Source organism: Pseudomonas sp. NPDC079367, from assembly GCF_044542195.1.
Classification (GTDB): domain Bacteria; phylum Pseudomonadota; class Gammaproteobacteria; order Pseudomonadales; family Pseudomonadaceae; genus Aquipseudomonas.
This window is the reverse complement of the sequence record NZ_JBITTW010000002.1, coordinates 83,115-133,560: the sequence shown is the minus strand read 5'-3', so window position 1 is coordinate 133,560 and position 50,446 is coordinate 83,115. Positions and strand designations below refer to the sequence as shown.

Genomic DNA, 50,446 nt, shown 5'->3' with positions numbered 1-50,446 from the left:
AGCGCGATGGCGTTGAGCTTCTCGAAGGAGACGATAGTACCAGCGTCGCGCAAACGAAGCGCTTCGTCAGGCCCGAGATCGCGCGCCAGCGCAGTGTTGGCGCCAAGGCCGAGGATCGAGGCAGTGGTCAGGGCAGTCAGGGTTTTCATGGGTGTCTCCGAATTCTTGTATGTTGCTTACGGTGGGCACCATAGCGGGGTCAACTTAACTGAAACTGAATGGCCATCATTGTGCCCCTCAGTCCGATCGTTCCCACGCGCAGCAAAGGAATGCCTCAAGGGACGCTCCGCGTTCCAATGGGACGCAGAGCGTCCCCGGCTGCATTCCCACGCAGAGCGTGGGAACGATCTGTACGCCGTCGTCGCGGGCCCTCCCACAGGATTCGGCGGTGTGCTTATAATTCGCAGCTTGCTAACGATCGAGACCGGTATGACCGCCATCCACATCAAGTTCCCTGCCCTTACGCTCAAGGCCGGCCCGCGGGCCATGGCGCGGATTCGTGCGCAGGGGCTGCACGCCGCTGACGTCGGCACCCTGCCCGGCGCGGCCGGTGGGCCGAAGGCGCTGGGGATTCAGGGGCTCGATCTGGCGTTGTTCGGCGAGTGGTTGCCGAGTGCGCCGCGCGAGCGTTCGCTGATCGGTGCATCGGTGGGTTCCTGGCGCTTCGCCAGTGCCTGCCTGCCGGACGCCGCCGAGGGCATTCGCCGCCTCGGTCAGCTGTACGCCGAGCAGAATTTCAACAAAGGCGTGACCATGGCCGAGATCAGTCAGAGCTCGCAGCGCATGCTCAACGACCTGCTCGACGGCCGCGATGCGAGCATCCTGGAAAACCCCGATTACCGTCTGAACATCATGGTGGTGAAAAGCCAGGGACGCCTCGCCGAAGACCATCGCGGGCGCCTTGGTCTGGCGCTGGGTTCAGTGATCGCCGACAACCTGCGCGGTCGTGCACGGTTGTCGCGGCACTTCGAACGGCTGATCATCCACGATCCGCGCCTGGCCCCGCCGCTCGATGCCTTGACCGATTTCCCCTCGCGCTTCGTTGCACTCAATACCGGCAATCTGCGTCAGGCCCTGCTCGCTTCCGGGTCGATTCCGATGGTCATGGAAGGCGTGCGCGACTTGCCCGGCGCCGGCGCGGGGACGTTCCGCGACGGGGGCCTGCTCGACTATCACCTTGACCTGCCCTACAGCGGCGACGGCATCGTGCTCTATCCGCACTTCACCGATCGGGTGATTCCCGGCTGGTTCGACAAGACCCTGCCATGGCGCCGCGCTTCGGTGCAGCGTTTGCAGGACGTGGTGCTGGTCGCGCCGTCGAAGGAATATCTGGCGCGTCTGCCCTACGGCAAACTGCCCGATCGGAACGACTTCAAACGCTTCATGGGCGATGCGCCGAACCGGCAGAAATACTGGCATGCGGCGATGGACGAAAGCCGCCGACTGGGCGACGAATTTCTCGAACTGACGGCCAACGGTCGCCTCGCCGACCGGTTGCTGACCCTTTAGTCAGCACGGTCAAAGACAAGCTGATAAACTCGCCGCCTGCCCGAATCGCTGCGGCGAACGCCATCTGAACAGAGCCGAAATTACCGTGGAAATCTTCAAAGATTCCACGGTAGCCTCCCGCCTAAAACCCCTCCGTTTCATAAACCCCCGCGTAACCGCTGATACATAAGCCGATCGAGTACCAAGCTGTACCGTGCGATACCTTCCCAGTGACAAAGACTTAGTACATCATCCAGTACATTGAGATCAGAAAGCAGAGGATGTACTAGTGGCAATCTCGGACACTGCGGCCAGGCAGGCCAAGCCGAAGGACAAGGCATACACGATCGCCGACTCCCTTGGGCTTTCCCTCTATATAGCCACCAGCGGCATAAAAAGCTGGCACTTTCGATTCACTTGGCTTGGTAAACAGGCGCGGATTTCATTCGGGACTTACCCGGATACAGGCCTAAAGGAAGCGCGCGCGCGTCGAGACGCCGCACGGGAAGACATTGCCAGCGGGATTGACCCGCGCAATTCGAGAAGGGAGAAAAAGGCCGAGATGATCGAGGCCGGGGGCCGTACCTTTCGTCGTGTTTACGACGAGTGGCTGGCATTCAGGAAGGGGAGCATTTCGCCTGGGACATACCGAATCATCAGCAACTTGATGGAACTGGATGTACTGCCAGCTTTTGGCACGCGGCAAATCGACTCTATCAAGCGAGCCGATGTCATCAGCTTGATTCGGAAGATTGAGAAACGCGGCTCGGTAGCCACCGCCGTCAAGGTGCGTCAGCGAACAGGCCAGGTTTTCAGCTATGCCATTGCAATTGGCTTGATCGACGTAAACCCTACCGCAGAGATGCACGCAGTCACTGAGCGCATGGGCCAGCACAAGCCTCACCCCTTCCTGCCTTTCAGCGAAATGCCGAAAACGATAGCGGCTGTTCAAGAATCATCTTCAGGCCAGCAGCTTCGAGCGGCATTCATGTTGATGATCTACACCGCGTCCCGCCCGGGAGAGGTACGTCGCGCTGAATGGTCGGAGATCGATCTCGATACTGCCGTATGGACAACCCCCGCCGCCAAGATGAAAATGCGCAGAGACCACTCGGTGCCTCTGCCTACTCAAGCGGTTGATCTTTTAAAAGCAATGCTGCCGATCACGGGCCACCTTCGTTACGTTTTCGTCAATCGCAGTGACTCGACGATGCCGATCGGCACCAACTATGCAAACAACGTTCTGGACGCCTGCGGCCTGACCGGAAAGCAGTCTCCACACGGTTTCCGCCATCTCTTTTCAACCGAGATGAACGGGAGGGGCTATAACCGAGACTGGATCGAGCGTCAGCTTGCGCACGCAGACAGCAGCTTCATCCGCGACGTTTACAACCACGCTTCCTATCTCGAGCAGCGACGGGCAATGATGCAGGAGTGGGCTGATCTGGTGACGACCGAGCGAGCTTAAGCGGATTGCCCGTGGTCGCGAATACTGTGAGTGACCACGCCCCACACTTCAAACGTGTCGCCTTCGAGAATGTGTCGATCCGGGTAGCCACTGCTGGCCGACCTCAGGACAGGCCGGCCATGCACGTAGATGAGGAACTTCACTGCTGGTTCCTGGTTGATTACGCCTATGACCATGTTACCGGCAACCGCCTCTCGTCCTTTGTCCACCACCAGCAAATCGCCGCTGAAAACGCCGGCGCCTTTCATGCTGTCGCCCTCGCACATCACCAGGTAAGTACCGGGGGCTCGAATGTTCAGTAATTGATCGAGGGAAATTTCGAGATGGTCGGGGGCGTTCATGGTCGGCTCAGGGCTGTATGGGCAGACAGCATTCTATGCTGATACGCCTTCTATGTAAGAGCTGCTCGTCCGCATTTGATCAAGGAACATCCTTGAAGAAGATGTGGTGACCGAGCCGGAGTGTCTGCTTGGCCTTTGCCGCCCATGCCGGCGCCTTGATGCTGGTAGCGTAGTAGTGGGTGGCGCCGCCGGTGGGATCCGGCACCTTGCCGTCGATCACTTGGTCAGCCGCTACCCGGCACTGCGCCAGCTCGCGGAAAGGGATCTGCTTCACGCCGATCAGGAACTGATAATTCGGGTCGGTCTTGTTCCAGCAGCTGAACTGGTACGGTTTCTGGCAGACGCCGGCGTAGCCTTCACCCCACCACGACTTTTCCTTTCCATCGAACACGCGGTTGCGGATTGTCCAAGCCACTGCGATCTGCCCCGCCGTTCCTTCGCCGCGAGCCTCGCCCCAGATTGTGCGGGCGAGGATGTCGCGGTCTTTTTCGGTTACAGGCATCACTTTTCTCCAGGCAAAAAAATCCCGCTCGACGGCGGGTTTCGGTGTTCGATGCGGCTCAGGCTGCGTCGGGGCCGCTAAGCAAAGGCGCGGCGATGATTTCCGGGATCGGTGGTTCGGCTGGCCATACCGGCGCTTGATACCAGGTAGGCTGAACGGTCACCTTGCCCAGCGCGAACTTATAGGTTTTCCACGCTTTGAGCGTGACCAGCAACGCGGCCTGCTCTGCCTCATCCTCAGCCGTCGCCTCTCCCACTTCGATACCGAATCCGATCGTGTCGATTCGATCCTGAATGCGGGCAATTTGCGACACCGCTGCACTGTTGCGAGCGGCGAGCTCAGCTTTTGCCCGCGCCAGCGCTTCGGCAGCCTGAACAGCATCCTTCATCGCCTTGGTGATCAATTTGCTCCAATCGATATTCACTTGGCTGCCTCCGTGGGTTGCTCTGGATCCGCCAGTGGTTGCGGCAAACTCACCACACCCTCAGGAACATTCAGTAAAGGTTCCGGGTACGCCTGCTCTGGACTGAAATTGATGGGTAGCGGAAGGAAGATAGTGATCTCAAGCTCCCCGCTCTTTCGATCAACCTGTCCCGCGAACCAGGATGAGCTGATCGCCGTGGCAGGCAAGGTATCGCCCTCTTGAATGGGGGAAAAATCGAAGGTCTCGCCGTTTACCACAAGCGCGTCACCGATGCGGACAACGCTCAGTTCGGCGTCACTACGGATGGGTTGCAGATCAATCCTCATCAGAACCATCTCCCAATCGAAAAAATATTGAATGCCACGCCCGAAGTAACAGTCGACGATGCCGGGGAGGCGAGAAACAGACTGAACGTGTTGCCGTTGGTGGCTTCTGCCAGGGGGCACCATGCTGCACGTCCCGCTGCAGAAGGGTCTCGCACTTGAACAAAAAGCAGCGGTGCGGCGGAAAACAATGCGGGCATATTGCCAACGATCGGTCCGGCAAAGCGGTTCGCTGTCACGGCAGTCCAGCCGGGGGTTAGGCTGAGAGTTTGCGCAGTGATCATCAGACCTGACGCAAACTTCACCCATGATCCGGCGCTGCTCGAGCCGGATTCAAAAATTGCACCAGTAGGAACGCCGGCGTTTTGTGAGACCGTGCCAAGCACTGCCGCTACAGCAGCAGTTCCCAGGCCGAGCCCGGTGCGAGCGTCAGGAACATTCTTACCGCCGGTTCCGCCTTGGGCCACAGAAAGCGCTGTGGTCAGAGCCGACAGGGAGTTGATGTCGCTGTTGGCGCCCGATTTGGCCGCGCCAAGGGTTGATCGCGCAGCGCTCGCATCGGCAGCACTCAACAATCCCTCAATGAAAATTGAAAGATCGTCGATTCCGGTACCACCCTTGCTGGCCGGCAAAATGTCGTAGTTGCCAGTGGTGCCGAGCGCCGCCAGCTTTTCCCCGTAGCTGTTGAGAATGGCGCGCACCTGGTCAGACAGATCTTTCTGATAACCCTGCACCGGCATGATCGAGTAAAAACCGCCAGCCACTGTCGGGCCTTCGTAGTTCGGAGAGATCGACAATGCGGTGTTGCTGGCGATGTTGGTCACCTCATACCAGCGACCGTCCGGCCCGCGAAAACCATCACCGACCCGGCTGTTGGCAATGAAAGCAGTGCCTGTGCCGATCACGGCATTAGAATTTTGGGTGACAGAGACCGTTCCCGTCTTGTACCAGGGCATTGTGTATCTCCAAAAATGAAAGGGTCAGGCCAGCAATTTGGCGCAGAGGAATGGGCGATGGCCCTGATTGGTCCAGGCGGTGAATGCGAGGCTGTACATCATGATTCGCCCGTTGGCGTAGTCGACGCCGAGCGCGCAACTGCCTCCCGAACCTTCGCTATGACAGCTCATGGTGAAAGGGTTGAGAGAAACATACTCGCCAGCTCCAAGCGCTTTATTGATCGCCCAGATATAGCGACGGCCCACGCTCAGCTGCTCTGTCCCGATGTATGTCCAGTCCCCTGCTGCAAAGGTCACGATGACCGCCGGGGCTCCGCTGTCGTAGCAAAGCGCGCCGCTTGGGTCCCATAGGCGAAGCCCATATGCAGCAGTGCCCATAGAAGTCCAAGCTGCTACGAAGTACTGCCCGCTCAACGATTCGTTGACCTTGGAGGCGTTCATTGAAAACCCCGTCCAATTGCCCGGGCCTCCGGTGAACCAGACTGTATATGGAACCTGAATTACTCCCGTCTGATCAGGCCGTATGAAAACAAGCGGCGGATCTTGGCTCGTTATTGCTCGGGAGAACGTTGCCGTGGCATTGGCCGTCCCTGAGTATGATCCTCGCGTCAGCATGCAAAGCCGTGGAGCCTCCGAGTCGATTTGCACGAAAGCATTGTCATTAATGCTCTGGAATCCATAGCTCATGTCGAATACCTGATCGCGTACGCCTTTGCGACGACCCGCGATTGAATCGTACCGGCACTGGAAGACGGGTTTTTGGGCAGAACAACAACCTGCCCAGCTGACGTCGTAACGAATGGGTATGATTTCTGGTTCGCAGCGCCGTCTCCTTCGGCAGGCTGCACGTCCTGTGCTCTCGTCGGGATGATCATGAATACGCAAGTAGCAGGATTGAAGCCAGGGATGTTCAGTGTGTAACTGGGCACAGTCCCGCTGAAGTCAATCACGCCCTGCCAGATCACCTGATAGGTGAAGCTGTTGGTGTCCATAGCGAGCTGACCGCTCTCGTTAAAGACACGCAGTCCAAATAGCGCCATTGATTACCCCAGATAGCCGAGACGAACACGCAGCACGTTGTTGGCGTCGTAGACCGAGACGTTCAGTGAGTTGATCACCAGACGACCTTGCCCTGGAACGATGCCGTTTATTTCAAGCGTGCCGTCTTTGTTCAGGATCCAGCCTTGCTGGCCGGGGATGTAGTTGGTGGAGCTGATGTAGCTGCCGATCTTGGCGTTGGTGATCGTTCCGTCTTGAATGAACGCCGAATTCATGAACACCTGACCACCCTGCACTGCAAACGGAACCGCGATGGCACCGCCGGCAATGGTGTTGACGATGGCGAAGCGGTCTGCGCTCACCAGGAACTGGCTCTGCAACCCGGCTGGTCCGTTTTCAATTCCAAGACCAACACCGGCGGCGATGTACTGCCCTGTCCCAGAGTTGTATTGCATTTTTACCGACCAGCTCGCAGTGACCTTCCCGTTCACGTCATTAATGATCGACGTGTTCTGCTGAATCGCCGTCTGCTGGTTTCCAACGGTGGTGCTGAGCTGAACCAATTGTTGAGCAGTCGCTTGCTGGTTCGTTGCGACGACCTCCTCAAGGAGAGTGACGTTCGCCGAGTTTTCCGATACCTCCGCGGTCAGTTCTGTCTGGCGGCGCGCCATCGCCTCGGTCTCAGAGGCACGAACCTTCGATTCGGAAGCGACCGCCGCGGTGCTGGTGTAGCTCTTGATCGCGTCCGCGAGATCACCAGCACCATCATCGTCTCGGTAGGAGGCGCGGAGGGCTTCGAACGCTGTGGCTTGAGCGGTGACCACGCCGTCGAGTTCGGAGATCTCCGTGGTGTTGGTCGCTACCTGCTGCGCGAGACCATTCGCCGTCTCCACTGTCTGCCCAACGTCGAGCCAGTACAGCGGGTTCGGTGGTGGGGTATCGACGGGTACCGGGCCGGTTGCCTGGTATATCCGCTTGCCCTGCACCACCAGGTCGTACTCGTCATAGGTGGCATCGGGGTTGTACCCTTTCAGGCCGTCGAGCGCGTCGATCTGCGCCTGCAAGCCAGGAATCTTCTCGATTTCTGCCAGCAGATCCTCGCCGAGTTCCGTCTCGGTGATTTGTCCGGCGATCATTTCCAGAATGGCAGCGGCATCCGAACTGGATTGCCCCTGCACACCAAGCCCGACCGGATACCACGGACCGATGTTGCCGATCTTGTCGACGATGCGCCCCCAGAAATAGAAGGTCACGCCGGCGCGCAGGCCTAGCATGGAGAAATCACTCTGCGGATAGGCCAGGTCTGTCAGCTTGGTTGCGGCATCCAGTTCGGTCGTCGGCCCGTACCAGATCTCCGTGCGCTGGCTGTCCTCGGCGCCAGCAGGGAAACCCCACTTGAGGTAAATGCCGAACAGCAACGGTGTTGCGGTAAGGAACGCCAGCGCCGGCGGCAGCCCCTGCTTACCGGTGAGGTTGGTCAGGATCGAGTTGCGCCACGGCGACGTGATATCGAACGCGCTCACCGCACGCACCCGGGCCACGTAGGCGCCGGCGTAGATGCCAACCACATCAACGTTGGTCATGCCGGTGCGCTGCAGCTTGATCCAGTTGCCGCTGTCCTTGCGCCATTCAACGTCGTAGCCGACAGCGCCATCCACGGCCGGCCAAGTGATCGTCATGGTGGCCACGGCCAGACCCTGCACCACCGATGAGGTCGACGAAAGCGTAACGCTCGCCGGCGCCGGAACGACGGTGATCGGGATCACGCTGATCGGACGTTCTTCCAGGCGTGCACCGGTGTCGATGAAAGCGAACTTGCTCGGCTCGAACTGGAGCGCGCTGATTTCGTAGTCGCCCTCGGTGGTGCGTTTGGTGCGCAGCACGCGATAGAGCGGGATCGCCAGATCATCGGCATCGAGCGCCCATTGCAACTGCACCACCGGCGGCTCGCTGTACGCGACCGTGACGGTTACGGCGTGGCCGTTGACGCTTTGCACGGTGCGACCTTCGGCACGGCCACCCGGCAGGTTGATGATCAGCCGGTCGCCGGCCTTGGCCTGGGTGTCGCGATCGAGGGTAATCACCCGCCCCGCCACCGCCGAGATCCGGCCGCCCACTTCCCGGCCAGCCAGCAGCGAATCCGCCACCGGGATGATATGGCCCGGCAACGGGATCACGCCCTCCATGCCGGTCTTGAACGAGACGGTGCGGTCTTGGTTGTTGCTGAGGATCGCCCACTTGCCACGGCGCTGGGCCTCAGACGCGCGGGTGCAGCCAATGGCGCTGAGCTCGGTCGGCCGGTCGCCGTAGCGGCGTTGAAGATCGAGGTCGGCGAACGGAATGACGTCGGTGTCGTAGTTGTTCGCCGGGTTGTCGTAGCTGACCAGCGCCCGGGTGTAACGGGTCTTCGCCGAGGCACTGCCATAGGAGAACTTGCCGTCGATGACATTGGACCGAGTGAACACGTAGTCGAAGTCCTGCGCACGCGGCATGTCCGCCTGCATGACCAGTTGGCCCTGAGCCCAGTACGTCATGCCCCGGTAAATCGCCGAGATGTCGCGCAGCAGCGACCAGGCATCGGCCTTGCCCTGCAGATTCATGTCGCAGAGGAAGCGCGGCTCCTGGCCGCCGAGCCCGTTCGGCACCAGCTGGTCGCAGTATTGAGCGATGCGGTACAGCTCCCACTTATCGACCATGAACGGCTTGATGCGCTTGCCCAGGCCGAACCTGTCTTCGGTGCAGATGCCGTAGGTGATCCACGCCGGGTTATTGGTCCAGGCCGACTTCATCGAGCCGTCCCACGTCCCGGTGTAGGTGCGGGCGATCGGGTCGTAATTGCTCGGCACCATCCAGCGCCGGGCCTTGCACTTCACGGTTACGGCCGGGATGTTGGTGAATTGCTCGGCGTCGAACTCAATGTATAGCAGCGCAGTGTTCGGATAGCGCAGCTTGGCGTCGATCACTTCGGTATAACCGGCCACCAGCATGGTGTCGGCGATCTTGTTGGTGTTCTGGTTTGGCGTCAGCCGGCGCACGCGGATCTGCCAGCCGGTGGTGGCGTCCGGCAAATCGATGCGACGGGAGCGCTCGTAGCGCGTGGTGGTCTTGCCGTCGACTGCGTCCACCAGCACCTGCTGATAGGCGCCGCCGTCGGTGGCCACGTCGATCGCGTATTCGATGCGGTAGCCACCGACGTTGCCTTGGTCATCAGACCGTTGCAGCGCCGGCCAGGCCAAACGCATGCGCACGGCGGAAAGCTGGGTGTTGGTGATCGAGCGCACCCACGGCGAATCGCTGCGCAGCTCAATGTTCAGCGACGTCTCGTTCTCCACGGACGGAATGCCGGGAATGTACGTCTGATCCACCGACCCCGGGCGCCAGTCCCACTTCACATTCGGGAAGTTGTAATTGCCACTGGCATCGCGGATCGGCGTGTTGTCCAGATAGATGTCGTAATCGGTCGGGACGCTGTCGAACTCCCCCTCGCCCACGGCAATCAGCAGCTTGGCCAGGTTGGTCGAGCGCAGACTGTCGCTGGCTTCGGTCGGCGACTTCGGCTTGCTGCTGCCGCCCTTCTCGCCGTGGATATCGATCTGTGCTGCTGCGCCCATGCTTTCCTCCAGGCAAAAAAAACCGCCTCGCGGGCGGTCGGTGTGCTGCTGTCCTGATTACACTTTGTCTTCAGCCAGGATCGAGGCCGAGATGATCATGCCGCCCCAACGACGTTCGCCGATGCAGATCGGTACCGGGTTGCCGCTGGCTGTGGTGTTCTTGGCGCTGCCGAACGCGTAGGACGGGGAGTTCTCGGGGGATGCGCTTTGCTTCAGGCCTGAGGCCTGCGGACTGAGCATTTGGATGACACCGCCGGCAACGAGTGCAATGCCCACCGGGGCCAAAGCCTGAAACCCCGGAATGAACGATGCAGCAATCAGGACTGCGCCGATGATCGTTTGAAGCAGGCCAGCACGCTTGCTGCCGCCAACCACCGGCACGATGCGGATTTCCTGAGCGCCGCCCAGCGCGAAATCCTTCTCAGGTACGTTCTTTCTGTTCCGGAAAATGGCGAAGCGCAGACCGCGCCGCTCCAAGTCTTTGATCGCTGCGTCGAACCCCTCCAGCGTGCACTTCAGCGCCTTGAACGCCTCCCCTACGGAGCGACTGCCCAGTTCGCGGTAGTGAACTCGGCCGAACAGTTTAATCAGCGGACCCGATAGAAGAATGGTCGTCATCATTGGCCGGCAATGTGCAGTTGCTGTCACGGTTTCCTCCAGACATAAAAAAACCGCCTTTCGGCGGCTGTTTTTTTGGGTGTTCAAAGGCAATCTTTTATCGCCTGCTTCATGTCTCCGCGGCCATAGCCCGGCGACCATGCCATGCGCTGATACAGCGTTACGGTACTGCCCTTCGGTGCTTTGCGTATATCCAGCAGCTCGTCGGTCATATTGTTGCTCGCGACCAACAATCTGTATCCGTTTTCTGTCTCGGACATTGAGGCATCGCTTCTGGCGTCCTGCCATTTCGGAAAGACGCAAAGCGCGTAGCGCTTCGGGTCTTTCGCTGTGGCTGCCTTGAAGCTTGGATCATTTTTTTGCAGTTCGCCCGGTGATACGCATCCAGCAAGCAGGGCAAGTGCCAATGCCCCTACGATAATTCTCATGGCTCACTCCTTTGGAAGATTGGCCAAGATATCACCGCGCGCCCTTGTGACGCAGCACCAGTCGCGTGCGGTCGAGCCACGGCCCGCCGAAGACAATGACCTCTGACGGTCTGCCGTACAGGTGGTGCAGCAGGAACGGACCCAGCCCGAACGTCGCCGCATCCTCACCCGGCAGCGCCGGATCACTGCCGAGGAATATCCCGGCGTGGTTCGGGTAAACGGTGCGCCCCACTTCCATCACGATCATGTCGCCGCGCTGCGGCTGGTCGACCCGGTAGAAGCCGGCAGCCTCGTAGTTCGCTTCGTACAGGCTGATGCTGTCCTTGCTCTCCCACCAACCATCGGCGCGCTTGAAGGCTTCGAACTCCAGCCCCCACTCGCGCTTGTACCAGTCGGCGCAGACCTGCCAGCAATCCCAAGCCCCGTGGACGAATGGACGTTTCAGCAGCGGCACTTCGCCGTTCGGCACGATGGTGCGCAGATCACCTTCCGGCCAGCTCAGGATGTGCCAGGGCATCGCCGTTGCTTCGCATATGGCAAGGTCACGCGACGACGGCCTGCTGGTGGCATCCGGATGCGAATGAATTATGCCGATTACTTCGCCTTCGTCTTCGGCCGCGGCGTACTGCTCCGGATCGATCCGGAACTCTTCGTTCGGCTCAGTCGAAACGTTGATGCAAGGAAAGTATTGCTGCTTGCGCCCGATCGCCAGCAGCAGCCCGCAGCTCTCTTTCGGGTATTCGGCCGCCGCGTGCGCCTGGATTGCATTCAAGATGTGCTTTCGCATTTCAGCTCCGTGCGATCAGGGAAACGGCCGGGAAGCCACCGAACGGCAGCGGGTTGCCCTCACCGAAGCGCGGAATGCAGCCCTTGCCCAGCGTGGCGTCGCATTCGTCCAGTTCTGGGTTGTCGGTGATGACGCCGTCCTTCGTGACGTACGGGCCGGTGTAGCCGCAGTTCGGCCCGCGATAGCCGCCGGTGAGACACCAGTGGCAAAGCGTCGTAGCCTGCCGGCCGATTGACTCATAGCCGACGTCACCCGGGCTGGCCAGCTCCCAACTGACCGTCTCGCCGTCCTCGTTCGTCTTCTGGTCGATGTACCAGACCTCGATCGTCTCTTGGGTTGGGTCAGCTGTTGGGTTGCCTGCCGGAAAGTTCGCCGCATCGAGGTAGCTGCCGAGCGTGTGCCGCATCGTCAGCTTGAACTCGAGCAAGTCCTCGAATGCCAGACAGAGGGCCGTGATGCGCCCGTTGATGTTGCCCACTGACAGAGTGGGGCGAACCGCAGTGCCGTCGCCGTTCGCCTCAATACCATCGATCTGCATCGGCCAGGCGCTGTACTCGTTGCCCTGCCAATAGATCGCCTTCGCCGGCAACTGGTCGGCATCAGCACCGGCGGCGATCAGTTCGGCCGCCGTGTGCGGTATCGCGTGCCCATGGAAGCGCAAAACGTCCGCGCCATAGTCAGTGCCGTCCAATTCAAAGAGCAGCACTTCGCTGCCAGGCTCAATCACCTGGATGTCACTGATCAGCGGCATGGTTGCCCCTTATGGATGGAATGCCCGCTCGAACGTGGCGGTGAGTTTGAAAACGCCGCCGCCCACCGGAGTGGGCACGGGGTTCTTGCAGGTGAACAGGCCAAGCTGGCCCAAGGGAGTCGTCCAAAGGAAGGCTTTCGCGCCGGCATGCCGATCGAGGAACGCCATGATCTCCAGTACCTTGGCTTGAGGGCCGCTGTAGGTGATCGGGTACGCGTCTTCCTTGTTGTTCGGACCGTCGCCTACTTCCTGTTTGTAGCCGTCGCCGAACTGCGCGGTGCGCACTCGATACAAGATCTCGGGCGCGTCACCGTGCTGGGTTGGCCAGTTGAATGTCTCGATGGCCATCAGCCCCTCCCGTTCGTGAGTTTCCAGATTGAGCCGCCGGGTTGCAGCGCTCGGGCGATCGCGGTTTCAGCTTCTGCTTTCGCCGCCTGCTGAATGCCTTTGCCAAGCTGCGTCGTGTCTTCTGCGCTTGCCGCGCCGCCAGCGCCTTGGGTTTGCACCGACACCGCGACAGGGAAGTTGTAAACGTTTCCGCCACCACTTCCGCCGCCGCTGATTGCGCGCACGCCCAGTTGGCCGCCGGCCGTGCGGGTCAGTGGCATGATTGCCTCTGGCCCCGCCTCGCCCATGACGCCCGCCTGCCCGCCTGCCATCCCGAACGCTGTTGGCTTGCTCACGATGGAGTTGGTAAACGCTGCACCATTGGCGAACATCTGAACGCCGCCAGACCACGCGCCACCATTTGCTTGGACGCTGCCCGGCGTGAAGCCAGACAGGTCACCGCTGTAGCCGGCCGCAGTAGAGCCCGCTGACGTAGCCGCGCCGCCACCGAAGTAGCTCGCGCCAGCGCCGACCAAACTGCTCAGCAACGCCGAACTGGCCTGACGGGTCGCGATCCGCGCCATGTCCGCCAGAATCGACTTAGTGAAGTCAGCAAACGACAGCTTCCCGGTCATGGCGAAGTTGACGACTGCGTCTTCCATCGAGCTGAAGGCATTGCTGAACAGGTCGCGAGTCTGGCCGGCGATGTTACGCGCGCTCTCCAGATAGTTGCTGAACGCCGAGGTTGCCCCGTTGCGCCAATCGCTTTGCGCGGCCGACATCTGCTCGTAGTTGCTGAGCACTGTTTCGCTCAGGTCCATCTCGCTTCTGTTGATCGCGTCGAGCTTTGCCTGGTACTCCTCGGCGCTCATGTTGCGCGCCTTGTCGGCCCGGTCGCGCGCCAGATCCAGACGCTGCTGGTTGGCTCGATCGGCAACGCCGTTCAGTTCGCCATTGATGGCGTTCTCCCGGTCGCCACGGCCAACGCCATCCGCTGCACGGCCGCCAGCGCGCCGCAGGGCGACGCTCTGCTGGTCGAGGGCATCGGTGTAGACCTTGATCGCCTGCGCCTGCTTGGCGAGCCGGCCCTGCTCGTTCGTCGCGATGACTTCGAGCTCACTGTCGGCTTCCTTCTGGGCCTTGACCATATTGGCCCTGGCATCGGCGATCTTCTGGTCGAGCTGGATACGCTGCGCAGCAGAGGTGCTGGCCTTGCCCTTCGCGGCCTCCAGCGAACTGATTTCAGCCTGATACGCGGCGGTTACCTCGTCTCGCTCGTTGCCGATCAGCGACTGGCGCTTGAGCAGATAGTCCTCCTGCGTGACCAGCCCAGCTTTCTGCGCGGCTTCCAGCTCCTTCTGGGCGTTTTTATATTCACCGAGGATCAGCGAGAGCTGATTTTTCGAGTCGTTGAACTCGGTCAGGTTTACCGCTGAGGTCGCGGCTTTCGGATCCTTGTTCTTGTCGCGGATGTTCTGGATCGTCTTCGAGACAACCGCTTCCTGCACCAGCGGATCGTTCGGGTTCGCCTTGCGCAGCGCTTCGACGTCGCGCTTGTACTCCTTAATCAGCTTGTTGCGCTTTTCCTCGTTGGTGAGGTTCGAGTCACTGATGGATTTCAGCCTGATCGCAGCGTCAATCCCGCCTCGCTCGATGGCTACCCGGTCGCCAATGAACTTCGTACGGGACTTTTCCGCGTCGATCTGTAATTCGAGGAACGCCAGCTCTCCGCGATCCTTTGCGACATCCCGCGTTTCCAGCCCCAGAGCAGCAGCGCGCCCGCCTCGCCCCTGATTCGTCTGGAGTCTTTGGCGGATGACCTCAGCCTGCTGCTCCAAGGTTTGAATCCGGCCAATTTCTTTCGCGGCATCCAGCGCGCCAGAGGCTGCTTGCTTGATTTTGTTCCAGGCGCTCTCGATCAGGCCGAGGTTCTGAGTGACCTGCCCGGTGCGCTCTTCAATGGTATTGGCGTATGTGTCGGTGAGCAGCTTCGCCGCCCCAATTGTGTCGCCCTGCTCTTTCAGCGCCACGATCTGCGAGTAGACCGAGGCAGTGAGGAAGTTGTACTGGTCGTTCAACTCCTTGGCAGCAGAGACGGGGTCCTTGGCAATCTTCGCGAACTCGGCAATCGTCTCGTCGATAGACTTGCCGGTGGCCTTTTCCATCTGCAGAGCGGCTTCGGTGATCTCTTCGAAACTGCCGCTTGCGATCTTGCCGTTGCCCGCGAGCTTGGCCAGCACCTCGGCAGCAGCGCCAGTGGTGCCGACCGTTGCGCTCACCTGCTGCGCCATCGACGCCAGCTGAGTAGCGCTCGTGCCGGCAGAGTTGCCGGTGAAGATGATTGCCTTGTTGTACTCGTCGGCCTCTTGGCTGCCTTTGTAATAGGCCAGTGTCAGCGCACCAACAGCCGCCGCAGCCACAGTAAACGGGTTGATCAGGCCGAGGACGTAACCGCCCAGTGCTTTCGCAGCTGGGCCGATGCCGCCGAACATATCTTTGAGCTGTCCGCCCTGCTGGAGCAGCACAGTCAGCGGAGCCTGGCCACCTTGCAGCGATACCGCGATATCGGTGAACTGTGCAGGCACGCCACGAAGTGCAGCGGCCGTCTGTTTGGCGGTGTTGCCAGTGCGGGTCAGGCTGTCATCAAAACGGGACAGATTCGCTCGAGACTGGTCGATCTTTGACTGGTATTCGCTGAAGGTCGACGCATCAAGCGCGCCGAGTTTCTTCTGCTTGGCCAGCTTGTTCTCAAGTTCGTCCAGCCTGCCGAGCGCCTTAACTGTCGGGTCGATCTCGCCGAGCAGATCGCTCAGCTCGTCCTTCTGCTTCTTGATCGAAGCTGTTGCCTTGTCGGCGCCTTTGGAGACGCCTTCCGCCGCCTTTTCGGCCCGCGCACCCGCCGCAGTCAGCTTGTCGAGGTCGGAGCTCGCCTGCGCAGCATCGGTCGAATCGACCTTGATGCCGAGTTCAGCAATAGAAGTCATGCGGGCTCCGTTATTTCGATTCGCTCATCACGAGCATGGCTTCTGCTTCCATGACACGAATGTCCTGGAAGACTTCAGGGATTTCGCGCCGCTTCATGCCCAGCATCGAGGCCACCGGCGGCAAGGCGTTGTAGTCCAGCCCGGTAGCCCCGCCCATGCCTACGCGCCACTGCGTGGACATCGCCTCGAACAGCAGAAAGGCCCGCCAGTTGTCTGGCCAGACCTCGTACTCGACGGCGGGAATGTCCGCCAAGGTCAAACCGAAAGCCGCAAGGGCAGCTTCTGATGGGCCTGGCTCATAGATGGCACGGGCGGCGCCGGTCAGTTTCCCAGGCGGGCCGGCTGGTAGGCGGTTTGGTACGCTTCCAGAACGGCCTGAGGCGCACCAATGCAGGTGGTAACCAGCGCAGTCAGAGATTCGTCAGACAGCTTCTCGTCGAAAGCCCAGCTCGCAACGATGTCCTTGAGCTGGCCGACCTGCAGCGCGATTTCAGCGGCGGTCGCTTCCTGCCAAGTCATGTCGTCTTCCTGCACCTTTTTGGCGTGCTCGTCGCGTGCCGCGTTCCACTTATCGAAGTGCGCGGCCAAGGCCAGCCGGTCCATGTACTTGAACTCGAACTCAACACTGACCGGGTCAGCGCCGACGCGCGGGATCGCGACCTTCGCCTTGAAGGTCGGGTTCTGGGAGATCTTGATCTTGGCCATGGATTACACCGCCGCTGCGTAACGAGTTGGACGGGAGGCCAGCGACAGGGTGATCGTGCGGGTCATGATGTTGTTGCGGTCGAGTGTTGGGGTAGCAGTGATGGAAACGTATGCGTTGTAATAAATCACCGAGCCGTTCGGCAGCGTCAAACGCAGAACGCGAGGCGCTCGATCATCGTCGGCCGCTTCAACAGCCACCACGTACGGCAAGCCTGGGTCGTCCGCCACGGTGATACTCATGCTCATCGGCGACTTGGTGGTCGGCAGTTGGCGGTCGTCGGATTCTTCAAGGAAGCCGAAGGTTGTGAATTGCTGCTCGCCGCCCGCACTGGTGCTGCCGGTGATCTGGCTGATTTGAGCCCAGCCACTCGCCGCACGAACCGAACCCGCGCCTGCACCAGCCGTGTACACGACGGTATTGGTGGTGTTGATGCCTTCCAGCTCGAAAGTGCCTACGTCGGATTCGGCTACGCGGGCGACCTTATCGTTCAGGCGCGTCCAACCGGAGTTCACGACGATAACGTCGCCGTCGGTAAGGCCGTGCGCGGCGGCCGTAGCAACCGCCGGATTCGCGTTGCTGATGGCACTTACAGGTTTCAGCGCGCTGAAAGTCGCTGCGATTTCGAGAATGGAGCCGTTGGGAAGAATGGCGCTCATTGAGAATGTTCCTCTGTGCAGAAATGACAAAACCCGCTCAATGGCGGGCTCTGGGTTTGCCCAACGGGCGGATTAGTTGGTGTCGGATCGGTATTGGAACGAGGCCGGCACCGTGAAGGTGTTGCCGTCTGGTATCCCGGGACCCGGCGCAACTGGCGTCATGACCAGCGCCACAAGCCCAGCGCGGGGAATACGCAGATTGAGCGGGAACAGCGCCGCCAGTTCATCAACAATACCGCTCGCCTCGGTGCGGTACTTGCCGGAGGCCGTCACGATGTTGACCTGGAACACGCCAGAGTAGACCCGATGGTCGCCGCTCAGCGTGTTGCTGGCCGTGACCGCCGGCATAGTGAAAGCCCGCAGATACGTCTCGCCCGTCGCTGGCGTGTAAGTTTCGTTCTCGACCACAACCTTGATCGGCTTGGCGCGAGCCTTGGCCCAAGTCAGCAGGCGCGACTCGAAGGCCGCAGCAATGATGTTGTGGCTCATACCTGGTTGTTCCTGATGGCTTCGAGCACGATCTGTTGGAAGCGGGCCTGGGTGATGCGCACCATCCCGCCAGGCGCCTGATCGGAGTGCCCGTACTCCAGCGGGATCGCGTATGGCAGATTGTTCACGATGAAGGCTGTGGTGCCTGCCCGAAACAGGATCGACTCGCCCGCGATGCGCGCCGTCGCCTCTGCGCCCGTTGGGTCAAGCGCGCTGAGCGTGCCAGCAGCCGGCGCATCAATCGTCATCTGCCAGTTGCCACGGAATCGCCCGGTGTCTACCGGCGACATGCGGATCAGCGAGTTGCCGATCTCGATGATGATCTCGCGAAGGCTGGCGTCGACCGCATCCTTGGCCTGCTCTGCGAACTCTGCCAGCTGTAACGCGAAGCTGCCCTGCTGTCCTGCGTACTTGTTCATGAGCGCACCTGCAGTTCGTACAGCAGTGGCGTGCCGGCCGGGTTGATCTCCTTGAAGTTGATCACCGTCCACGTTTTGCCCTGCACGTCCGCCTTGATCTGCGGTTTCGGCTTCCAGTCCATGCCCAGCGCCGCGATCTTGAGTTTCTTGTCGCCGCGCACAATCAGGGTGTCGCTCTGGAATTCAAGGCCGGTGAAGTCGAGCAGGATGCCTTGGGCGGTTTGCTCAATCACCACTTCGCCACCATCGGGATTGTCCGGGTCGTACTCCGCCGGTTGGATGTCTCGAAGCGTTACCGGCTGGCCGTATTGAGTAATCAACCGCAGAGCGGTGGCGGCCATGCGGTCGTAGAACTCACTCATTGGTCAGGCCCTTATGGCGTAAAGCCCGCGCTTCTGGAGGTAGTCGGCAAACTGCGTATGGCTCGGACGATCCGGAGCCGCCGGCAACAGTTTGCCGCTGGTATTGGAGATTGCCGCGTATTCGGTATCCACCGCGCCTTCCACGCGCTCGCGGATGATCGCGCCTTTGCGTGTCTCCGGCGGGTCGATATCGTCTGCGTGGATCTCGCCCGCGAGGGCCATCTGCCCGTACTGGATACGTGCAGGAATGTAGTCGGACGGCTTGTTTTCGCCGTCGATGTTCACGCCACGGCGAGGCCAGGCCAGCGCCTGGTCACCGTTGGCCCGGCATCCTTTCCACTTCATGCCATCCATCGCCAAGGCGGCCCGGCGAAGCAGCGTTTCCTGTGCTGCCTCTTCCGCCGGAATGGTCACGCCGTACCGCGCGGCGTAGCTAACCAGTTCCGCTGCGGTTGAGTAGCTGTCCGCGTCAGGCTTGCCGGTACCGTCCTCGATGATGAGCATTTGTTACTCCTGGGTGGCGGGCTGGGCCTTGAGCAGTTCCAGCAGCTCAGCCTTGTTGGCAGTGGACGAATACTTAACTTCCTTGGCGTCCAGTTGCTCCTTGATTTCCGGGATGGTCAGGCTATCACGCGGATCGGCGTTCTTCGCGCGTTCGGCAGCGAGATCTGCCAATGCCTGGGCGAGCTGGTCCTGAGTGTCGGTGAGCTCAAGGCGGATAGCCTGCGTCTCGTCTGCGCCGCCGCCATTGTTGCGAGCGCCGCTCTCGTCCGAGCGAGTGCGAGCAGTATCAACCCCGCCGGTTTCGCCTACGGTTTCGGGACCGACGGTGATATTGCCTTCGGTTCCGCCGAAGCCCCAGCGGGCCTTGATGTTCGGGTCGATGTGATTGTCTTTTTGCACGGTCATGGGTTTCTCCTGGATCAGTTCTGCGCGGCGGGCAACTCACCCGCCGCGCGCTCGGTTACGGCGTTGCCGCAGTAACGAGGGAGGTGATGAACGCCATAGGCACCTGCTTGCGAGCGAACTTGCGCTCCCAGTTGGTGGCCAGCGCCAGGTCCGCCCAGTTCGCCGAGATCGGGCGAGTTGTGGTCGGGGTACCGGTGATGGTGGTGCTGGTGAACGAGAAGCCCAGCGGATGCACAACGAAGTTGCGACGAGTCCACAGGGTTTCCGCACCGCCACCGTTACCGCGATCAGGCGTGCGGTCGTACTCCAGGCCGTCTTCGCCTTCCGGCTGCTGCTCGGCGTAGCCGATAGCGCCCGGGCCGAAAATGATCGACAGGTACTTGGCGGTTGGGCCGGTGCCAATCACAGGCAGACCGTCATCCAGAACGACCGGCATGCCTTGGAAGCGACCGAACTCTGGGGTCTGGTCTGCGATCGGCGTGTAATCGATCTGGTTCTGAATGGCCAGTTCGGTGTGAACTGCCGAGTGCATGGCAATCACGCTCAGGCCGCCCAGTTGGCCGGTGTAGTCGCCCATGGTGCCTCGGGCGCGGATCACAGCAGTCGGGCTGATCAAGCCGCCCGCGTCTACGACCATGTCACCGCCATTACTGGCCACGTTGTCGTTGTAGATACCGACCGCAGTGGCGATGGTGCGGCGCTGGGCCACGCGCTGCCAGTACGAGATCAGGCGGCTCGCCACGAACTCCAGCGGATCTTGCTTGGTGATGTTCTTCACCAAGTTCATGCAGTTCCAGCCTTCGTTGAGGTACGCGGCGCGCGCCTGCATGGAAGCGCTGGTGACCGACAGCGGTACCGCGATGTCGGTGTACACGTCGTTCGAGTAGTTCGACTCGATGGACGCATCCAGGTCAACCCACCACGGAATGGTGAAGGTGTTGGACGGGCTGGCCAGCAACTGGGTCATGTCCGAGTTGGTGGTCAGGATGCCCGACTGGAAGAACGCGGTGCGCTCGACGGTGTTGACGCTGATGTAGTCCCGCAGCTCGTCACGGAAGATGACGTCGGAAAGAATGGTTGGCATTGCGATAGGTCCTTTTACGATGCCTCAGCCGCTGCCTTCAGGCGCGCGTGCTCGGCGGGGTTGGTTCGGCGGAGCTCTACGCGCTCCATCCCGGTAAGTTGGTTCCACGTTTTTGCGGCCCCGCCGCCTTTGCCGCCGGCAGCCCCGCCACCAGAAGCCCTGCTTGAAGCGATCAACGGAGCCAGGGAGGCGTCGTTGTAAAGTTGAGTCTTGAACTCTTCCACCGTCAGAGCGGTAGGCCGGCGCTCAGCGTCCAGCACCACGACGGTGGGCTTGCCCTCGCGCAGCTCCATGGAGAGGCGAGGCTCGATGATTTGTTGCAGCACGGCGGCAGAGCCCTGCACGGCCAGCTCTCCGGCCACGCGTGCAGCAGTTGCGCCTACGGTGAGAGCATGAACCTGAGCCTGTAGCGCGCTCAGCGTGCCGTCCTTCTCGGCCAGTGCTGCGGTGTGCTTTTCCTGCCAGCTGCGGTCGAGCGCTTCAGTGTCGCCGGACTTGCGTGCGGCGTCCTCGGCAGCGATTCGCGCCGCCTCTTCAGCTTCGCGCGCCTTCGTCTTGTTGGCTCGAAGCTCAGCCAGCAATTCGTCATTCTTGGCTTTCAAACCCGTGACGTCCTCAGGTGCCGGCAAGCCTTCTACTGCCAGCACGTAGTCTTCGCCTTGCGCCTTGTAGAACGCTTGCATGGATGGTTCGAGCGCGTCATATGCTGCTTTGTCGATTAGGTATTTCATGCTGTCCCCCTGGGACTGGTTTACAGGCTCAGCCTGCGGATCAGATGCCTGCGCGCTCGAAGGCCAAAGGCTCCAAGGCCTTCATCTCAACGAGTGTCAGTGGTTTGAAGTTGCGATCGAGCTGGAGCTCGGAAAAGCGCTTAACGCTGAGCCCGCCGTTGCGGAACAGAGCACCACGGGCCTTGCCAATGGCTTTGTCCTGAAACGATGCGGGCTGCTGCTTGAGCCAGTGGTAGTAATCGAGATCGGCGCTGACTTGCGCTGCACCATCCGCTCCTTTTGAGGCCCTTGTGGCGTCCTTCTCGAACATTTCGCTGAGGCGCGTCAGCAGCACGAAGGTGGTTCGGCAGTTCGGGTGAAACGGTGGCCTTGGCCCCGAATCGACAGGGAATCGGCGCTTATCCAGCGTCCGGCAAATCTGGCTAGTCTTGCTGTCGAGCGTGGCAACCAGCTGTATCTCGGTGACGATGTCGGTGTTGGCCTTCGCCGTCTCCATTCGCGCCTGGCTGGCAACGTGCTGGATGGCAGTGCGCACCACCGTTGAGGCGTTGCGGTCAGTGATAGCAAGAATGCCGTCTGTGTACCCTGCTGCCTTCGTGCCTCGAATGTTCTGCAGGATCTGGAAGTTCGTCTGCCCCTCGAAGAATCCTTGCCGGATTGCGCCGGTGACACGCTCGCGCTCAGCCGTCGTCCAGTCCTTGATGAATGGCTTGAGCAGTTTGCCGCCGTCTCGGATGCTGAGCGGGTTGTTCATCACTGCCGAGCGGATCGCCGTGACAGATGGAATCGCAGCCTCAAGGCTGATGCCGGCGGGTACCGCTTTCGTCAGGCTCGTTGCCTCGAACTGCGCTTCGTAGTTGGCAAGGTCAATCAGATCCAGCGTCAGCTGATCGGTGAAGCGGGTGAATATGCCAAGCAGCAGGCTATCCACCTCGTCGAGCAGCTTCTCCAATCGATTGCGACTAAATCCGGTCAGATCGGACTTCGTCAATCGCTCACGCAGAGAGCGGTCGATCTCCTTGAGGAAGGGGGTGAACTTCTTCACCTCCCCCGCCTTCAGCCTTTCGAGGAAGACAGCGTGCCGAATGGTGGCATCATGGATCGCTTGGTTTGCCGCCATCTGGTTTGTCCTCATCGTCCAGGCCAAGGCCTACTGGATTCGCTTCGAGCTCGCCGCGAATGTCGTCGTCGGTCTTCTCTGGATCGATCACGCCGCGATCGCGCAGGTATTGCCAGAAGTCAGACTCAGGCACGCGCCCGGCCTGCACTGCATTGAACAGGCTGGCCATGATTGCCGCGTCGAGACTCACTTGAGTGAAGTCCTGATTCAGCTTCAGCAGCGCTTCGCCGGCGACATTCTCGAATGCGCACATCCACATCAGGCACTGGCTGTAGGCCTCGCTGACGTTACTCACGGCCAGCGACAGGATGCTGTGCTCTGCCGCGCTGTCGTTGTCAGCCTGGGTTGCGGTCTTAACCGCGCTACCACGCTCAATCAGGCGGGCGCCGAGCGAAACCATGTCCTCTTTCTTGCCGTCCATGGCCTCTTTGACGAGGGTATTCGGCTCAGGCTGGGCGAATCCGCACGATCCATTGACTGGCAGCGTCAGCGGCGCACGCGATCCGACATAGATGCCGTTCTCTTCCAGGTGATCTCGCCACGCCTCATCAAGGCCGGCGATCCAGAACTGGGGCTGACCCGAGAACCAGACCGAGTCCTCGTAGTCCGCGCTGTTGTGGTAATGCCCGATGTTGATCTCGGCCATGTCGTACAGCGGAGAGTCATCAATCGACGAATCGTTGTTCTCGCTGCCGACGAACATGAAGGGGATCAGGCGCCAAGGCTTGCCCGTGCCATCTAGAGGCGTGTGCGCGTCAGTTGCCGCCCAGCTCCCGCCCTCAGTCGTCCACAGTTCCTGCTCGTACACGCCAGAGTCATTCAGGCGCAGCACGCGATATTGATCTTTGCTCTCAACCCCGAAGCCGTCATCCGTGTCCTTGTCGACCACTTCCTTCAGCACAACCAGGCTCAGCAGGTGCTGCCCGCCGACCTTGCGTGTCTTCCAGTTGATGATGCACTCAGCGTTGTAGCTGGCGATGGTTGGGCGGATGCCCATTGCCGCGCTGTCCGCCTTGCTGGTCGCTCCTGGCTCAACGCTTGGATAGTCCACCAGCAGCCCGTGGCGGCCGACTTCGAGAATGTGCCCGATGACCGATTGAGACTGCTGGTAAATGCTGATGCCCTGGCCATCGACGTCCTTGGCGACGTATTCAAGTGCGGCTGGGACGGTGAGCGTTGGCCAGGTGCGAAACACTGCCCCCACCAGACTGTTCTTCGTGCGCCCAGTAGCGTTGTAGAACACGGCGCGCATCAGATACGTGGCGAACCGCGCCTTGTTCTCGTCGCTCTCATCGTGAGGGTTTGGCCGAGGCAGGTAGTGATCCCCGCGAGCCTTTACAGTCTCGGAGCCCTTGCACACGTCGCGCACCAGCCGCCAACGGGACTGTGCCGCGTCGTACTCCGGGCGGGTGTAAGTGACGTCTGCCATTAGCGTGCGAATCCCATTTTGATTGATTTGACCGGCTTCCTTGCGCTCTTGGCGACAGCGAAGTACCGGAATGCATCGGACGGGTGAGACGCCCAGTCATGAAGCGGCTTGTCTTTCCAGCAGCCCTTCTTGTCGTCCCACTCTTTGCGGTAGTTCTCCAGCGCGGTGATGCCCTCTTCGCACTTCGCCTCGTCAAAGGCGCAGAGCCCGAGGATTTCCCGTGCCTGATCAATGCCGTCGTCGACGCCGATCTTCGGCACGACCTGGAACGTCATGCGGTAGTGCTGGCCGTCGATCTCGTAGCCTTCGCGCGCCATTTCCCGGCGGGTCTTGGCATCGCTACCGAACTCGCGGTTGTCGATGTCGTGCGGCCCCCAGTGTTCGGAGTAGGTGTAACCCTTGTCCTTGAGCACCTTCATGTAATGCCGCAGGCCTTCCCCGCTGTTCTGGTAGAAGTCGATGACGTGGTACTCGTTGCCGACCTGACGCACAAACCAGATGGCCGTGGAATCGCCGACGCCGATGTCCCAGAAGGTCATCACCGGCAGGTGACTGTTGTCTGGCAGCGTGCCGATGCGCTGAGCGGCATACAGCTTTGTGAACTGCTGGGCGTAGTAGGCGCCCTCGATCGACTGCTGGAATGCTTCGGCCGGAATCGATGGGTATTCCCGCTTCATGTCGTCGCCGAGGGTCTTCTCCTTGGCGGCGTACCAGGCGCGCTGGCCGGGGTTGGTGTCGATGCCGTGCTTGGCGAACAGCTCGTTGAAGTAGTCGGTCAGGCGCTGCGGGATGACCGCTTCGGCAGGATCGAGCCAGTAGGCCTTGTTCTTCCACCAACTGAAAAAGAAGAACTTCCAGTCCAGCTTGCCCAGCGGCGTACCGGACAGCAGCTGCTTCTCTGCGCTCTGCGAGTACTCGAAGAAGTAGCCCGCCCGCCCCTCCGCCGTCGATTCAATCGTGACGAAGCAATCGGTGGCGACAGCCTCGAAGGCGCCGGTGACGATCTCTCTGGCCTTGTGGGGAAACTTGGCGCAGATCTTCCCGAACTCGGATACGTGCAGATACCGTAGAGTCCCGCCCCGGAAGGACGTGGACACGTAGAGCGATCCGCCTTTGCTGAACACAAGCTCACCAGCAGCATCGTTAGAAGCAGGATTGGCGGCGCGTATCTCTTTAGGCAGGTTGTCGTAGGCATATTTGACCTTCTCCCGGAACAGGCGCTTGGCGTCGTTCAGGGTGTGAGCGATCAGCGCGCACTTCGCCGACTCGAATAGAGCGGCGTCGAGCTGGATGATGCAGCACTCAGTAGTGAAGCCGAGCTGCCGAGCCTTCAGGATGATGTTGCGGGTATGCATCCCATCGAAGTATTCAATCTGCTCGTCCGTCATCCGGAAGCGGACTTTCTTGCCCTGCTTGTCGGTGATGAAGTAGAGATTGTTCAACCGCCAACGCTTATCCCGGAGCAGCTTCATGTGCTCGGGCTTCATGTCAGGCGTCCTTCGATAGTTCGTCCATCATCGCGGCCAGGGTATCGACTGTCTTGTCACCCTCTTCCGTGTCGAGGTTGTAGGCCTGGCGCTCGCCCTTGATGACCTTGAGCTGGGCATCGACGCCCGCGTTGAGCGATCGGGAGAAGTCGCCGATGTTCGCCTCGTTGACTGTCATGGCCTGAAGCGCGGCACTGAGCTTGTTCGCAATGCCTCGCCACTGAGCCAGATCAACCCGGTGCGCGAGCACTACAGAGGCAACCTTGTCGGAAGCCTCCTCAATGATCTGTTCTTCGGTTACCAGTGGGTCTTGGTAACTTTCCGTGGTAACCGCGTTGGTAACCTTTCGTTTGGCTGCGGCTCTGACCTTATCCGTCAGGTCGCGCACCCAGCCTTCCTTCTTCGCTCGCTTGGCAATCGCTACGTGAGAGATGTTGCTCTCTTCGGCGATTGCTCGAACTGAAAGCGACCCAGCCCGGTAGGCTCGTTCGATCGCCTCCCAGTCGGGTTGCTTGGTTGTCATGGGGATCCTTATTCTTGCTTGATGGTCATCGTGCGGATGGTGCCGCCGGTGTAGATGTCACGCTTCATGGCGGCGCGAACCGCGTCCACAGCGCTTGCGCCCATATCCATCGCTGCCAAGGCATAGGCGGAGCCGCTGCCAATGGCGTCAGGGTTGGATTGGTCGAGCTCTTGTTTCCAAATGCCTGTCTTGTCGTCGTGGCCGACCATCATCAGCTTGCCGCCGTCGACGACATAGCCTGAGCACTCAACGGGAACGATTGAGGGGGTTCCGAAGTAGGCGGCAATCAAAGCCTTCTCGTCACATACCGCTCCAGTCAGGAAGAAACTGACTCCCTCAACGGTCGCGCACTTCGAGCAATCATCTGAGACGATCGCCCCTGACCTGGTTTGGCGAGAGTCGTAGGCAATCACGCCGTCTTTGTAGGTGATGGTCGTCATACGCTTCCTCACTGGATACTTGAAATGGTGGCTGGTTGCCGGTATTGGTGGTCGCTCACTCAATGCAAGGAGCAACAAATGGCAGGCGCAATTGATTCAATCGTGAACAACGCAATCGGCGGACGATCTGCAGAGGTTAAACGCGCTACCGCAGTAGCTGCGGCACTCGAGGTCATCATCTCTAAATGCGCTAACTCTCCCGGACACCATGGTCAGGTAGAGCAAGAGATGGAAAACCTATCCAAGTATGCGGATCAGATCGAGGCCGCTCTCATCCGAGGCTGACGAGGCATATATCGCTCACCCGAGCGATACCAGACGTGTCGCGACACAATTTGCACTCTCGCGAAAAGTGTCGCGACCTACTTGCTCTGACTGCGTTTGATCTGCGCGTCCACCTGATCTGCGCAGGTGTCGAGCAGGTTGATGGCTTGGTTCTTCAGCTCCCACAGCTGGCCGTTGTCGGCGAGGTCCTCATCAGCTACCCGCTCACATGGCACCAGCTCAGGGGGTTCGACTCTTACCGCCGCTGTCTTTGTTACCACCGCCGGCTTTCCCGCGCAGGCCGTCAGGCAGAGGCTGAGCAGCCCAATCACGAACAGGCTTGCTGTTGCGTTTGAGTTCTTCAAAGTTCTTCTCCGCCTTTTTGGCTTTGGCCTGACTGGCCTGTAACCGCTTGTTCAGGTCTTTCTGGTAATCGGCGTTGCGCTGGGCTTCGGCGCGCAGGGTGGTGATCGTGGCCTGGCTTTCGAGGTTGGCGTCGACCGCCTTCTGCCTCTCACCGGCTTCGAACTTCACGTCGGCGCGCAGGGCGATAACCCGGTACTGCTGAATCCCAACGAGCAGGATCGCTACCAGGGCAATGATGGCTGCAGCAGCGAAGGCCTTCATGCGGCATCCGCCTTGCGACCGAGGAATCGGGTCACCAGCTCGCGAATGGCTGTCACGCCGAGGAAGCCGATCGTGCCACCGGCAGCGATCGATAAGCTTGAAGGCCAGGCCATCCACTCAATAACGCTGGACGCTACGAGACTCAGCGATCCGCAAATCAGCGCCTCGAAAATGATCCGGCGCACGCTGGTTTCTTTTCCGTCGTAGATGACGCGAAGCAAGCAAACGGTGATGGCCATGATGACGCCCGCCATTAGCGGATTGCTCAACGCCAGCCAGAGCTTGGCCCATGTGTCTGGCTTGTCAGGCATGTTTGGCATCCGGGTTGCCTCCCCCTTGGGGAGATTGATAAATCCGGCGTCCGCTGCACTCCCAGCTCGGGGCTATGGGTGTGGGGAGCCGAAAACAAAAAAGCCTCCGCAAATGCAGAGGCCCTGAATAGGTGCGCTCGTCTTTCCGAGCTGTCGGCCAAAGACCATCCCAGCGTCGACGCCCCTTTGCATCGATCTCGCTGTTACTGTCTCGCGCCACCCTGAAAGCATTGTGAGGTCAGAGTGCGCGGGCTGCCGGCGTTGATCCGTGCGTCGCACTATCCGGCTATCGACGTCCAGGCCTTCCCGAAGGCTGCCCTGGCTACAGGTAAAACTACAGATTCTTTTTGTGGATGCGCCAACCCATAGAGACACCGGGATGCAGATACTCGCCGGTGCGCGGATGGCGCGAGAAGTCGGTCTCGCCAACTTGGCGTGCGACCGCCTCCCATGCCGTTCTGGCGCGCTCCAGCAGATTGCTTTTGGCTTTCAGCTTCATGCGCACCTCCCAGCGAGTCGAATTCGAGGCAATAAAAAACCCGGCTCGGCGGCCGGGTCAATTTGTAAATCAGGGGCGATAACTCAAATGCTTTCGAAGGATATCGAACAGCGACTCATACAGGCCTGAGAAATCCGCATCTAGGCCGGAACCAGACGATCTATGAGTAAGATTGTTTTCGGAGGACGTCACCAAGTATCCACCTTCTTCTTTCTTCAATTTCAATGACGTAAAGATTGTTTGCTTCGGGTAAGTGCTAACGCCGCGATCTAGCGTCAGGCCGATGGCGAACTCAAGAAATCCATCCTTCCCTGGGAGCTCATGCAGCATTACATACTTGTAATCACCATTTACAACCTTGGCGATCCTCACATACGGGGTTTCGTTACGCTCATTATCTAGGTACGTCGTTTCCGGAAGCTCCAAGAAGTTTGAGAACCCCTCGCGGATGACTCCGACAGTGCCCTGCAGATCACGCCAATACTCAGAGATCGCGTCATCTTGCTTCGTCTTAAGCTCTCTTAACTGCAAAAATCGAGACATCGGAAACCCTCCTATGGTTTGGAGGCATCACATTGCCACAATCCGTAGTCTCGCAAAACAAAAACCCGGCTAATTTGCCGGGTTTTGTTTGTCACTCCTACACACGCAGGAATGACAGGATGGGTTAATAATGCGACATGGCGACATGACATTGCAAGCCCTTTTGAGGGACTATTTTATGCCGCCTCGCCTTCCAGCACTCCGACTGCTTCAAGCATGTGTTGCGCCTCGACCAGAGCCTCGTTCACAAGTGACTCCAAGCCGTCCTTGATGGCCTTGTTCCAGCGCTGGTAAGTGCGCTCTGTAAGCCCTTGGGAATCCCAATTCGTCATGTCGTAGTTCGAATCGGCCAGGACGATCATCTCGCCGGGCTTGTCCTCTGCGACGGCGCGCGCATGCTTGTTGGCCCGGGCGACGTCAGCGTCTGCTGCCGCGTTGCGCCAATCCCACTGCCCCTCCTCCTTGTTCTCCCGGTGCTTCGGCGCCTTGCTCTGGGTTACCGCTCGCTGAATGCCCTTCACCTGCTGCGGTACAGCCCACACCAAGACAGCCTGTTGCGTGAATCGCTGCGGCGCCGGGCTCTTCACCACGGCGACCAGCCGGCCGATGGAGTCGATCTTGCGGCCACGGTGCGTGCTGTACTTCGCCACCAGGGCGTTCCAGTGCCTCGGGGAAAGCTGGGCGTGCAAGAGCTTGTGCGCGATGCAGTCAGCCAACAGCGCGGCATCCTTCCCGGATATCTCGCCCTTGAGCTTGCTGGCCTGCACCCGGGGCTCGACATTGCATCCGCCGGAACTGTTGATCGTCTCGGCTGCCAAGGCCCGGACTACTGCGGAAATCACATTGTGGTAGTTCATGCTGCAGCCCTCTTCAGTTCCCGAGTCTTGGCCCGGTATTCGGCCTTGATGGTTTTGATTTCTTCGACGGTGTACTTGCGGGGCTCATGAGGCCCCTCCAACCAAGCCACGGTTTCGGCGCCGATGCGCTGCACCAACCGGATGCGGTACTCCACCGCGTTACCGGACAGGTTGCGATTGCACTTCACACACTGACGATGAATATTCAGCGGCTCGAAACGCAGCTCAGGACAGGCGCCGACAGATCGGTAGTGGCCAGCGTCCCAGCGGCTACCCGTCATCAAGTCGTTGTCGTTCGGCATCGAGTCGCAGCTGATGCACGGCAGGCGCGCGTCACGCAGGCGGACGTACTCGTTCACCGCGGTCTGGGCTTCGCGCAGGTGATCCGCCCTGCTCTTCAGCTTCTCCTTGCGGACCTTGATCTCGCGGCGCTCGATGATCGCCAGCGACTTGCGCTTCTTCTCCTGCTTGTCCCGCGCGATGACAACGGCGCAGTCCGGCGAGCACCAGGACTGAAAGTTTACGCGCGGGACGAATGAGGCCCTGCACGCTTTGACCGCGCATTTTTTGGGGCGTGGCTGCTTTGCTGTGAGGCTCATAATGCTTTCCTTGCTGCTCGTTCGACTTCTTCCTTTCGCGCTTTGCGTTTCTGCTCAAACTCGGCGAGAGATTCCTTGCGGCGTTGATCAACAACATGGCCGGCGACCACGCCAATGACCATGGCGAGAAAGATCACAATCCAAAACATTTCTGCTGGAGTCATCAGTAGCGCCCTCCCCACTTGTCCTGCTCAGTCCAGCGGACACCATGCTCGGCGCCGAAGGCATGCATCAGCTCGAACAGATCGCTGAACCACTTCTGCGACTGCTTGCGGGTCGATACGGCCATCACGACAAAGCCACCATCCAGACCTGGCTCCGCGCGCTGCTTCTCCAGCGAGGCACTGAAAAGGCACTTCCAGTCTTCACTGGTCAGCTTCTTGCCGTGCCAGACCACTTGCTCGGACACGTCCTTGAGCATTGCCCACATCTTGCGATTGCAGATGTCCGGGCGCTTCTCGTCTTTGATGACTACGATCTTGGGTTTGGTGAAGTCGGTGGCGTGCAGGACACCCATAAGACGGCTGATATCGCGCTGGCTGCGGATTGCGAACTCGGTCATGCCGCAACCTCCGTCGCCATAGCGTTCGTGAATTTCTCCACCAGGTGGGAACGTGAGACGAACGCATCGACAACGAACCCTCCAAGATCGATTGCGAACGGATCACCGTTACCCTGACCGCGCGGCACGTAATACTTGCGATCCTCGCGGCCCTGGACCGGGTCAATCACGAAGTAACCCTCATCGGTCACCTCGATCAGGATCTGGTGATTGCCAGCCTCGATATTGAGTGACGGCGCCGTGCAGAGATAAACGCCCTCGTCCGCCAGGGGCGGGTTGTCGACACTGAAAAACGCCGTGTATTTGATCCCGAGGTATTCGAGCATTTCGCGCATGGTCAGCTCGCCCTCGCGGTATGGCTTGTGCAACTCATCGATGACCTCGGCAACAGGTCGACCGGCAAGCATCGCAAGGCACGTTGAAACGCAACTCACCGGGCACGGTTGCATCTGTCGAACGATCACTGGATTCATGGCTGCACCATTTGGCTTGAAAGGCCGTCGATCAGTTCACCGAGCTGCTTTGTCAGTCGCTCGTTTTCAGCCAGCAGTTCAAGCGCCACCTCTTCCACGGTTCTCTCGCCGAGGAAATCCTGCAGTGCTTCAGTGTTGAGCTTCCACTCTGCGCAGTCAGACCGGAATGACGCGGCCTCGGCCCACAGCAGCTTCTGGAGTTTTTGTTTGTCGATGGTCATGTCCGTTGCTCCGCTGCTTCTGCGATCAATGCCATGCGCTCCAGGCGCTCGGTGGCCTGGCTTGCCAAATTGAGGCAGTCCGCCTCATCCACCACCGGCATGCACACGAAGCGGATCCCGTGCTTGACCATGGTGTTCGCCATCTCAAGGGATTGGCGAAGCTGTGCTGGGTTTGCTCGTTTCATCAGAAACCCTCCTTGCCGCGCTGCGATTCCCAGTCGAACGGGACCACGATCATTCCGCCCTCGCGCAGACGGTCGACGCAGCGGTCTCCCATGGCGGCCGGCAACTGGCTGGCTTCGAGGTTGGAGATCACCACCGTCGGGCGCTCCTGCTCGTACCGGCCGTTGATGATTGCGAACAGGGTCGTCAGCTCGAAGTCGCTCGGCTGCTCCTTGCTCACGCCTACCTCGTCCAGCACCAGCAGATCGGGATCGATCAGGCTCGACAGAATCTCGGCTTCGCTGCGTTCACTGTGCTTGTCGTACGTGGAGCGGATCGCCTGAAGGATTGCGCCGACAGTGCGGTACACGGCCGTGCGCGACGTGTTGTGCAGCAGCTCGTTGGCCATGCCGGCGCCGAGGTGGGTTTTACCGGTGCCGGGCTTGCCGATCAGCACCATGCAGCGACCGGTCTTGAGGATCTCGTCAAAGATCTGGACGTAGTGCTGGCAGAACCGGAGGGCTTTGCGCTGACCGTCGTTCTCGGCCTGGTAGTTACCCAGGGTGCGAGTGGTGAAGCGTTTCGGGATCAGCGCATCGCCCAGCTTGCGAGCGAGGGACATACGCAGTTCCATCGCCTTGTTGGCCTTCTCGGCCGCGTCGGCTTTCTCGCGGGCAATACGGCTGCATTCGGGGCAGTTGCTTCTGAGCTCTCGGCCGAGCACGGCATAGACCTTCTGCTCGTAGGCGCCGTGGGTTTCGCACTCGGCTGGCTGGATGCGAGTACCCGGCGGCAGTTCTGGAGTGGATTGGACTTGTTCAGAGCGCATAGCTGCCGTCCTCCCGCATCTTCAGGCCGGAGGTGTAATCGCGATCAGCGAAGCCGGTGTGGCGGGATTGCGGGAACGGGTGCACGTTGCTGGCGACTTTCACCTCGTCCTCCCAGCGCTTGCCGTTCAGCCATGTCGCTGGGTGCGGAATGAACTGCCCGCCGTCCTTGACCCATGCCTCGCAAACGACTTGCGCAGCCAGGCCTTCGGCAATCTGGCCGAACAGGTCAGCAGTGACCTTGAGCTTCTTCCAGGCTTTTTCAGCTGCGGCCTTACCCTTCTTGTTCGGGTACATCTTCCAGAACTTCGGGAAGAGGTCCTCGGTCGGCGCCTGCGCCGGAGTCTTTTGATCTACTGGTTCTTGGTTAATGGTTAGTGGTTTATGGTTATTGGTTAGGTGACCATCCGTGGACGCTTCGTGCACGAGTGGTGCACGCTTCGTGCGCTTGGCTTCCTCACGCTTCTCGGCGATCTCTTTATTTTTCAAGGCTGTAGCGTGATACGCGGCCACTTCGTCCTGAATGCGCGCCTGGATGTAAACGCCATCGACAAGCTCGAAGAACTTGCGCAAAACAAGCTCAACTGCGTCGATTTCTTCCTTGTTGCGTGCCCAGCACCAGTCGATTGCTTCTTCCAAAGTAGGGAAGCGTTCACGGTCGTAGCACGCATCGAGCAAGAGCGTGTACGCACCGTGTTCAAGCATGGTCAGGCGCCCAGCCTTCTTGTGGTAGTCGCCAATATTTCTTTTGAAGTAGTGCATCATGCGACCCCCTTGAGATCGGCTGGATTGAGCGACACAAGTGCTCGGAGCGCGGTGTGGTGACGGCGCAAGGCGTTGTACTCGGCCTTCTTCGCGGCGCGCACACGCTGGAACTGAGCCTCGGTGAAATTCATCACGGGCAAGAAGTCGTCGTTGTGCGGATCAAACTTCCCTGCGGGGCGGCCGTGCGCTTCGAAGTAGGTGTCGTACAGCGAGCGCAGTTCGGCCTTCAGGGCCTTTTTAGTGTTCTGCGCCTTGAAGTGCTCAAGGGCAGTAGTGGCGGCGCGCTCGATAAGCTGCTGGTAGGTAGGACCGCTCATGCCAAGTCCTCCTCGGTCGCTTTGCAGTGGCAGAACTGACCATCCCAAGTCTTTTTCATCGGGAGCTTCTGAGCCATGTACAGATCGTGCAGGCGCTTGGCGCCCTCCTTCAGAAGGATCGGCGTGTACTTGGCAAAGGAGTCCATCCCCTCGTTGGAGATGGTGGTCACCTTCTCCGTCAGGTATTTGTCTCGGGCGATCGAGCCGACTCGGAACTTGACCGACCGATTCTCGTCACGCTCCGAATTGAAGATCCACTTGCGGGCCAGCAACGCGTTGTTGACCTGCTGGCAGTTCACGCCGTTGAGGCGCTTGCAGAACTGCGTTGGCGTCATGCCTACCTGGAAGATGGACTCAAGGCTGGCGATCTTCTCGGCCTGCTGATGGTTCTCGACGCGCAGCACGGCGGTCTGCTCGATTTGGTCGGCATAGAGGCGCAAAGCTTCAGCGTAGGAAGGGAGTGCGACCTTCTGGGAGAGGCGCTCCTCCAGCGCTGTCATGTGATCGAAAACAGCGGCTTGAAGGTCGTAGCTATACGACATCGCCATCAGGCAAGACTCGCGCTTTGGAAACAAATAGCCTTTGCGCGGACGACCATAACTGTCGGGAAGATCGGCAATAAATTTTGCCGATGTCTCCTCACCCAAAACCTCTACCACTTTTCCTAAAAAGCTCTTGTGCAAGAGCAGGGCGAATTTTGAACCAGTCTCAGCAGATTGCCGCGAGCGATGAGCGTTTATGAACTCGACTAGCTCAAGGCTGGTCATTGAAATGCACGACACGTTTTCAGAACCAGCAAAACGTGTCGCGACATTCGAAGGGGTATTGCTCGTTTGGTTTGGATGGTGCATTATTCGCTCCAGAACGTTGTGCAAACAGCTGTAAAAAGAACCGACCTGATCCGTCGGTTTTTTTGTGCCTGCGATTTGGTGGATGGTTGTTTCATTGGCAGTTCCTCATGAGTCCCTGAGGGGCTTATCAGCCCTTCCGTCCTATGGAAGCGACGTTGCTCCGGCTCTTTGGTGGCCGGGTCATTCGATCCAGCGCCCGGTTCATGATTGTTGCGGCCATCTCTTCTGGGGTTACCCCGTTGCGTCTGGCTAATAGCTCCAGATCAGCGAGTCCCTGCCAGTCGAGCTGGATTTCCAGCGGTTTTCTTTCAGGCACAGGGCCTCCTCGGCTACTTCAGGCCACGTCTGTTTTCGCGTTAAGCTCTTCCATCATTTGGTTCAGGCCGCGCTCAAGGATTTCGCGAGCGAGCACAGCTTTCTGGGTCCGCTGAAAGCGGGCCATCGCTGTCAGCAGGTCGTCAGCCGCCTCGTCCAGGCGAACCTTGGTCGGCTTGTCGTGGAGGTGGTCAGGTGCGAAGTACGACATCTGTGTTTCCTTGTGTGATTGGAAGTGGTTAGGCAGCGGATTTCTTTAGGGCGTCTTCGTAGAGGCTTTCAATAGCCTTTCCAGTTTCGTAGCGAACATCCGCGCCCTTACTGGCGCGGTGAATAGTCGGCTGCGTGGTGGAAATGCGATCAGCGATCGCCTTCTGCGAAAAACCTAGGCTGAAAAGCTCAGTGAGCATTTCTTGAATAGTCATATGTGCCTCCAATTCGGCAGCGTATTGACCGCATGATACGCAGTCGTATAAACGGAGGCAATACACTTGCGCAATACGTTTGTCTATTGGTGAAAAATGCACATCGGAGATAGGATCGCTGCCGAAATGGCCGCTAAGGGCTGGAGCGAGGGCGAGCTGGCGCGTCGAGCTGGCGTTACGCAACCAACCGTTCACAGAATAATTTCCGGTGAATCGAAATCCCCAAAGCGGGAAAATATTGAAAAGATCGCGAAAGCCTTGCGCGTGGCCAGTAAGTGGCTATGGGATGGCGGACCGAAGAGCGAGCCTGATTCCTTTGATGCAAACGTAGAGCCGGCAACAGGGCCGAGCCGTTATTACGAATATCCGGAGATCAGTTGGGTGCAGGCTGGAGTTGCGTGCGAAGCAATGGATCTGTTCAACGTTGGCGACTTCGAGGCGATCCACCCTTCAGATGCTTGGGCAGGGCCAAATGGTTTTTGGCTGAAGGTGCGCGGCCCGTCAATGACATCGACCAACGGCATGAGCTTCAGCGAAGGAATGATCATCCTTGTTGCGCCCGGAAGCGATGTCGAAAGCGGCCAATACGTAGTGGCCAAACTCATAGACACCAACGAAGCAACATTTAAGCAGTTGGTTCGCGACTCCGGGAAGGCTTACTTGAAACCTCTCAACCCTGCTTTTCCAACAGTTGAAGTTGATAACACCTGGACGGTTGTCGGCCGCGTCGTAGACGCGAAATGGCCTCGATCGGTTCTTTGATCAGACGAGGCGTATCAGGCGACAGCCAACCCCCATCGAGATAAGCCGAGGGATCGTATTTTTTTGGTGCGCTGTCAGCCTGTCCTTCACCTTTACCTCGACCATGAGTACCTCGGTCCCGTTTGTGAGCTCCAGATCAGGCCACCCATGGGACATAGCGCCGTCGAATTTTGCGTAAACATCCAAAAGCTGGTGCCAGAACGCCTTGGGATAGGCGGCGATGAACTTGCGCGCTATGTGACTTCCCGATGGCGTCATTGGCCATACTTCCGCGCATGCCGTGCAAATCCTCGAGTAATCCTTCAGGACAGATTCCACATCTGACAATCTGCTGCTGAGCACTTCGTGCATTTCCGCGATAGGCTCGTGCGGTACCTCCCTACCTCCCTCTAGCAGCTTTTCGATACCCTGGGCGGTCATGGGGATTAAGTAGTGGATTGCATGCATGAGCGGTGTCCGCACGGGGTCGATCGCTTTGTACGGATTGCGGTCAATCAGATATGGGAGCAGGAGCGCCCTAAAGATTGATCTCGTTAAATTCCCCTCCGTGTGCTCGCCCTCCCACCCCTCGCTTTTCATTAGTGCCAGTGCGGCCTCTTCTGGGCGCCCTTCGCGCGGAAGTCCTATCCGCTGTTCCTTCATAGGCCATTCGAGCCATTTTTTTGCCTGAGCAGGCATCGACTGCTCATGCGCCAACACATCGAAATCCATTTCTTCTCTCGCTACCAAATGGGGGCGAAGAAGAATCTCACCAAAAATAATGCGTGCGCGTATTGACGTTATTTATACGCGGGCGTATCGTTCACCCATCGCAGCGACACACAGCCACTGCGAAGGGCCTCAAGAGACCCGCCGCTCTTTAACAGTCAGGAATCTTCGCGGATCGATCCCCGGAAACGGGCATAGCGCGAAACACAAACTTCGATCCCCATGCAGGCTCTGGAACCTGCCGGACTCCCCATATGGGAGGACGCCAAACCATGCAAGCCAGCCGGCGAATAACACCGAACACGAAATGTGTGACGCCGGCCAGGTGGGGAAACCGCGGCGCCGAGCATGGGGCGGAAAAACGAGAAAGATTTACTGATGCCGCTTCGATGAGGCGGCATTGTTGAATTCAGTGGAGGCAACGAGATGTTCAAATTTGAGACTTTACCGGAGCAGCTGATGGCGTTTTTCATGCTCGGCTTCCCGGTCGCCGGACTGCTGATAGGCGCCGTGCTTATTGGCCTTGTATGGCGAAAGACCTGGGCCTGGATTGACGATGCAGAGGCTGGGCGAAACCCGGTCTTGGAATTTATGGCGCGACTGCGAGGCTGGACGCCATACACCACCGAAGGCAGCGGTTATCAATGGTGGAAAGATAAAAAGGATTCAACGCAAACGGAGGTTCTACTGCCGTTTCTGGGGCTTTTCTTTTTCTCCCCTCTTGCGGTCTTCCTCGCTATCAAACTTTACCCAATCGTCATGGCTGCACTGACGCTGCTTGCGGTCGCTTTTGTGGCTCGATTCGCCCGCCGGCAAAAGAAACTGTTCGACAAGCACCTGAAAGATCCCGAAGCGCACAAATGACGGACCTTTTCACTGATGCACCTGGTGACGGGTGCATTGGGAAAACAACCGAGGGCAAGACGATGGGATTGGATATCACGGCTTACAGCAAGCTTGTTGAGGCACCTGACGCCGAGCGCGATAGCGATGGCGAGCTAGTCGATTATGAAAACCACACCACGTTCTACAGCAACGAGGACTTTCCAGGGCGGACTGAAGGCCTTATTGAAGGAATGGCTTACCGCACCGACGGCGAGTGTTCAGGCCTCAGCACCGGCTACGGCACCTACAGCGCTTGGCGCGAGGAGCTTGCGAAGCTCGCGGGTTACCCTGCTGAAATGCGCGAGCAGTACGGGCGTCAGGTTGAAAGCTACTGCGGAGCCTGTTGGGCTGGCGCAGAGGGGCCTTTCGCTGAGCAAATCAACTTCAGCGACTGTGAAGGCACCATCGGCCCGGTGGTGAGCGCGAAGCTTGCCAATGATTACGCCGAATTCGCGGAAAAGGCTGAGGCAGTAGGTGGCTACTTCTGGGAGAAATACCAGGAATGGCGAGTTGCTTTCGACCTTGCCGCAGATAACGGCGCCGTCAGCTTTCACTGACTGACCAGCGCCACGACGGCCTGTCGTTAACTGCCCGATCCTCTCTATGAGAGCGCATCGGGGTGTGATCTACAGCGGAGCAAGGCACCTGACTCGTAATCAGGCCAGCCACTGAGCACCGTCGACAAAGCGCGGCGGCAGGCAAAGCCAGAGGTGACGACCTCGCGTAGATCACACCCCGATGCGGACGAATGTCACAACCGGTCAGCAACCGGGCATCTGCATCAGCACCTAATCGGAGATCACCATGCTCCTACTGTTCCTGATCGGCGCAGCGCTCAGCCATGCGCGGCCAGAACCGCCACCTGATGACGGCCTGCCAACCGGTCCATTGCGATTCCATCGTGAGCGCTGGCGTTCTCGACCGGGGCTATCGGCGTTCTGGAGCTGATGGTCCCGCCCAAAACAACCGGAACTCATGAAGCAACACCGGCAAGCTGCATCTGATCGAAAAGGCCCTTCCGTCCAGTTGGGCCTTTTCACTTCTCGCTCCCGCAGACCAACCGCTCTATTCCGGGCGCTATCGACACGAAAACACTCACTTCGCTCCCACAGCCGACACCACCCGAATGCACTCCCCTCTGCGCCCAACGGCAACCAGCGGAGCGGATGAGTGCATCCGAGTTTTGTTGGATCAATCAACGAATGGAGAAGGCGATGAGCAAATACACGGAGGCGATTACAGAAGCTGTTAAGGCTCTGGAGCTGGCCGAGAAATCCCACCAGATTGCAACCGAGCGACTCGCCACTGTTCGAGGCCATGCCGGCCAGTCTGGCTACTCGGTGAGCGTCAACGGAGTGACTATCGCGGTCTCGACCTGCGATAGCCGCACCTACCAAGGCACGCTGATACGTGGTCGGGAAATGATTCACCTCGGCGCGCTCAAGGCGCTCGGCGCCGAGCTTCAAACAGCTGCCGACCGCGTCCGGAATTGCCGCGCGCATCTGGCATCAATCGTCATCGCATAACCCCAAACACTGGAGGTCGCCATGAGCGGCTGGATCAAATGCAGCGATCAACTGCCGGATCTGCCGAAAGGCGGCGGCAAACACCATGTCATCGCTTACACGCCAGCCAAGCAGGCGCAGCGATTTGCGAACGGATCGCGCTTCCTCTACTGGAACGGCATCGACTGGCGCTACCCGGACGGCTCTCGCTTCGAGCATCGCGTAACTCATTGGCAGCCCTTTATCACCCCGCCCACCGAATAACGCCACGCTGGAGGCAACCATGAACGCAACCGAGCTCGCACAAAGTGAATTCGATAACCGCCTGCCGCCTCCGGTGAGCGAAAGCCCTCGCGAAGTTGCTCGGTCTGAGTGGCTGTACAACGCCGCTGAGCAGTTGGTGCGGTTCGGCTGCGACGTCTCGTTTCAGCGCCGCATGCGGCCTGCTCAGGGCGTCACGCTGGCCCAGTTCGCTCTGGCGGTTGATGAGCATGTAAACGGACGGCTTGCAGACTGCGAGGTCACCACGGCTTCGCTGGGCTACCTGCTGATCGCCGCCGAGCGCGGCCACGCTGACAAGGTCGCCGCCGCCGAACTCCTCGGCACCAGCGACCACCCACTGGGCAAGCTCGGCGAAATCGCAGAGGGCCTACTTCGACCCCTTGTCGATGACGCACTGATCGCCCAGGCCGAGGACAACGAGCTATGAGTAATCAGGTAGCACTGGCCCGGCTGGGCCTTGAGATCGCGAAGATGCGCAAGTCCTGCACTCCGGTGCCGGATCGCACCTTCGTCATGGGCATGATCGAAATGGCGGAGTTCGCCGAGATCATCGACACGCCTACCGCCAACCGATATCGCAACGCGCTGGACGCAAAGTTCGTCGAGCGCAACACGCATCTGAAAGGAGTTTCGGCATGACAACCCCTCTGGTGAAAACGCTGGCCGATGAGCAGCTCGAGGATATCGAGCGCCGCATCGCGATCCTTGGCTTCGGCCTGCCGTTCAACGAGGTTATCGGCCGCAAGCGTGAGGATCTGGTCGACAGCCTCCCGCAGCGCCTGTCGGTGACCATGAAGGGCGGACGCATCGCTGTGAGGGCTCGGCCATGAACCTCGTCTACTGGATTCTCGTCGTGCTTCTGGTTGCCGGTGCAGGTGCCTACGGCATCGTGAAAGACGGCTCGGGCACTTGCCAGGTGCCGCGCTCCACCACCTACAACGTGTTCCGATGACCAGTCTTCAGCGGGCGCGCCGCATCCTGATTCGGCGCGGATCGTTCCGAGTCCTCTCGATTTACACCTTCCTGATGCTGCTCAGCGCCCTCGCCGATCGCATCACTCAATAAACCAAGCATTCAATCGCTGCGCTGGGCGCGGCAAGGATTCCCCATGTCCGCAGTAATGAAACAGGCTGATCATCTGCCAGCCATTTCCGAGGACGCACTCGTCGAAGTCCTGAGCGGAAGCCTGTATCCAGGCGCGGCGCACAACTCGGTGGTGATGGTGCTGGCCTACTGCAAGGCGGCTCAGCTCGACCCAATGCTCAAACCGGTGCACATCGTCCCGATCTATCAAAAAGGTCGTGGGATGGTTGACACCGTGATGCCTGGCATTGGTCTGTACCGCATTCAGGCGGCGCGCACCGGGCAATACGCCGGAATCAGCGACCCTGAATACGGGCCACCGATCACCGCCAAGTTGGGCGGCGTCGATGTCACCTATCCGGAGTGGTGCCGGGTGACGGTGAAACGCCAGATGTCGAACGGCCTTGTCGCCGAGTTCACTGCCAGCGAGCGCTGGCTTGAGAACTATGCCACTGCCAGCAAGGACACTGTCGCCCCGAACTCGATGTGGAAGCGCCGAGCTTTCGCCCAGCTCGCCAAGTGCGCCGAGGCGCAGGCGCTGCGCAAGGCGTTCCCCGAGGTCGGATCGGCGCCGACGGCGGACGAGATGGAAGGCAAGACTTTCGACGAGGCTCCGCGCGATGTGACGCCGCAGCCGTCGGCAGGCAAGGAACCTGCTCCAAATCCTGATTACTCGGACGAAAAGTTCGAGTCAATGCTCCCTACTTGGCAAGGCGGCATTGATCAAGGGAAGACCAATCCCGAGACACTGATCGCGTTTCTTCAGTCTCGCTACACGCTGAGCGACTCGCAGATCGATCGAATCAAACGAATGGAACCAATCGACGGAGACGCAGCATGAAAATTCACAACGTAGCTCAAGGCTCCGCCGAGTGGCACGCATTGCGCGCTCAGCACTTCACCGCCTCCGAGGCCCCCGCAATGATGGGCGCTTCGAAGTACCAGACCCGCACCGACCTGCTGACCATGAAAAAAACCGGCATTACGCCGGAGGTCACTCAGGCGCAGCAGTACATCTTCGACAAAGGCCACGCAACGGAAGCGCTTGCCCGGCCATTGGTTGAAGTCATGATCGGCGAGGAGCTGTATCCAGTCGTGGGCACCGACGGCAATCTGCTCGCCTCCATGGACGGCGCGACGATGCTTGGCGAGACGCTATTCGAGCACAAGCTTTGGAACGAGTCGTTGGTCGCCCAGGTGAAGGCCGGCGAGCTGGATCCGCATTACTACTGGCAGCTTGAGCAGCAACTGCTGGTGAGCGGCGCCGAGCGCGTGATTTTCGTGTGCTCCGACGGCACCGCCGAAAACTTCGTGCACATGGAATACCGACCTGTCGCCGGCCGCGCCGCGCAGTTGGTCGAAGGCTGGAAACAGTTCGAGGCCGACCTGGCCAACTTCGAAATGGCCGAGGCGCCGTCGATTGTCGTCGGCAAGGCCCCGGACGAGCTGCCAGCGCTACGCATCGAACTGACCGGCATGGTCACCGCAAGCAACCTCAAGGTGTTCGAGGATTCGGCTCTCGCTGTCATCGACTCTGTGAAAACCACGCTGCAGACCGACCAAGACTTTGCCGACGCCAAAAAGGCGGTCAAGTGGTGCGGCGATGTCGAAGAAGCGGTTGCGGTAGCGAAGAAACAAGCGCTCTCCCAAACCCAAAGCATTGACGAGCTTTTCTCGTCTCTTGATCGAATCAGCGCACATGCTCGCGAGACGCGCTTGAAGGTCGACAAGCTTGTGAAGGCTCAAGAGCTGCTGGTGAAGACCAACATCAAGCAGAAGGCTGAGCAGGCGCTGGCGGATCACGTCGCGGCCATCAATAAAACACTGGGCCGGGTAACGCTGCCAGCGGTTGCTTCCGACTTCGCCGGCGCGATGAAGAACAAACGCACCATTGCCAGTCTCCAGGACGCCGTCGATACCGAGCTGGCTCGAGCAAAAATCGCCGCGAGCCAGTCAGCAGATGCAATTCGCTTGAATTTGACCAGCTTGGCCGAGCTCGCGCCCGACCATGCATTCTTGTTCAACGACATCCAACAGCTCGTTCTGAAGGCCAACGATGACCTGGTTGCGCTGATTAAGGTGCGAATCTCTGAGCACCAGAAAGCCGAGGAGGAGAAAGCCGAGGCGCAGCGCGAGCAGATCCGGCAACAGGAGCTGCAACGGATCGAAGCTGAGTCGAAAGCCAAGGCCCCTGTTGAGCCTGCACCAGTCGCCAGTCCAGCACCGGTAAAAGCAGCCTCGCCTGTTCAGTCTGCCTCGAAGCCAGCAGCAACTGCGGCGCCGGCGAACCTGCAGGCCGAAGTGTTCGATCTGGAAGAGCTGATCAAAGCAGTTGCCTACGGCCAAGCGCCTATCTCGGTGCTGACCGTGAGCTGGGAGCACCTCGATGCGCTGGTCGCCGATCAAGGCAACAAATTCAGCATGGCCGGCGTGAGGCTGGTGAAGGTGGCAGCATGATCAGCAACCACCTCAGCATGGTCGAAGCCCTTCGATCGAAATCCAACGAGCTGGCAGCGCAGGTTGAAGAGTTCCTATCGGCTGGCGGAAAGATCCAAGAGGCGGAGCCCATCGGCTACAAGCCCAAGCCGGTCAGCTACAGCACCCAGATGCCGCCGGCGCCGAAGCCATTCCTTCGGCGTCGGGCGCCTGCCCCGCCTCAACCGCTGTCAGCTCAAGACATTCGCCATCAGGAGCGCATGCAGCAGCTCGAAAGGATCCGCGAAATGGCGCCGACGCACACGCAGGCAGAGATCGTTGAAGCGCTCGGCATCAGCCGCCGCACGCTCTACAACATCGCACAAGCCCACGACCTGACGTTCAAGGGTGCAGCTCGCGGCCGCCTGACCGGTAAAGACCGGGAGGAGCATCTGGAAGCCCGCGACGCGAAGTTCGCCGAGCGGATCCGGGCATTCCTTGAGCTGGGCATCACTCGCCGGCAGGTGTGTGGACGCCTCGGCATCGCCAACAAAACACTCGAGCGGATTCTCGCCAATCACGGCATCGATTATCCGAAGGCGCGGCGCGGCTGTACTTCATGCGCCGCATAGCTCGAACCCAGCAACGCAAACGACAGACCTGGCTGGACTTGCCGGCCAGCGGAATTGAAGAGGTAGGCCATGGCCAAGAGCAATGCAGATCGCTCAGCGAAATCCGCGGCGAAGAGGAAGGAGCGCGGCGAAGAGGAAATCAGGCTGCACTGCCTGCCCGGCACGCGCCAAGCACTTGCTGAGCTGATGGCATGGAGCGGCATCGAGGAACAGGGCGAGGCGATCACGCTGATGATTCACCACCTGCACGGACTTGGCCCGGGCGGCGCCCTTCCACTGCTTGAGCCTCCGCGACACGAATATGTGATACCCGAAAACGTGTCGCGGAAGCTAAGGCTCGCCTATGAGCGGGAGTCACTCAGAATTGAACGTGAGTAGTGCTCGTCACTTTAGATATTGCTCAAAGACCTTTGTAATTACGAAACAGAGAATCCCCGTAAAGATAAAAATGTTCCTTGCCCTGTAGTATCGATATGTCCTGACTTGGCATTTGCCTAAAGCTATTTGACTGCCCAGATATTGAGCCTGCATCTGCTTTTCAAGCGCATCGAGCATTGCATGATTCTTCGCATGCGCCTGAATAGACCACTCCGCTCTTTTAAAGGCAGAAATCCCCGCGAAGCCAAAGAGCGCGAGCGAATATAGATACATGGTCTCTACGTTGAGCCCAATCCTACCGAAAGGAATGGTTTGCACGAGAAAGCCAATGGTTGCGAATATGAGCGCAAAGACTAAGTGATCGAATTTGTCACTGCTGTCTCTGTGCGCGGCTAATGCGATCAAGCTTCTTTCATTTCCAGTCAAATTCAGCTCCTTCCGGCTCCATGCCGGGCCGAACACAAATACCCCACTTCTACGAATCACGCCAGCCGGCGAGGGGCTATTGTCATGGGGAAACGAATTTAAACGGTAGGTCTCCGTAGGCCCAGATCAGCGTGCCAGCTATGACCAAACAAAAAATCTTTAAATCAGACTTGTTGAATTTCGGGATGAATTTTTGCCGATGCTCATTCAAACCGCACCAGCCAAACCCGGCCGGCGTAATCGAAAGTCTAGCCCTGACAAGAACGCTCTCGGCGAGAAGCGCGAAGACTGTAGTTACTGCGCCACTGCGGCTGAACCACCCTCCCAGATCTACGCCATCTAATGCTGGATAGGGGACGATCAGCGAAAGAATCGGCGCGAGTATCGCCAAAGCAATAAGCCCCCCGGCGACGTTCACGCTGCGCTGTAAGTCCTTATCCGTGGGTTCTTTGAACGACATTCCAAACTCTCCATTTAAAAGCCGAATATACCGGCGAGGTATTCCTATGCCCACAGCAATCGACTTGTTCGCCGGTCTCGGCGGATGGTCCACCGGTGCGCGTAACGCCGGTATCGAAGTTATCTGGGCGGCCAACCACTGGCCGGTCGCCGTCGAATGGCACAGCGCCAACCATCCAGAAGCGATTCACATCTGCCAAGACCTGCATCAGGCGGATTGGTCGAAGGTGCCCGCTCACGACATCATGCTCGCGTCACCCTGCTGCCAAGGCCATTCGAAGGCTCGGGGCAAGAAGTCAGGCAATTCACAGCACGACGCATCCCGCTCGACAGCCTGGGCGGTTGTGTCCGCCGCCGAGTACCACAAGCCCGAAGTGGTGCTGGTCGAGAACGTCGAAGAGTTCACGGACTGGGCACTATATCCAGCCTGGTCGCAAGCCATGGCAGCGCTTGGCTACATGATTGCGCCGCATGTGGTCGACTGTGCTGACCTTGGCGTGCCGCAGCACCGAGTGCGCCTGTTCCTGGTCTGCACCCGAAGCAAGTCGCCGCTCATGCTCGTGCTGCACCGGCGCCAGCACGTTCCCGCCGCCAGCTTCCTCCAGTTCGACGCTGGACGCTGGTCACCAATCGAGAAGCCGGGACGTGCACAAGCTACGCTCGACCGGGTGCGCAACGGCCGAGAGCGATTCGGCGATCAGTTCATCATGCCCTACTACGGCAAAGGCTCCGGGCTGACCGGCCGCGATATCAACCGCCCGATCGGAACCATCACCACGCTCGACCGCTGGGCTTTGGTACGCGGCGACGAGATGCGAATGCTGTCAGCCAACGAAGCACTGGCCGCAATGTCGTTCCCCGCCGATACCCTGCGTCCCGACAACCACCGGCTGACCATGCACATGGCTGGCAACGCTGTTCCGCCGCTTGCTGGCCAGCGAATTATTGAAGCGCTCAAAGCCGCCGCATAACCCCCCCCCACCGCCCGGGCATGCCCCGGCATAGGACGCCCCATGCCCACAGAAAACAAAACGGCCGAGCCGCTGAAGGTTGAGCGCTCGACTGTGACCAAGCTGGTTATCACCGGCGCGCCGCGTCTCGACGCGATTACCGTGTTCCTCGAGGACTTCGGCCGCCGCGACTGCCCTACTGAATCCGACCCGAGCTATCAGACCGCCCAGGGCAAGATCACGGTCAATTGCTGGGACAAAAGCTGGAGCGCCTACTGGGGCGGGATGGGTCCGCGCACGGTGGCCGAGTTCGTGGCCGACTGTGATTGGCACTACGTCCTGAACTGCCTCGATCGCGGTATCAGCAGCACGCGGTTCAGCGGGAATGCCCTTCACGCCTTCGCGAAAAAATGCATCGTCCAGCGCCGCCGGCAACAGACCGGCCGACATGACTGGGAGCTTGATGAGCTGAGCAAGGATGAGGCGCGTGAGCTCTGGCATGACATCGACGTTCTGCGAAGCGTGGAGTCGCCAAACGAGTGCTGGCATCACGACAGGCTGCTGACTGAACTGTTTGGCGATGAGTGGCACTACCCGGTTGGCGACAAGGCGGTCGAGGAGAATTACGAATTCAACTACCTGCGCCGGGTGGTTGAGGCAGTACAGGCTGCGCTGCGTCAACAACCGCTGGAGCAGCTAGCAGCTTGAGTCAAGGCAGCTGACTGTCGACCCATCGCTCAGCAGTGGCCAGCGCCTCCGCCAACGCGCTTTGATAGTCGTCCCACGGGCCAGTGAGATCGGCAACAGTGTTGGCAAAACCTGGTACTTCACTGGCCTCAATGACATGAGCACCCACAGGGGCTTCGTCGTTCGGCTTGTCCCAGTCGAATTTGATGATGACTTCATGCCCTCGATATTGGTGGGCGATCGGCCTATCCAGGCTGTGTGACATGTCCTCTTCCTATAGGCACCGGCTGACAGAACAGTAAGTTTCAACCATATAGGCCGCTTCGCCTATTGAGGCAAAAGGCCACTCCCTCCCCCTTCAAAGTCAGCCGCTATTTCGAGGACGCTGACTTAGGACTCGCACTTCCAGCAGCAGCCAACTGACGAGCTCGGCTTACGCCCCAAGCCATAGCTCTGGTCATTGATTCACCCGGACTTGGGTTAACGGTTTCTTCATGCAACGCCATGCCACCGGAAGCATAAACACCGATGAACATTTGAGTTTCGCCGGTACGAGATAGCCTGACCTGCACGTCGATGTGAGTTCCATTACTGAGAGTTTCATCATGTGTTCGGTTGTGGATCTCGGGATCTGCCCAAGCCCAGAAAATGTCGCCGCGAAGCCTCATACCGCCCTCCTGCCTGTTCCTTGATAGGGGCTTAAAACTCCTCCAAAGATAGACCTGATCGAACGAAGCGCAACGGCGCCGAAGCGGTTACGGACGGCTGGTTTCAATACCTCTACAGCTCCAATTCCCTTGTACATATTTTAGCCGCTATAGCGGCAAGGACGAAGTCATGCCCAAGCATAAGCCAGAGCTGGCCCGGATCTACAACCTGTTCGGCCTCAGCTCCAACCACGAACTGTCGACGCTGTTGGTCAACATCGAAAACACCAAACACTTCTCCGACCTTCTCCAGGCTGTCGAGCGTGAGTTCTTCATGGTGCCGGGCGAACCGTCAGGAGAGCCAGAAGACGAAGGCGCGCCGGTTGATGACGAGTGCCTGCTTAATCGCTGGGGATCGAAGCCAGCCGAATATCTCGAACAGTTCAGGGCGGCCCTACCGATCGCTGCGGCGAACTCGATTCCAGACTATGAAGCTCCGGCAACTGGCGAGAAGTGGTCGCTCTCCGGCGAGAACGGTTCGTGGGATTACGACAGCCTGACCGACTTGCTCAAAGACAACTACGGCCATGACAGCTGCGGCGACGGGCACCCGGCCAGCTTCAGGCCCGGCCTATACGAGGGCGATACGGTCTATCGCGGCACCGAGTGTAAAGACGACCCGGCGAGCTTTCTGCCAGACCAAGACGATTTGCTCGAACACATGTGCGACCGCGCCTACGAAAGCGACGCCGGCGAGTGGGTCGACAATTACCCAACGCTCGACGCCGCCGCGAAGGCTGACTTGGCGCAGGCAATGCGGCCGCTCATGGCCTGGGCGCGGAAGCACTGCCAACCGGAATTCTTCACCATCAAGGACGTCATCCCCCACATCGTCACCGTCGAGGACGTAAGGAAGGCTGCCCCATGGTGACCAAGTGCTTACTCGGCTGCACCCTCTTCTTCTGGCTTCCATTGGTACTGACCATAAAGGCGGTGATCGGATGAGCAAAAAACAAAAGGTCACTCCAGCGTGCGGTTACGCGCCTGGTGACTGGGAATGTCGCGATGGTGGGTTTCTGTTCGACGCGGGGTCTGGCGAAGGCTGGGACCCGCAGGACGAAACCTACATCTGTCCCTGCTGCCGGACGCGAGATTATTTGGAGGACAGAAAGGCAGACGCAGAATCCACCAGTCGATGGAGTGACAATGGATTCAGCGGAACCGGTCTGAGCATCTGGATCAGCGCAGAGCAGACAGCTCTGTACGCCAATGAGCCGGCAGCCAAAAAGGCCTTGGCCGAACTCGGCACGGTTGAGGCGCTGGTCGCCGATGACAGTCCTCAAGGATATTCCGTGGTGCTCTGCAACACGCAGGCGGTGACGCCATGATCGCCCTCACCTGGTTCGTCTACGTGTACTGCTACAAGGGGCCTCGATGATGAACAACAGGATTGTCTGTCAGTTCAGTTGCGGCGCTGCCTCGGCGGTGGCCACCAAGCTGGCCCTGACCGAATACGGCGCCACTCACGACGTGCAAATCGTCAATGCATTCCTGGCAAATGAGCATCCCGACAACCGCCGCTTCGCCCTGGACTGCGAAGCGTGGTTCGGCCGCCAGGTGACTGTGCTGCGGGATGAGAAATACGGCGCTGACGCTCAGGAGGTGTTCCGGCGCGAGCGGTACATGAAGAACCAATACGGCGCGCCATGCACCAAGCTGCTCAAGCGCAGGCTGCTCGACACCTGGAAGCAGCCAGGTGACGTAATGGTGTTCGGCTATACCGCCGAAGAGGCTGATCGCCTGGCTGACTTCCGCGAGCGCAACCCTGATCGGCCGGTTATTGCACCGCTGATTGATCGCGGCCTGGGCAAGGAAGACTGCAAGGCAATGATCGAGCGCGCCGGTATTGAGCTGCCGCTGATGTACCGCATGGGCTACGACAACGCCAACTGCATCGGCTGCGTGAAGGGTGGCGAAGGTTATTTCCGTGCTATTCGGGAAGATTTTCCGGAGCAATTTGAGGGGCTGTGCCTGATCCAAGACGACTTGGGCGAAGGCTCCTACCTTTTCCGCAACCGAACTACCAACGTGCGGTTTTCCCTTCGCGACCTCGGCGAAGGCCCAGTGCGGCGAAACGAGAAGATCCCGTCCTGCTCGTTTTTTTGCGAGATGGCCGAAGCCGACATCGCAAACAACTCGTAACCCCTCCCCCAACTCAACAGCCTGCCGGTGTACGGCGGGCGAGGAATTCGTATGCGCGAAAAAGTATCCATCCAAGACTTGGAAGGCGCCGACCTGGCTCTGTGGGCTGCCCGAGCCCAGGGCATGGAAGAAAGGAAGGGAATCAAGCTGTACGCCTCCGGCCCATGCCTGTACCGCGATACAGGCCCCGGCGGCGAGCCCTTCCCCTTCCGACCCGACTCGAACCTCGGCGACTCAGCGATTTTGATTCAGGAGATGACGCAGGCAGGAATCTTGACCCTGTTCGGGCACGGCGCGCAGTTCGCGGCCCAGGGATTTGGCCACGTCGGATTTACGGGTGCGCCTTCTGCTGCGCTGACCCGCTGCTACATCGCGTGGAAACTCGGCCAAGACTTCACGGCCACTCCGACCAACTGATCACCACCTTCTGCCGCCACGCGCGGCATTAATTCAAGCCAAGCCGAAATCGGCGAGGAGTTTCAAATGGCAGCGACAGAAAACATCGATCGTTTCCTGCGCCTCGACGAGGTGCTTCACACAACCGGTCTTGGCCGTAACACGGTTTATCGCCGGATCAGGGAGGGCACCTTCCCGAAACAGGTTAGAATAGGCCCCAACTCGGTCGCCTGGCGTCAGTCTGCTATCTCGCAGTGGATGCTCGATTTGAACCCCAGCAACGACCAATCAGTACATTGATCAGTACACCAGCAACTGACAATTCAACAGATCCCGCTAAATTCAAGCCCTACAGGTCATACCGTGGAAATCTTCAAAGAGTTTACTTTCGAATCCGCCCACCGCCTGCCGCACGTCCCGGACGGCCACAAGTGCGGCCGCCTGCACGGCCACTCGTTCAAGGTCGCGTTGCACCTGAGCGGCGACCTCGATCCGCACACTGGCTGGATTCGCGACTTCTCCGAGATCAAAGCGATTTTCAAGCCTCTGTACGAGCGTCTCGACCACAATTACCTGAACGACATTCCTGGCCTGGAAAACCCGACCAGCGAAGTGCTGGCCAAATTCATCTGGAACGAGATGAAGCCATTGTTGCCGGAACTCAGCGCGATCCGCATTCATGAGACCTGCACCAGCGGGTGTATTTATCGCGGGGAATGACCGACCCGCAGACCGATACAAAACCTTGTGGGAGCGGGCTTGCTCGCGAAGGCATGCTGTCAATCAGCACATTTGTTGGCTGACACACCGCTTTCGCGAGCAAGCCCGCTCCCACAGGGAAGGCGGCGTGTCAGCCAACGAATAAACAGCCTTTACGGCTGTTTTTTTATGCCTGTGCTGTCCGCTTCCCCGCCAAGAGGACAGGCCCGTGACGGTCTGGCTGCCGGGGCCATGTGTTTGACTTCAGGCCGCCACCTCGCCAGAACGCCTCCTAAGCTATCGCCGCCGCCCGGCTGCGCTTTCTTTGACCCAACACAAATCCCCTGTGG

The 50,446-nt window shown here is 59.4% G+C and carries 78 protein-coding genes (1 of these 78 running past the window's edge); 25 read left to right on the top strand and 53 right to left on the bottom strand.

Features of this window, described 5'->3' with window-relative positions; translation table 11 throughout:
- Positions 1-149, bottom strand: the beginning of a protein-coding gene (locus ACIGDJ_RS05480) for a PepSY domain-containing protein (RefSeq protein ID WP_016775414.1). The gene continues 160 nt to the left of window position 1, outside the view; 149 of the gene's 309 nt are visible here — the first part of the coding sequence; its start codon is at positions 147-149; the stop codon falls past the left edge of the window.
- Positions 150-429: 280 nt separating this feature from the next.
- On the opposite strand from ACIGDJ_RS05480, the gene ACIGDJ_RS05475 reads away from it, so the two are divergent.
- Both ACIGDJ_RS05475 and ACIGDJ_RS05470 read left to right on the top strand, forming a co-directional pair.
- Entirely contained in the window at positions 430-1,509 is a 1,080-nt protein-coding gene (locus ACIGDJ_RS05475) for a patatin-like phospholipase family protein (protein WP_397478779.1), read from the top strand.
- A gap of 268 nt (positions 1,510-1,777) precedes the next feature.
- A complete protein-coding gene (locus tag ACIGDJ_RS05470; RefSeq protein WP_397478778.1) occupies positions 1,778-2,956 on the top strand; it encodes a tyrosine-type recombinase/integrase in 1,179 nt (392 codons plus the stop codon).
- Here the strand turns inward: ACIGDJ_RS05470 and ACIGDJ_RS05465 are convergent.
- The 29 genes from ACIGDJ_RS05465 to ACIGDJ_RS05325 all read right to left on the bottom strand — a co-directional run bounded on the left by ACIGDJ_RS05465 (position 2,953) and on the right by ACIGDJ_RS05325 (position 26,362).
- Complete coding sequence (locus tag ACIGDJ_RS05465; RefSeq protein WP_101158944.1) at positions 2,953-3,297, bottom strand: LexA family transcriptional regulator; 345 nt, start codon at positions 3,295-3,297, stop codon at positions 2,953-2,955. The genes ACIGDJ_RS05470 and ACIGDJ_RS05465 overlap by 4 nt on opposite strands.
- Positions 3,298-3,376: 79 nt before the next feature.
- Positions 3,377-3,799, bottom strand: coding sequence for a cell wall hydrolase (locus tag ACIGDJ_RS05460; RefSeq protein ID WP_397478777.1), 423 nt, complete (start codon positions 3,797-3,799; stop codon positions 3,377-3,379).
- 58 nt (positions 3,800-3,857) lie between these two features.
- A complete protein-coding gene (locus tag ACIGDJ_RS05455) occupies positions 3,858-4,187 on the bottom strand; it encodes a phage tail protein (protein ID WP_397478789.1) in 330 nt (109 codons plus the stop codon).
- Between the two features lie 32 nt (positions 4,188-4,219).
- Positions 4,220-4,549, bottom strand: coding sequence for a hypothetical protein (locus ACIGDJ_RS05450; RefSeq protein ID WP_397478776.1), 330 nt, complete (start codon positions 4,547-4,549; stop codon positions 4,220-4,222).
- Entirely contained in the window at positions 4,549-5,502 is a 954-nt protein-coding gene (locus tag ACIGDJ_RS05445) for a phage tail protein (protein ID WP_397478775.1), read from the bottom strand. The genes ACIGDJ_RS05450 and ACIGDJ_RS05445 overlap by 1 nt, the downstream gene beginning before the upstream one ends.
- A gap of 24 nt (positions 5,503-5,526) precedes the next feature.
- The gene (locus ACIGDJ_RS05440) at positions 5,527-5,943 is read right to left on the bottom strand and encodes a hypothetical protein (protein WP_256589819.1); all 417 of its coding nucleotides are present in this window, start codon (positions 5,941-5,943) and stop codon (positions 5,527-5,529) included.
- 242 nt (positions 5,944-6,185) lie between these two features.
- The gene (locus tag ACIGDJ_RS05435; RefSeq protein ID WP_256589818.1) at positions 6,186-6,494 is read right to left on the bottom strand and encodes a hypothetical protein; all 309 of its coding nucleotides are present in this window, start codon (positions 6,492-6,494) and stop codon (positions 6,186-6,188) included.
- Between the two features lie 51 nt (positions 6,495-6,545).
- Positions 6,546-10,112, bottom strand: coding sequence for a phage tail protein (locus ACIGDJ_RS05430; RefSeq protein ID WP_397478774.1), 3,567 nt, complete (start codon positions 10,110-10,112; stop codon positions 6,546-6,548).
- 57 nt (positions 10,113-10,169) lie between these two features.
- The gene (locus ACIGDJ_RS05425) at positions 10,170-10,733 is read right to left on the bottom strand and encodes a tail assembly protein (RefSeq protein WP_186566057.1); all 564 of its coding nucleotides are present in this window, start codon (positions 10,731-10,733) and stop codon (positions 10,170-10,172) included.
- Between the two features lie 80 nt (positions 10,734-10,813).
- A complete protein-coding gene (locus tag ACIGDJ_RS05420; protein ID WP_397478773.1) occupies positions 10,814-11,158 on the bottom strand; it encodes a hypothetical protein in 345 nt (114 codons plus the stop codon).
- A 31-nt stretch (positions 11,159-11,189) separates the two neighbouring features.
- Entirely contained in the window at positions 11,190-11,945 is a 756-nt protein-coding gene (locus ACIGDJ_RS05415; protein WP_397478772.1) for a C40 family peptidase, read from the bottom strand.
- A gap of 1 nt (position 11,946) precedes the next feature.
- The gene (locus ACIGDJ_RS05410; RefSeq protein WP_397478771.1) at positions 11,947-12,696 is read right to left on the bottom strand and encodes a phage minor tail protein L; all 750 of its coding nucleotides are present in this window, start codon (positions 12,694-12,696) and stop codon (positions 11,947-11,949) included.
- 9 nt (positions 12,697-12,705) lie between these two features.
- Positions 12,706-13,044 carry a phage tail protein gene (locus ACIGDJ_RS05405; RefSeq protein WP_339100211.1) on the bottom strand — a complete coding sequence of 113 codons (339 nt, stop codon included), beginning with the start codon at positions 13,042-13,044 and terminating at the stop codon, positions 12,706-12,708.
- Positions 13,044-16,007: a phage tail tape measure protein gene (locus tag ACIGDJ_RS05400; protein ID WP_397478770.1), complete on the bottom strand. Its 2,964-nt coding sequence runs from the start codon at positions 16,005-16,007 to the stop codon at positions 13,044-13,046. The genes ACIGDJ_RS05405 and ACIGDJ_RS05400 overlap by 1 nt, the downstream gene beginning before the upstream one ends.
- 10 nt (positions 16,008-16,017) lie before the next feature.
- On the bottom strand, positions 16,018-16,260 hold the full coding sequence (locus tag ACIGDJ_RS05395) for a DUF1799 domain-containing protein (protein WP_397478769.1): 243 nt from the start codon (positions 16,258-16,260) through the stop codon (positions 16,018-16,020).
- Positions 16,261-16,328: 68 nt separating this feature from the next.
- Positions 16,329-16,712 carry a phage tail assembly chaperone gene (locus ACIGDJ_RS05390; RefSeq protein ID WP_397478768.1) on the bottom strand — a complete coding sequence of 128 codons (384 nt, stop codon included), beginning with the start codon at positions 16,710-16,712 and terminating at the stop codon, positions 16,329-16,331.
- Between the two features lie 3 nt (positions 16,713-16,715).
- Positions 16,716-17,369, bottom strand: coding sequence for a phage tail protein (locus tag ACIGDJ_RS05385; protein WP_397478767.1), 654 nt, complete (start codon positions 17,367-17,369; stop codon positions 16,716-16,718).
- A 72-nt stretch (positions 17,370-17,441) separates the two neighbouring features.
- Positions 17,442-17,858 (bottom strand): phage tail terminator-like protein, encoded by a 417-nt coding sequence (locus ACIGDJ_RS05380; RefSeq protein ID WP_397478766.1) that lies wholly within the window; start codon positions 17,856-17,858, stop codon positions 17,442-17,444.
- On the bottom strand, positions 17,855-18,277 hold the full coding sequence (locus ACIGDJ_RS05375) for an HK97 gp10 family phage protein (protein WP_397478765.1): 423 nt from the start codon (positions 18,275-18,277) through the stop codon (positions 17,855-17,857). Before ACIGDJ_RS05375 ends, ACIGDJ_RS05380 begins: the two co-directional genes overlap by 4 nt.
- Positions 18,274-18,639 (bottom strand): hypothetical protein, encoded by a 366-nt coding sequence (locus tag ACIGDJ_RS05370; protein WP_397478764.1) that lies wholly within the window; start codon positions 18,637-18,639, stop codon positions 18,274-18,276. The genes ACIGDJ_RS05375 and ACIGDJ_RS05370 overlap by 4 nt, the downstream gene beginning before the upstream one ends.
- A 3-nt stretch (positions 18,640-18,642) precedes the next feature.
- The gene (locus tag ACIGDJ_RS05365; RefSeq protein WP_252877558.1) at positions 18,643-19,143 is read right to left on the bottom strand and encodes a DnaT-like ssDNA-binding protein; all 501 of its coding nucleotides are present in this window, start codon (positions 19,141-19,143) and stop codon (positions 18,643-18,645) included.
- 3 nt (positions 19,144-19,146) lie between these two features.
- On the bottom strand, positions 19,147-19,548 hold the full coding sequence (locus ACIGDJ_RS05360; RefSeq protein ID WP_397478763.1) for a HeH/LEM domain-containing protein: 402 nt from the start codon (positions 19,546-19,548) through the stop codon (positions 19,147-19,149).
- Between the two features lie 55 nt (positions 19,549-19,603).
- A complete protein-coding gene (locus ACIGDJ_RS05355; RefSeq protein WP_252877556.1) occupies positions 19,604-20,632 on the bottom strand; it encodes a hypothetical protein in 1,029 nt (342 codons plus the stop codon).
- Between the two features lie 14 nt (positions 20,633-20,646).
- Complete coding sequence (locus ACIGDJ_RS05350) at positions 20,647-21,363, bottom strand: hypothetical protein (RefSeq protein WP_397478762.1); 717 nt, start codon at positions 21,361-21,363, stop codon at positions 20,647-20,649.
- A 40-nt stretch (positions 21,364-21,403) separates the two neighbouring features.
- Positions 21,404-22,483, bottom strand: a complete 1,080-nt coding sequence (locus tag ACIGDJ_RS05345) for a minor capsid protein (protein ID WP_397478761.1) — start codon at positions 22,481-22,483, stop codon at positions 21,404-21,406.
- Positions 22,458-23,912 carry a DUF4055 domain-containing protein gene (locus ACIGDJ_RS05340; protein ID WP_397478760.1) on the bottom strand — a complete coding sequence of 485 codons (1,455 nt, stop codon included), beginning with the start codon at positions 23,910-23,912 and terminating at the stop codon, positions 22,458-22,460. The genes ACIGDJ_RS05345 and ACIGDJ_RS05340 overlap by 26 nt, the downstream gene beginning before the upstream one ends.
- Positions 23,912-25,399, bottom strand: a complete 1,488-nt coding sequence (locus tag ACIGDJ_RS05335; protein WP_397478759.1) for a terminase — start codon at positions 25,397-25,399, stop codon at positions 23,912-23,914. The genes ACIGDJ_RS05340 and ACIGDJ_RS05335 overlap by 1 nt, the downstream gene beginning before the upstream one ends.
- 1 nt (position 25,400) lies before the next feature.
- The gene (locus ACIGDJ_RS05330) at positions 25,401-25,922 is read right to left on the bottom strand and encodes a hypothetical protein (RefSeq protein WP_047297584.1); all 522 of its coding nucleotides are present in this window, start codon (positions 25,920-25,922) and stop codon (positions 25,401-25,403) included.
- An 8-nt stretch (positions 25,923-25,930) separates the two neighbouring features.
- Positions 25,931-26,362: a proteasome subunit beta gene (locus ACIGDJ_RS05325; protein ID WP_047297583.1), complete on the bottom strand. Its 432-nt coding sequence runs from the start codon at positions 26,360-26,362 to the stop codon at positions 25,931-25,933.
- Positions 26,363-26,440: 78 nt separating this feature from the next.
- Between ACIGDJ_RS05325 and ACIGDJ_RS05320 the strand changes: the two genes are divergently transcribed.
- Entirely contained in the window at positions 26,441-26,647 is a 207-nt protein-coding gene (locus ACIGDJ_RS05320; RefSeq protein WP_047297582.1) for a hypothetical protein, read from the top strand.
- 77 nt (positions 26,648-26,724) lie between these two features.
- Here the strand turns inward: ACIGDJ_RS05320 and ACIGDJ_RS05315 are convergent, their stop codons facing one another.
- From ACIGDJ_RS05315 to ACIGDJ_RS05230, 18 genes are all read right to left on the bottom strand, one after another.
- Complete coding sequence (locus ACIGDJ_RS05315) at positions 26,725-26,907, bottom strand: hypothetical protein (protein ID WP_047297581.1); 183 nt, start codon at positions 26,905-26,907, stop codon at positions 26,725-26,727.
- Positions 26,867-27,253, bottom strand: coding sequence for a hypothetical protein (locus ACIGDJ_RS05310; RefSeq protein ID WP_047297580.1), 387 nt, complete (start codon positions 27,251-27,253; stop codon positions 26,867-26,869). Before ACIGDJ_RS05310 ends, ACIGDJ_RS05315 begins: the two co-directional genes overlap by 41 nt.
- Positions 27,250-27,573 carry a phage holin, lambda family gene (locus ACIGDJ_RS05305; protein WP_038861473.1) on the bottom strand — a complete coding sequence of 108 codons (324 nt, stop codon included), beginning with the start codon at positions 27,571-27,573 and terminating at the stop codon, positions 27,250-27,252. The genes ACIGDJ_RS05310 and ACIGDJ_RS05305 overlap by 4 nt, the downstream gene beginning before the upstream one ends.
- Positions 27,574-27,898: 325 nt before the next feature.
- The gene (locus ACIGDJ_RS05300) at positions 27,899-28,063 is read right to left on the bottom strand and encodes a hypothetical protein (RefSeq protein ID WP_158004333.1); all 165 of its coding nucleotides are present in this window, start codon (positions 28,061-28,063) and stop codon (positions 27,899-27,901) included.
- 69 nt (positions 28,064-28,132) lie between these two features.
- Positions 28,133-28,606 carry a hypothetical protein gene (locus tag ACIGDJ_RS05295; protein WP_397478758.1) on the bottom strand — a complete coding sequence of 158 codons (474 nt, stop codon included), beginning with the start codon at positions 28,604-28,606 and terminating at the stop codon, positions 28,133-28,135.
- A gap of 176 nt (positions 28,607-28,782) precedes the next feature.
- Entirely contained in the window at positions 28,783-29,463 is a 681-nt protein-coding gene (locus ACIGDJ_RS05290) for a hypothetical protein (RefSeq protein WP_397478757.1), read from the bottom strand.
- Entirely contained in the window at positions 29,460-30,062 is a 603-nt protein-coding gene (locus ACIGDJ_RS05285; protein WP_397478756.1) for a recombination protein NinG, read from the bottom strand. The genes ACIGDJ_RS05290 and ACIGDJ_RS05285 overlap by 4 nt, the downstream gene beginning before the upstream one ends.
- Positions 30,059-30,226 carry a hypothetical protein gene (locus ACIGDJ_RS05280; RefSeq protein WP_397478755.1) on the bottom strand — a complete coding sequence of 56 codons (168 nt, stop codon included), beginning with the start codon at positions 30,224-30,226 and terminating at the stop codon, positions 30,059-30,061. Before ACIGDJ_RS05280 ends, ACIGDJ_RS05285 begins: the two co-directional genes overlap by 4 nt.
- On the bottom strand, positions 30,226-30,624 hold the full coding sequence (locus tag ACIGDJ_RS05275) for a recombination protein NinB (RefSeq protein WP_397478754.1): 399 nt from the start codon (positions 30,622-30,624) through the stop codon (positions 30,226-30,228). Before ACIGDJ_RS05275 ends, ACIGDJ_RS05280 begins: the two co-directional genes overlap by 1 nt.
- A complete protein-coding gene (locus ACIGDJ_RS05270) occupies positions 30,621-31,097 on the bottom strand; it encodes a hypothetical protein (protein ID WP_397504519.1) in 477 nt (158 codons plus the stop codon). Before ACIGDJ_RS05270 ends, ACIGDJ_RS05275 begins: the two co-directional genes overlap by 4 nt.
- Positions 31,094-31,318: a hypothetical protein gene (locus ACIGDJ_RS05265; RefSeq protein WP_397478752.1), complete on the bottom strand. Its 225-nt coding sequence runs from the start codon at positions 31,316-31,318 to the stop codon at positions 31,094-31,096. The genes ACIGDJ_RS05270 and ACIGDJ_RS05265 overlap by 4 nt, the downstream gene beginning before the upstream one ends.
- Positions 31,315-31,503 carry a DUF1382 family protein gene (locus ACIGDJ_RS05260; RefSeq protein ID WP_397478751.1) on the bottom strand — a complete coding sequence of 63 codons (189 nt, stop codon included), beginning with the start codon at positions 31,501-31,503 and terminating at the stop codon, positions 31,315-31,317. The genes ACIGDJ_RS05265 and ACIGDJ_RS05260 overlap by 4 nt, the downstream gene beginning before the upstream one ends.
- A complete protein-coding gene (locus ACIGDJ_RS05255; RefSeq protein ID WP_042559995.1) occupies positions 31,503-32,309 on the bottom strand; it encodes an ATP-binding protein in 807 nt (268 codons plus the stop codon). Before ACIGDJ_RS05255 ends, ACIGDJ_RS05260 begins: the two co-directional genes overlap by 1 nt.
- Positions 32,299-33,069 (bottom strand): YdaU family protein, encoded by a 771-nt coding sequence (locus ACIGDJ_RS05250; RefSeq protein ID WP_042562138.1) that lies wholly within the window; start codon positions 33,067-33,069, stop codon positions 32,299-32,301. The genes ACIGDJ_RS05255 and ACIGDJ_RS05250 overlap by 11 nt, the downstream gene beginning before the upstream one ends.
- On the bottom strand, positions 33,069-33,389 hold the full coding sequence (locus ACIGDJ_RS05245) for a hypothetical protein (RefSeq protein ID WP_042559996.1): 321 nt from the start codon (positions 33,387-33,389) through the stop codon (positions 33,069-33,071). Before ACIGDJ_RS05245 ends, ACIGDJ_RS05250 begins: the two co-directional genes overlap by 1 nt.
- Positions 33,386-34,240 (bottom strand): hypothetical protein, encoded by an 855-nt coding sequence (locus ACIGDJ_RS05240; protein ID WP_042559997.1) that lies wholly within the window; start codon positions 34,238-34,240, stop codon positions 33,386-33,388. Before ACIGDJ_RS05240 ends, ACIGDJ_RS05245 begins: the two co-directional genes overlap by 4 nt.
- Positions 34,241-34,574: 334 nt before the next feature.
- The gene (locus ACIGDJ_RS05235; protein WP_042559999.1) at positions 34,575-34,766 is read right to left on the bottom strand and encodes a hypothetical protein; all 192 of its coding nucleotides are present in this window, start codon (positions 34,764-34,766) and stop codon (positions 34,575-34,577) included.
- Positions 34,767-34,794: 28 nt separating this feature from the next.
- Positions 34,795-34,980 (bottom strand): hypothetical protein, encoded by a 186-nt coding sequence (locus ACIGDJ_RS05230; protein WP_024013552.1) that lies wholly within the window; start codon positions 34,978-34,980, stop codon positions 34,795-34,797.
- A 96-nt stretch (positions 34,981-35,076) separates the two neighbouring features.
- Between ACIGDJ_RS05230 and ACIGDJ_RS05225 the strand changes: the two genes are divergently transcribed.
- Entirely contained in the window at positions 35,077-35,742 is a 666-nt protein-coding gene (locus tag ACIGDJ_RS05225) for a LexA family transcriptional regulator (RefSeq protein ID WP_042560000.1), read from the top strand.
- Here ACIGDJ_RS05225 and ACIGDJ_RS05220 read toward each other — a convergent pair whose 3' ends face one another.
- On the bottom strand, positions 35,743-36,453 hold the full coding sequence (locus ACIGDJ_RS05220) for a hypothetical protein (RefSeq protein WP_042560001.1): 711 nt from the start codon (positions 36,451-36,453) through the stop codon (positions 35,743-35,745).
- Positions 36,454-36,876: 423 nt separating this feature from the next.
- Here ACIGDJ_RS05220 and ACIGDJ_RS05215 point away from each other — a divergent pair, with 423 nt between their 5' ends.
- From ACIGDJ_RS05215 to ACIGDJ_RS05155, 13 genes are all read left to right on the top strand, one after another.
- Positions 36,877-37,314: a hypothetical protein gene (locus ACIGDJ_RS05215; protein WP_397478750.1), complete on the top strand. Its 438-nt coding sequence runs from the start codon at positions 36,877-36,879 to the stop codon at positions 37,312-37,314.
- Positions 37,311-37,892, top strand: a complete 582-nt coding sequence (locus tag ACIGDJ_RS05210) for a hypothetical protein (protein WP_397478749.1) — start codon at positions 37,311-37,313, stop codon at positions 37,890-37,892. Before ACIGDJ_RS05215 ends, ACIGDJ_RS05210 begins: the two co-directional genes overlap by 4 nt.
- A gap of 247 nt (positions 37,893-38,139) precedes the next feature.
- Positions 38,140-38,283: a hypothetical protein gene (locus tag ACIGDJ_RS05205; protein WP_397478748.1), complete on the top strand. Its 144-nt coding sequence runs from the start codon at positions 38,140-38,142 to the stop codon at positions 38,281-38,283.
- A gap of 266 nt (positions 38,284-38,549) precedes the next feature.
- A complete protein-coding gene (locus tag ACIGDJ_RS05200; protein WP_397478747.1) occupies positions 38,550-38,861 on the top strand; it encodes a hypothetical protein in 312 nt (103 codons plus the stop codon).
- A 21-nt stretch (positions 38,862-38,882) separates the two neighbouring features.
- A complete protein-coding gene (locus ACIGDJ_RS05195; protein ID WP_397478746.1) occupies positions 38,883-39,104 on the top strand; it encodes a DUF551 domain-containing protein in 222 nt (73 codons plus the stop codon).
- A 19-nt stretch (positions 39,105-39,123) separates the two neighbouring features.
- The gene (locus ACIGDJ_RS05190; protein ID WP_397478745.1) at positions 39,124-39,549 is read left to right on the top strand and encodes a hypothetical protein; all 426 of its coding nucleotides are present in this window, start codon (positions 39,124-39,126) and stop codon (positions 39,547-39,549) included.
- A complete protein-coding gene (locus ACIGDJ_RS05185) occupies positions 39,546-39,761 on the top strand; it encodes a hypothetical protein (RefSeq protein ID WP_336353002.1) in 216 nt (71 codons plus the stop codon). Before ACIGDJ_RS05190 ends, ACIGDJ_RS05185 begins: the two co-directional genes overlap by 4 nt.
- Positions 39,758-39,952 (top strand): hypothetical protein, encoded by a 195-nt coding sequence (locus ACIGDJ_RS05180; protein WP_252869377.1) that lies wholly within the window; start codon positions 39,758-39,760, stop codon positions 39,950-39,952. The genes ACIGDJ_RS05185 and ACIGDJ_RS05180 overlap by 4 nt, the downstream gene beginning before the upstream one ends.
- Positions 39,949-40,074 carry a hypothetical protein gene (locus ACIGDJ_RS05175; protein WP_256674831.1) on the top strand — a complete coding sequence of 42 codons (126 nt, stop codon included), beginning with the start codon at positions 39,949-39,951 and terminating at the stop codon, positions 40,072-40,074. The genes ACIGDJ_RS05180 and ACIGDJ_RS05175 overlap by 4 nt, the downstream gene beginning before the upstream one ends.
- A 168-nt stretch (positions 40,075-40,242) precedes the next feature.
- Complete coding sequence (gene bet / locus ACIGDJ_RS05170) at positions 40,243-41,046, top strand: phage recombination protein Bet (RefSeq protein WP_397478788.1); 804 nt, start codon at positions 40,243-40,245, stop codon at positions 41,044-41,046.
- Positions 41,043-42,662: a YqaJ viral recombinase family protein gene (locus ACIGDJ_RS05165; RefSeq protein ID WP_397478744.1), complete on the top strand. Its 1,620-nt coding sequence runs from the start codon at positions 41,043-41,045 to the stop codon at positions 42,660-42,662. Before bet ends, ACIGDJ_RS05165 begins: the two co-directional genes overlap by 4 nt.
- A complete protein-coding gene (locus tag ACIGDJ_RS05160; RefSeq protein ID WP_397478743.1) occupies positions 42,659-43,252 on the top strand; it encodes a hypothetical protein in 594 nt (197 codons plus the stop codon). Before ACIGDJ_RS05165 ends, ACIGDJ_RS05160 begins: the two co-directional genes overlap by 4 nt.
- 69 nt (positions 43,253-43,321) lie before the next feature.
- The gene (locus ACIGDJ_RS05155; protein WP_397478742.1) at positions 43,322-43,630 is read left to right on the top strand and encodes a hypothetical protein; all 309 of its coding nucleotides are present in this window, start codon (positions 43,322-43,324) and stop codon (positions 43,628-43,630) included.
- A 6-nt stretch (positions 43,631-43,636) separates the two neighbouring features.
- Here ACIGDJ_RS05155 and ACIGDJ_RS05150 read toward each other — a convergent pair whose 3' ends face one another.
- Together ACIGDJ_RS05150 and ACIGDJ_RS05145 are read right to left on the bottom strand one after the other, a co-directional pair.
- On the bottom strand, positions 43,637-44,056 hold the full coding sequence (locus ACIGDJ_RS05150) for a hypothetical protein (protein ID WP_397478741.1): 420 nt from the start codon (positions 44,054-44,056) through the stop codon (positions 43,637-43,639).
- Between the two features lie 82 nt (positions 44,057-44,138).
- Positions 44,139-44,516: a hypothetical protein gene (locus ACIGDJ_RS05145; RefSeq protein WP_174376679.1), complete on the bottom strand. Its 378-nt coding sequence runs from the start codon at positions 44,514-44,516 to the stop codon at positions 44,139-44,141.
- A 46-nt stretch (positions 44,517-44,562) separates the two neighbouring features.
- Between ACIGDJ_RS05145 and ACIGDJ_RS05140 the strand changes: the two genes are divergently transcribed.
- Together ACIGDJ_RS05140 and ACIGDJ_RS05135 are read left to right on the top strand one after the other, a co-directional pair.
- Entirely contained in the window at positions 44,563-45,486 is a 924-nt protein-coding gene (locus ACIGDJ_RS05140) for a DNA cytosine methyltransferase (RefSeq protein ID WP_397478740.1), read from the top strand.
- A gap of 42 nt (positions 45,487-45,528) precedes the next feature.
- Entirely contained in the window at positions 45,529-46,173 is a 645-nt protein-coding gene (locus ACIGDJ_RS05135) for a hypothetical protein (protein WP_397478739.1), read from the top strand.
- Between the two features lies 1 nt (position 46,174).
- On the opposite strand, the gene ACIGDJ_RS05130 is transcribed toward ACIGDJ_RS05135, so the two are convergent.
- Positions 46,175-46,417 (bottom strand): hypothetical protein, encoded by a 243-nt coding sequence (locus tag ACIGDJ_RS05130; RefSeq protein WP_397478738.1) that lies wholly within the window; start codon positions 46,415-46,417, stop codon positions 46,175-46,177.
- 106 nt (positions 46,418-46,523) lie between these two features.
- Positions 46,524-46,820: a hypothetical protein gene (locus tag ACIGDJ_RS05125; protein ID WP_083386928.1), complete on the bottom strand. Its 297-nt coding sequence runs from the start codon at positions 46,818-46,820 to the stop codon at positions 46,524-46,526.
- 169 nt (positions 46,821-46,989) lie between these two features.
- Here ACIGDJ_RS05125 and ACIGDJ_RS05120 point away from each other — a divergent pair, with 169 nt between their 5' ends.
- The 6 genes from ACIGDJ_RS05120 to queD all read left to right on the top strand — a co-directional run bounded on the left by ACIGDJ_RS05120 (position 46,990) and on the right by queD (position 50,117).
- Positions 46,990-47,730: a hypothetical protein gene (locus tag ACIGDJ_RS05120; protein ID WP_071171667.1), complete on the top strand. Its 741-nt coding sequence runs from the start codon at positions 46,990-46,992 to the stop codon at positions 47,728-47,730.
- A gap of 70 nt (positions 47,731-47,800) precedes the next feature.
- Positions 47,801-48,187: a hypothetical protein gene (locus tag ACIGDJ_RS05115; protein WP_397478737.1), complete on the top strand. Its 387-nt coding sequence runs from the start codon at positions 47,801-47,803 to the stop codon at positions 48,185-48,187.
- Positions 48,188-48,236: 49 nt separating this feature from the next.
- Positions 48,237-49,001, top strand: a complete 765-nt coding sequence (locus ACIGDJ_RS05110) for a hypothetical protein (protein WP_397478736.1) — start codon at positions 48,237-48,239, stop codon at positions 48,999-49,001.
- A gap of 51 nt (positions 49,002-49,052) precedes the next feature.
- A complete protein-coding gene (locus ACIGDJ_RS05105; protein WP_397478735.1) occupies positions 49,053-49,418 on the top strand; it encodes a hypothetical protein in 366 nt (121 codons plus the stop codon).
- 66 nt (positions 49,419-49,484) lie between these two features.
- A complete protein-coding gene (locus tag ACIGDJ_RS05100) occupies positions 49,485-49,697 on the top strand; it encodes an AlpA family transcriptional regulator (RefSeq protein ID WP_024013576.1) in 213 nt (70 codons plus the stop codon).
- 63 nt (positions 49,698-49,760) lie between these two features.
- On the top strand, positions 49,761-50,117 hold the full coding sequence (gene queD, locus ACIGDJ_RS05095; protein ID WP_007915588.1) for a 6-carboxytetrahydropterin synthase QueD: 357 nt from the start codon (positions 49,761-49,763) through the stop codon (positions 50,115-50,117).
- Positions 50,118-50,446 lie beyond the last annotated feature (329 nt).

Bases quoted from the DNA above. Each gene is read 5' to 3' on its own strand.
- ACIGDJ_RS05475 (WP_397478779.1), top strand. From the start codon at position 430: ATGACCGCCATCCACATCAAGTTCCCTGCCCTTACGCTCAAGGCCGGC.
- ACIGDJ_RS05465 (WP_101158944.1), bottom strand. From the start codon at position 3,297: ATGAACGCCCCCGACCATCTCGAAATTTCCCTCGATCAATTACTGAAC.
- ACIGDJ_RS05460 (WP_397478777.1), bottom strand. From the start codon at position 3,799: ATGCCTGTAACCGAAAAAGACCGCGACATCCTCGCCCGCACAATCTGG.
- ACIGDJ_RS05455 (WP_397478789.1), bottom strand. From the start codon at position 4,187: ATGAAGGATGCTGTTCAGGCTGCCGAAGCGCTGGCGCGGGCAAAAGCT.
- ACIGDJ_RS05450 (WP_397478776.1), bottom strand. From the start codon at position 4,549: ATGAGGATTGATCTGCAACCCATCCGTAGTGACGCCGAACTGAGCGTT.
- ACIGDJ_RS05445 (WP_397478775.1), bottom strand. From the start codon at position 5,502: ATGCCCTGGTACAAGACGGGAACGGTCTCTGTCACCCAAAATTCTAAT.
- ACIGDJ_RS05440 (WP_256589819.1), bottom strand. From the start codon at position 5,943: ATGAACGCCTCCAAGGTCAACGAATCGTTGAGCGGGCAGTACTTCGTA.
- ACIGDJ_RS05435 (WP_256589818.1), bottom strand. From the start codon at position 6,494: ATGGACACCAACAGCTTCACCTATCAGGTGATCTGGCAGGGCGTGATT.
- ACIGDJ_RS05430 (WP_397478774.1), bottom strand. From the start codon at position 10,112: ATGGGCGCAGCAGCACAGATCGATATCCACGGCGAGAAGGGCGGCAGC.
- ACIGDJ_RS05425 (WP_186566057.1), bottom strand. From the start codon at position 10,733: ATGATGACGACCATTCTTCTATCGGGTCCGCTGATTAAACTGTTCGGC.
- ACIGDJ_RS05420 (WP_397478773.1), bottom strand. From the start codon at position 11,158: ATGAGAATTATCGTAGGGGCATTGGCACTTGCCCTGCTTGCTGGATGC.
- ACIGDJ_RS05415 (WP_397478772.1), bottom strand. From the start codon at position 11,945: ATGCGAAAGCACATCTTGAATGCAATCCAGGCGCACGCGGCGGCCGAA.
- ACIGDJ_RS05410 (WP_397478771.1), bottom strand. From the start codon at position 12,696: ATGCCGCTGATCAGTGACATCCAGGTGATTGAGCCTGGCAGCGAAGTG.
- ACIGDJ_RS05405 (WP_339100211.1), bottom strand. From the start codon at position 13,044: ATGGCCATCGAGACATTCAACTGGCCAACCCAGCACGGTGACGCGCCC.
- ACIGDJ_RS05400 (WP_397478770.1), bottom strand. From the start codon at position 16,007: ATGACTTCTATTGCTGAACTCGGCATCAAGGTCGATTCGACCGATGCT.
- ACIGDJ_RS05390 (WP_397478768.1), bottom strand. From the start codon at position 16,712: ATGGCCAAGATCAAGATCTCCCAGAACCCGACCTTCAAGGCGAAGGTC.
- ACIGDJ_RS05385 (WP_397478767.1), bottom strand. From the start codon at position 17,369: ATGAGCGCCATTCTTCCCAACGGCTCCATTCTCGAAATCGCAGCGACT.
- ACIGDJ_RS05380 (WP_397478766.1), bottom strand. From the start codon at position 17,858: ATGAGCCACAACATCATTGCTGCGGCCTTCGAGTCGCGCCTGCTGACT.
- ACIGDJ_RS05375 (WP_397478765.1), bottom strand. From the start codon at position 18,277: ATGAACAAGTACGCAGGACAGCAGGGCAGCTTCGCGTTACAGCTGGCA.
- ACIGDJ_RS05370 (WP_397478764.1), bottom strand. From the start codon at position 18,639: ATGAGTGAGTTCTACGACCGCATGGCCGCCACCGCTCTGCGGTTGATT.
- ACIGDJ_RS05365 (WP_252877558.1), bottom strand. From the start codon at position 19,143: ATGCTCATCATCGAGGACGGTACCGGCAAGCCTGACGCGGACAGCTAC.
- ACIGDJ_RS05360 (WP_397478763.1), bottom strand. From the start codon at position 19,548: ATGACCGTGCAAAAAGACAATCACATCGACCCGAACATCAAGGCCCGC.
- ACIGDJ_RS05355 (WP_252877556.1), bottom strand. From the start codon at position 20,632: ATGCCAACCATTCTTTCCGACGTCATCTTCCGTGACGAGCTGCGGGAC.
- ACIGDJ_RS05350 (WP_397478762.1), bottom strand. From the start codon at position 21,363: ATGAAATACCTAATCGACAAAGCAGCATATGACGCGCTCGAACCATCC.
- ACIGDJ_RS05345 (WP_397478761.1), bottom strand. From the start codon at position 22,483: ATGGCGGCAAACCAAGCGATCCATGATGCCACCATTCGGCACGCTGTC.
- ACIGDJ_RS05340 (WP_397478760.1), bottom strand. From the start codon at position 23,912: ATGGCAGACGTCACTTACACCCGCCCGGAGTACGACGCGGCACAGTCC.
- ACIGDJ_RS05335 (WP_397478759.1), bottom strand. From the start codon at position 25,399: ATGAAGCCCGAGCACATGAAGCTGCTCCGGGATAAGCGTTGGCGGTTG.
- ACIGDJ_RS05330 (WP_047297584.1), bottom strand. From the start codon at position 25,922: ATGACAACCAAGCAACCCGACTGGGAGGCGATCGAACGAGCCTACCGG.
- ACIGDJ_RS05325 (WP_047297583.1), bottom strand. From the start codon at position 26,362: ATGACGACCATCACCTACAAAGACGGCGTGATTGCCTACGACTCTCGC.
- ACIGDJ_RS05320 (WP_047297582.1), top strand. From the start codon at position 26,441: ATGGCAGGCGCAATTGATTCAATCGTGAACAACGCAATCGGCGGACGA.
- ACIGDJ_RS05310 (WP_047297580.1), bottom strand. From the start codon at position 27,253: ATGAAGGCCTTCGCTGCTGCAGCCATCATTGCCCTGGTAGCGATCCTG.
- ACIGDJ_RS05305 (WP_038861473.1), bottom strand. From the start codon at position 27,573: ATGCCAAACATGCCTGACAAGCCAGACACATGGGCCAAGCTCTGGCTG.
- ACIGDJ_RS05300 (WP_158004333.1), bottom strand. From the start codon at position 28,063: ATGAAGCTGAAAGCCAAAAGCAATCTGCTGGAGCGCGCCAGAACGGCA.
- ACIGDJ_RS05295 (WP_397478758.1), bottom strand. From the start codon at position 28,606: ATGTCTCGATTTTTGCAGTTAAGAGAGCTTAAGACGAAGCAAGATGAC.
- ACIGDJ_RS05290 (WP_397478757.1), bottom strand. From the start codon at position 29,463: ATGAACTACCACAATGTGATTTCCGCAGTAGTCCGGGCCTTGGCAGCC.
- ACIGDJ_RS05285 (WP_397478756.1), bottom strand. From the start codon at position 30,062: ATGAGCCTCACAGCAAAGCAGCCACGCCCCAAAAAATGCGCGGTCAAA.
- ACIGDJ_RS05280 (WP_397478755.1), bottom strand. From the start codon at position 30,226: ATGACTCCAGCAGAAATGTTTTGGATTGTGATCTTTCTCGCCATGGTC.
- ACIGDJ_RS05275 (WP_397478754.1), bottom strand. From the start codon at position 30,624: ATGACCGAGTTCGCAATCCGCAGCCAGCGCGATATCAGCCGTCTTATG.
- ACIGDJ_RS05270 (WP_397504519.1), bottom strand. From the start codon at position 31,097: ATGAATCCAGTGATCGTTCGACAGATGCAACCGTGCCCGGTGAGTTGC.
- ACIGDJ_RS05265 (WP_397478752.1), bottom strand. From the start codon at position 31,318: ATGACCATCGACAAACAAAAACTCCAGAAGCTGCTGTGGGCCGAGGCC.
- ACIGDJ_RS05260 (WP_397478751.1), bottom strand. From the start codon at position 31,503: ATGAAACGAGCAAACCCAGCACAGCTTCGCCAATCCCTTGAGATGGCG.
- ACIGDJ_RS05255 (WP_042559995.1), bottom strand. From the start codon at position 32,309: ATGCGCTCTGAACAAGTCCAATCCACTCCAGAACTGCCGCCGGGTACT.
- ACIGDJ_RS05250 (WP_042562138.1), bottom strand. From the start codon at position 33,069: ATGCACTACTTCAAAAGAAATATTGGCGACTACCACAAGAAGGCTGGG.
- ACIGDJ_RS05245 (WP_042559996.1), bottom strand. From the start codon at position 33,389: ATGAGCGGTCCTACCTACCAGCAGCTTATCGAGCGCGCCGCCACTACT.
- ACIGDJ_RS05240 (WP_042559997.1), bottom strand. From the start codon at position 34,240: ATGCACCATCCAAACCAAACGAGCAATACCCCTTCGAATGTCGCGACA.
- ACIGDJ_RS05235 (WP_042559999.1), bottom strand. From the start codon at position 34,766: ATGTCGTACTTCGCACCTGACCACCTCCACGACAAGCCGACCAAGGTT.
- ACIGDJ_RS05230 (WP_024013552.1), bottom strand. From the start codon at position 34,980: ATGACTATTCAAGAAATGCTCACTGAGCTTTTCAGCCTAGGTTTTTCG.
- ACIGDJ_RS05225 (WP_042560000.1), top strand. From the start codon at position 35,077: ATGCACATCGGAGATAGGATCGCTGCCGAAATGGCCGCTAAGGGCTGG.
- ACIGDJ_RS05220 (WP_042560001.1), bottom strand. From the start codon at position 36,453: ATGGATTTCGATGTGTTGGCGCATGAGCAGTCGATGCCTGCTCAGGCA.
- ACIGDJ_RS05215 (WP_397478750.1), top strand. From the start codon at position 36,877: ATGTTCAAATTTGAGACTTTACCGGAGCAGCTGATGGCGTTTTTCATG.
- ACIGDJ_RS05210 (WP_397478749.1), top strand. From the start codon at position 37,311: ATGACGGACCTTTTCACTGATGCACCTGGTGACGGGTGCATTGGGAAA.
- ACIGDJ_RS05205 (WP_397478748.1), top strand. From the start codon at position 38,140: ATGCTCCTACTGTTCCTGATCGGCGCAGCGCTCAGCCATGCGCGGCCA.
- ACIGDJ_RS05200 (WP_397478747.1), top strand. From the start codon at position 38,550: ATGAGCAAATACACGGAGGCGATTACAGAAGCTGTTAAGGCTCTGGAG.
- ACIGDJ_RS05195 (WP_397478746.1), top strand. From the start codon at position 38,883: ATGAGCGGCTGGATCAAATGCAGCGATCAACTGCCGGATCTGCCGAAA.
- ACIGDJ_RS05190 (WP_397478745.1), top strand. From the start codon at position 39,124: ATGAACGCAACCGAGCTCGCACAAAGTGAATTCGATAACCGCCTGCCG.
- ACIGDJ_RS05185 (WP_336353002.1), top strand. From the start codon at position 39,546: ATGAGTAATCAGGTAGCACTGGCCCGGCTGGGCCTTGAGATCGCGAAG.
- ACIGDJ_RS05180 (WP_252869377.1), top strand. From the start codon at position 39,758: ATGACAACCCCTCTGGTGAAAACGCTGGCCGATGAGCAGCTCGAGGAT.
- ACIGDJ_RS05175 (WP_256674831.1), top strand. From the start codon at position 39,949: ATGAACCTCGTCTACTGGATTCTCGTCGTGCTTCTGGTTGCCGGTGCA.
- bet (WP_397478788.1), top strand. From the start codon at position 40,243: ATGAAACAGGCTGATCATCTGCCAGCCATTTCCGAGGACGCACTCGTC.
- ACIGDJ_RS05165 (WP_397478744.1), top strand. From the start codon at position 41,043: ATGAAAATTCACAACGTAGCTCAAGGCTCCGCCGAGTGGCACGCATTG.
- ACIGDJ_RS05160 (WP_397478743.1), top strand. From the start codon at position 42,659: ATGATCAGCAACCACCTCAGCATGGTCGAAGCCCTTCGATCGAAATCC.
- ACIGDJ_RS05155 (WP_397478742.1), top strand. From the start codon at position 43,322: ATGGCCAAGAGCAATGCAGATCGCTCAGCGAAATCCGCGGCGAAGAGG.
- ACIGDJ_RS05145 (WP_174376679.1), bottom strand. From the start codon at position 44,516: ATGTCGTTCAAAGAACCCACGGATAAGGACTTACAGCGCAGCGTGAAC.
- ACIGDJ_RS05140 (WP_397478740.1), top strand. From the start codon at position 44,563: ATGCCCACAGCAATCGACTTGTTCGCCGGTCTCGGCGGATGGTCCACC.
- ACIGDJ_RS05135 (WP_397478739.1), top strand. From the start codon at position 45,529: ATGCCCACAGAAAACAAAACGGCCGAGCCGCTGAAGGTTGAGCGCTCG.
- ACIGDJ_RS05130 (WP_397478738.1), bottom strand. From the start codon at position 46,417: ATGTCACACAGCCTGGATAGGCCGATCGCCCACCAATATCGAGGGCAT.
- ACIGDJ_RS05125 (WP_083386928.1), bottom strand. From the start codon at position 46,820: ATGAGGCTTCGCGGCGACATTTTCTGGGCTTGGGCAGATCCCGAGATC.
- ACIGDJ_RS05120 (WP_071171667.1), top strand. From the start codon at position 46,990: ATGCCCAAGCATAAGCCAGAGCTGGCCCGGATCTACAACCTGTTCGGC.
- ACIGDJ_RS05115 (WP_397478737.1), top strand. From the start codon at position 47,801: ATGAGCAAAAAACAAAAGGTCACTCCAGCGTGCGGTTACGCGCCTGGT.
- ACIGDJ_RS05110 (WP_397478736.1), top strand. From the start codon at position 48,237: ATGAACAACAGGATTGTCTGTCAGTTCAGTTGCGGCGCTGCCTCGGCG.
- ACIGDJ_RS05105 (WP_397478735.1), top strand. From the start codon at position 49,053: ATGCGCGAAAAAGTATCCATCCAAGACTTGGAAGGCGCCGACCTGGCT.
- ACIGDJ_RS05100 (WP_024013576.1), top strand. From the start codon at position 49,485: ATGGCAGCGACAGAAAACATCGATCGTTTCCTGCGCCTCGACGAGGTG.